Here is a 57,671-nt window from a genome sequence, read left to right on the forward strand (position 1 = left end):
CTGCCGATGCCGGTGCGGTCGAAGGAGGCGGCGATGCCGGCCGCGCCCTGCGCCACGCCGAGTGCGGTGGCCTCGGCGGCAAGCTCCTTCTCCATCTGCCGTGTCTCGTCGGAATATTGCGGCCCCTCGAAGGTCGAGGGGGTGGAGGTGCAGGCAGCCACCACGCCGCCTGCCAGCAGGACCGGGACGAAAGCGGCGGCCGGCCACCTTCGTCCATAACCTGCTGGCCGGGTGGCCACCCGCACCGGGACGCGTGCGCCCTGGACAGTTTTGTGTTTCAAAGTCCGTCCCCCAAAAGACAACACGCGCCATTTGTGGCGGCGCACCCTCGAGGCCAAGCCTCTGCACCGCCGGCCGATGCTCTACGCCGGGCGGGCGGGCATCGTCTTGGGCGACAGCGAACGATCCATGCTGGAAACGAACAAGGTTGGCCGTACAGGCGGGACAGATGCACATCGGCGCGGTTTCGCCGGCGCGTTTCAGGATGGTGGAGGATGCCCGCGCCGGCCTACCGGAGCGGGCTTCTCGTCTGTTCGCCGTTAGAACTTCACGTTCAAATCGGCCCTGACGCCATGGTCGCGGGCGTTGGAGGCGAGCTGGCCCTGGTAGGAGATGCCGAGCGTGGCGGTGGGCGCAACGGCGAAATCGAGCCCGGCTTCGAGTGCGGCGCTGTCGCGTGCGATCGGCGCACCGGCGACGGTGAAGGCATTGCTGCCAGTAAAGGCCTGGGTGACGGTCGGCGCGACATCGCCGAAGGCATGGCGCCAGCCGATCATGCCGCGCGCGGTGGCCTTGATCGTACCGAGATCGAAATCGGTCGAGGCGCGCAGGCCAAGCGTCGTGAAGGTGATGTCGTTGGAGCCGCCGTAAACGGTCAGCGCCGTGACGCCGCCTTTCTCGGTGAAACCGTTGGTGCGGGTGTTCACATAAGCCAGATTGGCGAAAGGCTCGAAGGCAACAGCGCCTGCCTTCATGCCGTAGCCGAATTCGCCGAACACCTGCGTGGTGCCGGCGCGATAGCTGGAGGAAAGGCCGTCGGCAACGTTCTGGAAAGCGAACCGGCGGTTGCTGTCGATCTTGCTCCAAGTGTAGGCGAGGCCGGAGCGGAACGCCAGGGCGCCCCACTCAGTGCCGCCATAGAGGCCGAGGTGATAATTGTCGCTGGCGGCGGAAGACTTGCTCTCATCCACCTTGAACGAAGAATGGCTGTAGCCGGCAAGGAAACCCAGCCGCCAGTCGTCGGTGACAAGGCCGTCGATGCCGGTGACGAAGCCGCCGGTCGAGCGCGACAGCTTTGCGGCATTGCCGTCGCTGTCGGTCGAGCCCCACGAGCCGAAAGCAGAACCCCAGGCGCCGTAACGCTCAGTGGTGCGGATCGAGGCGGTCGTGATGTCCCTCGCGTCGTCGCCATAGGCCATGACGGGCAGCGGCGCGGCGCCCACCGTCTCGAAGGCCGAACGCAGGCGGTCGTTCATCTGGCTGCCGACCAGCTGGCTGTTCTCGATCAGCCCGCTGACGGTCGAGCCATAAACCTCGCCGGGCAGTTGGGCGAACAGGTCGGCCGCGTCGGTGCCGTTCAGCGTGACGGCGAGATCGTAGAACGGCTTGCCGATGCCGAGGCCTTCGATCGCCGCGGCTGCCGCCGCGCCGTTACGCGTAGCGGCAATATCGGCGAAGGCGACCGTGTTACGGGTCACGTCGAGATAGACGGTGTTCGGGTCGTAGGAGAGAGCGAGGTCGAGGAAGGCGTAGCAGCCGCAATCGCTATCGAAACGGCCGGTGATGCCGCCGGCGGCCGTCAGCACGGTGTAGCGTGCGTCGCCGCGCCAGGCGCCGACCGGCACCAGCGCGTCGACCCAGCCGCTGACGGTCGCGCTGCCGGTCACGTCGACGCGGCTGGTGCCCTTCGGCGCGCCGACTATGACCATCAGGCCCGCGTCGGCGGACTGGGTGTAGTTGCCGTCGATGGTGAGCGTGCCGCCCTGGCTGCCGAAACCGCCATAGACGGCGCCGTCGTTTCGCACATCGCCATGGACGGTGCCGCCGCCGGAGAGCATGCCTCCGGCTTCGACGAAGGTGTTCGACCGGATGCTGCCGTCGACGGCGAGAACGCCCTGGGCGATGCGGGTGTCGCCGAGATAGGTGCTGTTGCCGGTCAAAATGAGCGCGCCGTCACCGGCTTTGACAAGCCCGCCATTGCCGGTGATGTCGTTTTCCCAGGTGCTCCGGCCCAAGGGCACATTGGCGACGAAATCGCCCCAGTCGAACTTGCCGGGCCCGCGCACCGCCATGCCGACATCGAGCAGGCCATAGCCGAAGACGGGGTCGACGCCGGGGGCGCCGATATCCCATGCGGTGCCGAGCAGAACCTGCCGCACCTGATCCATGGTCATATAGGGAAACGCCTGTGCCACCAGGGCTGCGGCACCCGCGACATGCGGGGCGGCAAGTGAAGTGCCGTAAACCCAGGAATAGCCTCCGCCGGGGATTGCGACGTTGATATCCCGGCTGTCGGGCCATTCCCATGCGCCGGTCTGTGGATTCCAGCGCCAGTCGCTGCCGCCCGGCGCCGCCAGGCACCAGTTCATGGCCACGCCGCACTGGTTCGCCCAGGTGGCCCGGTAGCCGGGGCCGATGGCGGTGACGGCGAGCCAGCCGGACTCCAGCTCAGGATAGAGATAAGGAAGGCCGGATTGACCTGCCGGCTGGTGCGAGGAGTCGTTGCCCGTTGCCCAGACCATCAGGGCGCCGGCCTTGATCGCCTCGCGATAGACATCGAGAGACGAAGCCCCGCCCAATACAGGGAACTCCCAGGAATCGCCCCACTGGCCGTCATTGATCGGGTAGGGCAAGCCGTAGCTGTTGTTGATGATCCGCACGCCTTGATTGACGAAGGCACGGATCCCGTAGAGCGAAGCCACGCTACTGATACCATAGCCGCCCGAGAAGGCATTGGCCATGACGATCGTCGCGCCGGGCGCCACGCCGTGCATGCCGACGCCGTCGCGATTGGCGGCGATGATCGACGACACCATGGTTCCATGTCCAATCGTGTCGACATTCCAGGGCCTGTCCGGGTTGTAGGTAAAGCCCGGAACATAGCGTCCGGCAAATTCCGGGTGATGGATGTCGAGGCCGCTATCGACGACGCCGACCTTGACGCCGCTGCCGTCAAAGCCACGGGCATAGGCGAATTCGGCGTTGATCCAGTAAAGCCCCCACTGCGCCATGAATTCCGGCGTGCGCCAGCTCGCCGGATCGCCGATGCTCTGCGCGAAGGCCATGGTCGGCAGGGCCGTCGAGACCAAGAGGGCGGCAAGGCGGGTGACGGTGCGGCGCATCTTCCAGAATTCCCCCGTGCCCGACGCGGCGGCGCTTCCGAGGCGCAGGACATTGAAAGAAAGCGGAAATTCACGGCGCGGGCGCGCGAAACCTATCGCTGCGCCGCTTCCGGAAAAATACGGCAAATGCCGTATTTCGACCCTGCCGTTCCAAATAAATTCGATCATCGCCGCCGGTCAGTCGGGGAGCGATGAGCATCCGGGATTTGTCGTGACCGGGCCTGTAGCTGCGCGCAAAAACGCCGCCGCTTGGGGTGCGGCGGCGCTGAAAAGCGGCGTGGGCGTCAGCCCTGCAGGCGGCCGGCCTTGATGTATTCCACCATCTGGCCCACCACCGTGCCCCAGCCGTCGTGGAAGCCCATCTCCTCGTGTTTCTGGCGGCTCGCCTCCTCGCCATGGATCGCGATGGCCCGGTATTGCGTGCCGCTTCCCTTCGGCGCGAAGTCGAGGACGGCGGTGAAGAAGGGATTGGGCGACGGCCGGTAGCCGCCGAGCAGCGTGTCGGTGGTGACCAGGCGCTCGAACGGCTTCACTTCGAGATAACAGCCGGTGTTGGGATATTCCTGGCCTTCCGGCGAGCGCATGGTGAAGTTCATGGCGCCGCCCGGGCGCACGTCGAGGTCGCAGGCGGTGATCGTCCACGGTTTCGGCACGAACCAGTGGCGCAGGTGCTCGGCGGTGGTCCAGGCGCGCCAGACGAGTTCGACCGGCACGTCGAGTTCGCGTTCGAGCACGAGGTCGAGCTTGGGATTGGTGGTGATTTTGGGCAAGGTCATTTGGCTTCCTCTTCCTTGAGTTTGAGCAGATAGCTGTCGAGCTGGTCGAGGCGGCGTTCCCAGATGTTGCGCTGACGTCCGAGCCAGTCCTCGGCAAGCTTGAGTTGTTCCGCGGCCAGTTCGTAGGTCCTGACGCGGCCGGCCTTGTGCGAGCGCACCAGGCCGCTTCCCTCCAGCACCTTCAGGTGTTCGACGAAGGAGGGCAGCGCCATGTCGTAGGGGGCGGCGAGCTCGCTGGCCGAGGCGGGGCGCAGCGACAGCCGTTCCAGCACATTGCGCCGTGTCGGGTCGGACAGGGCGCGAAAGACGCGGTCGACGACCGCGGCGTTCGTCGGCGGAGGGGAGTGCTGCAGGCCTGCCCGTGGTGTCACGATGGCTCCTTGTCGATAGAGCACAGCCATTCTGTGCACGGGCGCTGTCATAGATCGAAAAGATACTTAGGTCAAATCCTAAGTGTTTCGAGATGCCGCTTTAACTGAGGGGGCAGGCCTCAGTTCGGGAGACGATGGGGCGGAAGCTGCTTGCTCAGCCGGCGCCGAGATGATCGATGAGGATCTTGCCGCCAAGGCCGATCAGCGCGATGCCGCCGACGATCTCGGCATAGCGGCCAAAACGCGCGCCGAGATATTTGCCGGCCAGAACGCCGGTGATGGTCATGACCATGGTGGCAAAGCCGATCGCCGCCGCCACGACAAAAATGTTCACATCGAGAAAGGCCAGCGAAACGCCGACGGCCATGGCGTCGATGCTGGTGCCGACCGCCGTGGCCAGAAGGCCGAGCGTCGGACGTGCGGTCGGCACGTCGGAAGGCTCTGCCTGAGGCCACAACGCCTGCAGGATCATCCTGCCGCCGACGCCGGCCAGCAGCGCGAAGGCGACCCAGTGGTCGACGCTCTGGATCCACTGGCTGGCGGCGATTCCGAGTGCCCAGCCGATCAAAGGCGTCAGCATTTCGATGACGCCGAAGACGAGGCCGGTCTTGACGGCTTCCGACAGCGAAGGGTGCCTGGTGGTGGCGCCGCGGCCGATGGCCGCAATCAAGGCATCGAGCGACATGCTGACGGCCAGCACGCCAATGGCGATGGGCGACATTGGAAAATTCCGGAACAGGGACGTTGCCAGACGAATGGTGCCGTCATGTCCTGATGACGGTTTTCGCCACGGTCTTGCCAAACGGTCATGCCCGCCGGACGCACCACGCATTGACGCGAGTATGTTGATGCGCCCCCGTTTCCGGTGGCTACTCCCCGATGACTTTGAAATAAGGCGGCCTGCCCGACATGTCAATCGCGTGATCTTGAAAAAATCAATTATTACAGTGAGTTAGCCTATGCTAAGTTTGCGCGAAGACGGTAAGGAACCTCGCCTTGGCAACAGGCTGAACGGCATCGTGGCCGGGCGGGCGGCGATGGCGGCGGCGTCATCGCTGCGGCGGGCGCTCGGGCCCGGTTCCGTCACGGCTATGGCCACGATGGCGGTCGTGGCGGCTAAAAAGCCGGTCCGGCAAGCGGTTTGCCCGGCCCGTATGGCTTGCCGTGCTGCCTTGTCGGCAGTAGGAAGCCGCAACCCAAGGCAGTCTCCTGCGAGGAATGCGATGCAGTCGCCGACTGCCAACGTTGACAGTTTGCCGCCCGAACCGATCAAGATCCCGAAACCGCGTCCGCCGCGCTCCGCGCTGCGGCGCAAGCTGGATCATTGGTGGGCTACGACGAAATGGGCGGCGCTCAGGTGGATATACCGCCGCGAGATCGCCAAGCTGAGCGATGTCTTCGGTGCAGAACCGTTCGCCGCGATCCTCGACCGCTATCCGGGTATCCTGGACAAGCCCGTCCGGCCTTATCTGCTGTACGGCCTGAAGTGGCAGAACCGGGCGCCGGCGGTGATCGATCACTATCAGGCGGCGGCGCGCCTTTTGACCAACGAGGCCTTCGTCGAAAGCCACATCGATGGCGTGCGGCTTCTGACGCTGCCGACCGACGCTGGCGAAGTCTCGGTGGACCTCGCCGGCCAGGGCGGATTGTATCGCGAGGCGGAATGGCGCCTTGTCCTTTGCGTCGACGCGCGCCCGGTGATGGAGATGGGCCTTGCCATCGTCAATGAGCGCAACCTTAAGCTCGACGGCAGCGCGGACGTTCTGTGGATCGGCGTGCTCAAGACCGCTCTTGCCGGCACGCATGGCCTGGACGATGCGCGCGCCCTGACCAAGGCGATGGAGGGGCTGAGGCCGAAATCGCTGCTGCTTCTGGTGGCGCAGGCGTTGGCCAAGGCCCTCAATCTCGGCGGCCTGTTCGGCGTATCCAACAAGGGCCATGTCTTTGCCGGCGACTACAGCCTGCGTCGCCGCATCAAGGCCGACTATGACAGCTTCTGGCTCGAATGCAGCGGCGAGAATGTCAGGCCGACCTTGTTCGCCCTGCCGCTGGTCAAGGCGCAGCGCGACCCCAGCGAATACAAGCCGAACAAGCGGGCGCAGGTCCGCCGGCGTCAGCAGCTGGAACTCGATATCGAGAAGCTGGTTCGCGAAGCCATCGAGCCGCTGCTGCGCCGGTAAGAGGGCGGCGGTGGAAACGCCCAAGACCCCGTGAGCCAGCGGGCATGCGCGGCGGTCGCTTATTGACCGGCAGGACGTTTTGAAGAGGCGGGTCCGTGACGGGTGTTGTTGGTTGGCGATGAACGAACAGGCCGAGATTCCCGATCAGGAACGATGGGTGGCGTGGCAGCCCGCTGAGTTGGCGCAGCGCCTGCGCGATGTCGCACGGCCGTGGTGCATCGTCGGTGGCTGGGCTCTCGATCTGTGGCATGGAGCCGAGACCCGCGACCACGGCGATCTGGAATTCACGATCCTGCGCGAGGATCTCGGCGCCTTTCGGCGGGCATTGGGCGATCTGGAATTCTACACCGTGCATGACGGCGTTCTCGAACGTCTCGCGGTGGACCGGGAACCGGCGGCCGAGATCTTTCAAATCTGGGGCTTCGACCGCGCCGCCGGGCGCTGGCGGGTGGACATGATGATCGAGCCTGGAACGGATGACGGCTGGGTCTACAAGCGGGCAACGGAAATCCGGCGGCCGCGCTCCGAAATGGTGATGCGGACGGCTGGCGGTATTCCTTACCTCAACCCGTCCGCCGTGCTGTTGTTCAAGGCAAAATACCAACGCCCCAAGGACGAGGCGGATTTCGCGGCGGCACTGCCGAAACTAGCCGCGCCCGAGCGTACCTGGCTGAGGGATTGCCTCGAACTGCTGCACCCCGGCCATGGCTGGACAAAGGCACTGTGAAATCAGCCGGCGTCGCCCACCTTCTTGCCGAAGGTTGAGAAAAACTCGCCGGCCAGCTTCTTGGACGTCGACATGATCAGGCGGCTGCCGAGCTGGGCGATCTTGCCGCCGACATCGGCCTTGGCGGCGTATTTCAACACGGTGGCGTCGCCGCCGTCGGCGGTCAGCGTCACGTCGGCGCCACCCTTGGCGAAGCCGGCGATGCCGCCCTTGCCTTCGCCCTGGATGGTATAGGAATGCGGCGGGTTGAGGTTCTTCAGCGTCACCTCGCCGTTGAAGGTCGCCTTGATCGGCCCGATCTTCAGCACCACGGTGGCGGCCATGTCGGTGGGCGATTTCATCTCCAGGCTCTGGCAGCCGGGAATGCTTTCCTTGAGCACCGCCGGATCATTCAGCGCCGCCCAGACCTTGTCGACGGGGGCCGCGATGCGTTCTTCGCCTTCGATCACCAGAGCCATCAAAACCTCCCGGGAAAACGGTCCGGCCCGCGCCGTTGCGTGCAAAGTCCATAACAGGCCTAGCCAAAGCCGTAGCGGAGTGCATCAATGCTGTCCATCGCACCAAAGTCCGGGGTGTGGCCTTGCCCGGACGCGCGCGATGACATATCCAATTGTCGGACAAATGCGGAGACAGCCATGGCAGGCGCGCCTAGCGATAAGAAAAGATTCCGGTCGCAGGAGTGGTTCGACAATCCCGGCAATCCGGGCATGACCGCTCTCTATCTGGAGCGCTATCTGAACTATGGCCTGACCCGCGAAGAGCTGCAGTCCGGCAAGCCGCTGATCGGCATCGCCCAGACCGGGTCGGACCTTTCGCCCTGCAACCGCCACCATATCGAGCTGGCCAAGCGCGTGCGCGAGGGCATCGTGGCGGCCGGCGGCATTCCCTTCGAGTTCCCCTGCCACCCGATCCAGGAGACCGGCAAGCGCCCGACCGCTTCGCTCGACCGCAACCTTGCCTATCTGTCGCTGGTCGAGGTGCTCTACGGCTATCCGCTCGACGGCGTCGTGCTGACCATCGGTTGCGACAAGACCACGCCGGCCATGCTGATGGCGGCGGCCACCGTCAACATCCCGGCGATCGCGCTCTCCGTCGGGCCGATGCTGAATGGCTGGCACAAGGGCAAGCGCACCGGCTCCGGCACCATCGTGTGGGAATCGCGCCAGCGCCTCTCGGCGGGCGAGATCGACTATGACGAGTTCATGGAGATCGTGGCATCCTCGGCGCCGTCGGTCGGCTATTGCAACACCATGGGCACGGCGACGACCATGAACTCGCTGGCCGAGGCACTCGGCATGCAATTGCCGGGCTCCGCCGCGATTCCAGCGCCCTATCGCGAGCGCGGCCAGATTTCCTACGAGACCGGCAAACGCATCGTCGGCATGGTGCATGAGGATTTGAAGCCGTCCGACATCATGACGCGCGAAGCCTTCGAGAACGCCATCGTCATCAACTCGGCCATCGGCGGCTCGACCAACGCGCCGATCCATCTGAACGCGATTGCCCGCCATCTCGGCGTGCGCCTCGACAACAATGACTGGCAGACGATCGGCCACAAGATCCCGCTGCTGGTGAACCTGCAGCCGGCCGGCGAATATCTCGGCGAGGATTATCACCATGCCGGCGGCGTGCCGGCGGTGGTCGCCGAACTGATGAAGGCCAGCCTGCTGCCGCATCCCGGCGCCTTGACCGTCAACGGCAAGACCATGGGCGACAATTGCGGCAAGGCCGAAAACCTCGACACGAAGGTGATCTTGCCGGTGTCGGACCCGCTGAAGAAGGAAGCCGGCTTCATCAACCTGAGCGGCAATCTTTTCGACAGCGCCATCATGAAGACCAGCGTGATCTCCAAGGAGTTCCGCGACCGCTATCTGTCGAACCCGGCCGACCCCGAGGCTTTCGAGGGCAAGGCGGCGGTGTTCGACGGGCCGGAGGATTATCACGCCCGCATCGACGATCCGGCCGAGGCGATAGACGAGCACACCATCCTGTTCATGCGCGGCGCCGGCCCGGTCGGCTATCCGGGTGGCGCGGAGGTGGTGAACATGCAGCCGCCGGCCTATCTGATCAAACGCGGCATCCATTCGCTGCCTTGCGTCGGCGACGGCCGCCAGTCCGGCACGTCCGGCACGCCGTCCATCCTCAACGCCTCGCCCGAGGCAGCCGCCGGCGGCGGCCTGGCGCTGCTGCGGAAGGGTGACCGCGTGCGCATCGATCTCAGGAAAGGCACCGCCGATATGCTGGTGCCGGAGGACGAGCTGGCCCGCCGCCGCGCCGCGCTTTCCGGCAATGGCGGCTACCACTATCCGAAACACCAGACGCCCTGGCAGGAAATCCAGCGGGGCATGGTCGACCAGTTCTCGGAAGGCATGGTGCTGAAGCCCGCGGTCAAATACCAGGATGTCGCCCACACCGCCGGCCTGCCGCGCGACAATCACTGAAGCAGTCGCGATAAAGTTTTACGGGCGTGGCGCCGGCCGCGCCCGTTTTGTTTGAGATGCTGGCTATGATTGCGGCTTCCCGTCCGTCGCTCAGCGCCTGCGCTTGGTCGGCAGCTGGATGACGTGGGGGATGTCGATCACCTTGTGCAGATTGCTCGCCGCGACCATGTTCCGGCCTTGCCGCTTGGCCTGGTAAAGCGCGGCGTCGGCTGCCTCGAACAGCGAGCCGTCGTCATCGGTGAAGATCGGCCTGAGCGTCGCGCAGCCGATGCTGACGGTGACCACGCCATGGTCGCTGGCCTCGTGGCGCAGGCCAAGTTCGCGCACGGCCGCGCAGATCGTCTCGCCCAGCATCAGCGCGTCCTCCGGTTCGGTGTCGGGCAGAAGCACCGTGAATTCCTCGCCGCCATAGCGGGCGCAGAAATCCTCCGGCCGCTTCAACGCGTTGCGGATGGCTGTCGCCACCTTGCGCAGGCAATCGTCGCCCTTGGCATGGCCATAGACATCGTTGAAGTCCTTGAAGCGGTCGACGTCGATGACGTGCAGTGAAAGATAGGACCCCAGCCGCGAGGCCTGCCGCCATTTCAACCGGCTCTGCTCGTTGAACTCGCGCCGGTTGGGCAGGCCGGTCAGCGCATCGATGGCCGCCATCGTCTCCAATTGCTGTTCGCGTAGGATGCGCGCCGTCACCTCGCGCGTCGAACCGACGATGAAACGCGGCGCGTCCTTGTTGGACGTCGACAACCGCACCCGGTTTTCGAACCACAGCAGATTGCGGTTCACGTCGTAGGCGCGGAAAACATAGGCGACGTCGGCGTCGCCGGCGCGCACCCTCTGCATGCCGTCGGTGATGATGCCCATGTCGTCCGGGTGGACATGGGCGCGCCAGTCGAAGTCGCCAAGCGCGCCTTCGGCGAGGCCGAGCACCTGGGTGGCCACCGGCGAAATGAAGATGATGCGCCCATCGAGGTCGCTGACGAAGGCCATGTCGCCGGACTGGCGCGCCACCATTTCGTAGATGTCGCGGTCGGCCTGCCTGAGATGCAGGAGCCGCTCGCGTTCGTGCAGCAGCGCCGCCACCAGCACCACGATGCCGAAGGTCAGGATCAGGAAGACCCTGCACAACAAAAGCGCATTGTGCACGTCCTCCAAGGCCATGGTGTGGAACGGCCCATAGTCGGCGCCGGTGAACAGGATGGCGATGGGCACCAGCAGCCCGATGGAGGCGACGATGCCGACAAAACCGTAGCGGAACAGGATGCCGATGAGCGGCGGCAACAGGAGAAACAGCGGCAGCACGGTGGGCTGTTCGAAGATCAGCGCCGCGAACAGGCCGAACCCGGCCAGCGAGACGATCGCTTCCAGGGAGCGGCCGCTGCGATGAAGCTCGATGAGCTGGCGCGGCTGCAGGCGCAGGATCAGCGGGGTGAGCACCACATAGGTCAGGGCCGTGTTGGTGAACACGTAGAACCCGTAATGCACGGCGCTGTGTCCATGCGGCGGCGTGCGCACTGCGGCATGGACGAAAGCGGAGACCAGCGGAATGAGAATGATGACGACCACACCGAAGCGCGCCCAGGCCCTCAGCGTGTCGGAGCGGCCTTCGATCCAGTCGCGGTCGCGACCCAGAACCACCGCGGCGGCATAGGTGAGCAGGATCGACGACCCTGTGAAGATCAGTGTCGTCGGTGAGACGATCTCGGCGACCGGGCCGATCGCCAGTCCCCGGGTGAGCGCCAGCAGCGGAAAGGCGGTCACCGCGTAGCGCGGCCACCGCTGGCGTGGCGTCAAAAGCAGGACCCCCAGCAGCAGGCCGCCAGCGAGCGGGAAGGAAATCAGCCCCTCGACGCGCAGCAGCGAGTTGGACAGATAGTTGGCGAGCGTGAGCAGCGCCATCCACAACAGGAACGGAGCGGCGGTCCGCACTGCCTGCCTGGACGGAACCATCTGGTGTCGCCACATCGCCCGAGCACCCCGGACACTGTCTTCCGCCCAAATCTTATTTAGCTTTGCCTCCTTTAGGAAGCGTATTCCGGCGGTGACCATAACGCGACGGGTAACGGTTCGTCGCGTAGCCGATATTCGGCCGCGTTCCGATCGAAAAGGGGTTGGAACAGGATTTGAATGGATTCAATTGGTGTCGTCCTGTTGCGGCGAAGTCACAGGTCGAATCGCGGTTCCGTGCTATTCAACAAGCAGCAGTCCATGGGGCGATGCCGGATCGACCAAAGATCGGCATCGGGACGGTTGCCGGGTTCGCGTGGCGTTGGTTTCAGTCGCCTTGCCGATGTCCAGATCGGCCACGGAAACGAGAATTCGATCGGACCTTGAAAGCTTTTCCAGGTGTCGGTCGCTGGTCCTGCGGGGGACGGGCCCCGGCAAGGTCGGTCACTCCCACCGGCCTTGCCGGCGCGCCAAACACCGGTGCGCCCACCCTGATTTAGCCTCTACAGATATCTGGTGATCGCCGGCGCCTGCATCTGCTGGTCGCGCTTGCCGTCTTCATAGACGATCGGCGCGGCGGCCAGTTCTTCCTCTGTGGCATCGTCCAGGCAGGCGACGTTCACCGCCCAGAAATTGCCGCCCATGAAATCGAGATAGCCGCGCGAGAAGGTGTGCACGCCGCAGGCCGGGCACATGTAGTGGTTGATGTCGCCTTCCGGCCAGTTGGAAGGCCGCGCCTTGTAATCGAGCATGCGCTCCTTGCCGCCGGTGATCTCGACCGCCTCGTAGGCGGCGAAGGACTTTTTGTAGCCGACCTTGAGGCAAAAGCTGCAATTGCAGCGCCGGATGCCGTCGTCGAAATCGAGCTCGGCTAAGAAGCGGATGAGACCGCAATGGCAACTGCCGTGATAGGTTTTTTTCATGCTCCCTCCTCCTTGCCCTGCCGGTGCGGCCTATATGGCTGCCGACGCACGGGACAGCATGCACATTGCGCGCTGTCCCGACACTGCTTGCGGCGCAACGCATGTCGGTAGTCGCCACTTCTTGCCACCAACCTGGCCAGGCGTTCCGCGGTCGAAGTTGAATATTTTTACCCGGGTAATATTGACGGGAATTCGGAAAAGGCGCATAGGCGGCGGCCTCGCCGGTGTGAATCGGCGAAAGCCTTCGATAAGACAGCGATACGCCGCGACCATGGATGACATGCAATGACCGACAAGCCAGCCGCCCGCCCGTCGCGCGACCTCACCAGCGGGCCGATCGCCAGCACGCTGCTGGTCTTCGCGCTGCCGGTGCTCGGCTCCAACGTGCTGCAATCGCTGAACGGTTCCATCAACGCGGTCTGGGTCGGCCGTTATCTCGGCGAGACCGCGCTGGCGGCGACATCCAATGCCAATCTGGTGCTGTTCCTGCTGCTCGGCACCATGTTCGGCATCGGCATGGCGGCCACCATCCTGGTGGCGCAGTCGGTCGGTGCGCGCAACCTGGACGAAGCCAAGCGCATCGTCGGCACCAGCGCCACCTTCTATTTCATCGTCTCGCTTGTTTTCGCGCTGGGTGGCTGGCTGTGGGTGGACAAGATCCTGTCCCTGTTGGCGACGCCGCCCGACGCCATGCCGCTGGCGCGTGCCTATCTGCTCGTCATCTTCGCGGCGGTGCCGGCCGCCAATCTGCTCGGCTTCGTCATGACCATCCTGCGCGGCGCCGGCGATTCGCGCACGCCGTTCTTCTTCATGGCTTTCGCCGTGCTGCTCGACATCGTGTTGAACCCGCTGCTCATCGCCGGCATCGGCCCGTTTCCCAAAATGGGCATCGCCGGTTCGGCAATGGCGACGCTGATCGGCCAGACGGTGAGCGTCATCGCCATCCTTGTGCTGCTCTACCGGCGCAAGCACCCGCTGCGGCTGGCAGGCCCCGACCTTGCTTTGCTCAAGCCCGACCCGAGGCTGCTGCGCATCATCGTCGCCAAGGGCGTGCCGATGGGCCTGCAGATGATCGTCATCTCGATGGCAGCCCTGGTGGTGATGGGGCTGGTCAACGGCTACGGTTCGCGGGTCACCGCCGCCTACGGCATCACCGCGCAATTGTGGACCTACATCCAGATGCCGGCATTGGCGATCGGCGCCGCCGTCTCGTCCATGGCGGCGCAGAATGTCGGCGCCCGCCGCTGGGACCGCATCGGCCGCATCGCCGCCGCCGGCGTCGGCTTCAACCTGTTGCTGACCGGCTCGCTGGTGGTGTTGCTCCATCTGTTCGACCGCCCGATCCTCGGCCTGTTCCTGGCCAATGACAGCACCGCGGTCGACATCGCGGAGCACATCAACAACGCCGCCTCGTGGTCGTTCATCCTGTTCGGCGTCACCATCGTGCTGTTTGCCACGGTGCGCGCCACAGGCGCGGTGCTGCCGCCGCTGATCATCCTGATCGTCTCGGTGCTCCTCATCCGCACCGGCTTTGCCTATTCGCTGCGCGATTGGCTTGGCCAGGAGGCGCTGTGGTGGAGTTTTCCCGCCGGTTCGATCGCCTCGCTGGCGCTGGCCGCCGCCTACTACCGCTTCGGCGGATGGCGCACCATGCACATGATCGAGGAGGAACGGCCCGCCGCCGGCGAACCCCCGGACACCGGCCTCGGCGTGCCGCGTGGGCGCGCACGGCTGGGGGAACAGGCGGAGGGGTGAGAGCCCGGTTCGCCGCAGGCGAATTGAAAGGTCCGGTGGACCTTTCAAAGGGCTCGAACGCCCGAGGCCGTAGCCGAGGGCCGGGAAGCGGTTCGTCTCAAAGATCGGTTCCGACCCCCTCTCCGTCGCCACTGCGCGGCGCCACCTCTCCCCCATTTCATGGGGGCGAGGAACCCAAGCTGGAAAGGCGCTCGCATCGCTGCATTGGTTCCTCGCCCCTGCCGAAGGCGGGGGCAGAGGTGGCGAGCCCGAAGGGTGAACCGGAGAGCGAGAATTCCATGTCGAGACGCTTGCCCGTTTGAGACGAGCAGCTAGGATCGCCGCGCAAACGGGGCGACGGGCAAGGTGACGGAAAAGATCGATACGGAAACCGCCGCCGGATCGCGCCTTGCCGAGGTGTTCGGCGCGTTCCTGCGCCTCGGCCTCACCTCCTTCGGCGGCCCGATCGCCCATCTCGGTTATTTTCGCGACGCCTTCGTGGTGCGGCGCAAGTGGATCGACGAGGCGAGCTACGCCGATCTGGTGGCGCTCTGCCAGTTCCTGCCGGGGCCGGCCTCCAGCCAGGTCGGCTTTTCGCTCGGCGTGCTGCGCGGCGGGCTGGCCGGCGGCATCGTCGCCTGGGCGGGTTTTACGCTCCCGTCGGCGCTGCTGCTCACGGCTTTCGCGCTGGGCGCCGGCGTGCTCGACAATCCGGTGGGAGAGGGCGTGCTGCACGGCCTCAAGCTGGTCGCCGCCGCCGTGGTGGCGCAGGCGTTGTGGGGCATGGTGAGAGCGTTGACCCCGGACCGCCAGCGCATCGCCATCGCGCTTATGGCACTTGCTCTGGCAAGCCTCGTCGCCGGCTGGCTGGGCCAGGTCGCCGCCATCGCCGTCGGCGCGGTCGCCGGGCTGCTGTTCTGCGGCGGCGAGGCCGGTGCCACGCCACGGCATCCGGCTTTTCCGGTCGGGCGCCGCGCGGCCATTGCCGCCCTTGTCCTGTCCGTCGTCCTGCTTGTACTGCCGCCGCTACTCGGCGCCTGGACCGGCAGCCATCTGCTCGCCTTCTTCGACGCCTTCTACCGCTCCGGCGCGCTGGTGTTCGGCGGCGGCCATGTCGTGCTGCCATTGCTGCAGAACGCGGTGGCCGAACCCGGCTGGGTGCCGGTGCAGCAGTTCCTCGCCGGCTATGGCGCCGCCCAGGCCGTGCCCGGCCCGCTTTTCACCTTCGCGGCCTATTTAGGCGCCGTCTCCGGCGTCGTGCCCAACGGGCCGCTGGGTGCAATGCTGGCGCTGGTGGCGATCTTCCTGCCCGGCCTGCTGCTCGTCTATGGCGCCCTGCCGTTCTGGGACGGCTTGCGGGCCTTGCCGAGGGCGCAGGCGGCGATGCGCGGCGCCAATGCCGCGGTGGTCGGCATCCTCGCCGCCGCCTTCTACGACCCGGTCCTGATCAGCGCCATCGCCGGGCCGCTCGACATTGTTTTCGCCGTCGGCGGCTTCCTGCTGCTGGTCTTCGCCAAGGCGCCGCCGTGGCTGGTGGTGGTGCTGCTGGGGGCAGCGGGCGCGGTGGGGTGAGGCTGATTTGTTTTTCCCTTCTCCCCTTGTGGGAGAAGGTGCCTGAGCTCGGCGGCGAAGCCGCCGGAAGCGAGGGCGGATGAGGGGTGTTGGACGGAGCGCTGCGTCGCAAACTGCGTTGGTGTTGATGCGGGGATTGGTTCTGAAACGCCTCGTTTCTTCCAACACCCCTCATCCGTCTCGTCGCTGCGCGCCGATCCACCTTCTCCCGCAAGGGGAGAAGGGAAGTCAGTACTTCGCCGGCTAAGGAAGCGGCAGGCACCAGATGGCCAGGAAGGCTTTGTCGCCCGAGCGCATCGCATGCACGATATGGGCGGGATTGTAGATGAGGCCGCCGATGCCGGGTTCGTTCCAGGGACCGTCATTCTGCCGCCATGCGCCGGCCGACAGCGCGATATAGACCTCTTCCGGCGGATGCCGGTGATCGGGATAGATCGTGTCGGGCGCCATTACCGAGACGCCGATCTCGACATGCGTGCTTGGCACCGGGCCGTCGCGGCCGACGATCATCGCGTCGGCGTAGCGGTCGGCCAGCCCGTCGGCTGCGCGCCGTTCGGCCCGGTTGCTCCACGCCAGAACGGGTTCGATCGCCTGGAACGCCTTGCCGAGCCCGCGCATGGGCAGTTCGGCGTCCCGCAAGCCATCGTAGCAGGCCTCAAGATGGGCGCATGCCGGCGGGAGCGTTGGCCGCCGCACGTCCCGGGTTTCGCCAGGGCCGTGGGAAAGACCGTCCACCACGCGGCGCCATGCGCGCGAAAGCGGCGTCTCGCACGTCGCCTTCAGCCCGACCGCCTCCTTGAGATTGTCGAGGAAGGTGGTCAGGTTTTCCTGGGGGGATGCTGCCATGGTGCTGCTCCGGCGTTGCGACCGCACTGTTCCACGAGGAACAAGGCGGGGGCAATGGTGGGATATCTTCCTTCTCCCCCTGTGGGAGAAGGTGGATCGGCGCGCAGCGCCGAGACGGATGAGGGGGTGAGAACCCGGTTCGCCGGAGGCGAATTGAAAGGTCCAGTGGACCTTTCAAAGGGTTCGAACGCCCGAGGCTATGCCGAGGGCTGGGACAAAACTGCGACCTGACCCTCGCAAACTCGCTGCCCTTCGGGCGTTCAAACCCTTCAAAACGTCCACCGGGCGTTTTGATCTGCCCGAAGGCGAACCGCCTCCCGGCCCCTCGCAGGCTCGGGGCGTTCGAAGCTCGAAAAGCCAAGCAGTTGGCTTTTCGTCCGCTGCGCGGACCGCTTCTCACCCACCCATATTCGCACGGGTCAGGTGGATGAGGCCGTCGAAGCGCTGGCGCAGGCGGTCGTCGATGGCGCGCGGCACGTGGTGCGGGAAACGTTCGGCCAGGATGCGCTTCTTTTCGGCAATCGCACGCTGCAGGATGTCGGGCTTGCCCCTCTCGTTCCATTCCTTCGGCGAGAAACGGTCGCCGATGGCCGGATAGAAATACTCCGTCTGCATCAGCTTCAGCGTCTGGTCGTTGCCGAGATAGTGGCCCGGGCCATTGAGGCAGACCTCGGTGATCGTATCGATGGACAGCGCCTCGTCGGTCACCTCGATGCCGCGCACGCAGCGCAGGCACTGGCCGATCATGTCGTTGTCGATGATCAGGCTTTCCAGGCAGAAGCCGAGCAGCGAGGCGTGCATGCCGGCCGATTCATAAATCAGGTTCAGCCCCGACAGGCCGGCCATCACGTCGGTAATGCCCTTTTCGAAACCGGACTGGATGTCCGGCAGCTTGGAATCGGCCATGCCCGCCGCCGAACCACCCGGCAAATCGTAGAATTGCGCCATCTGCGCGCAGGCCGCCGTCAACAGTGCCTGCTCGGCCGAACCGCCCGACATGGCGCCGGTGCGCAGGTCGGAAACGAAGGGCCAGGTGCCGAAGATGGCGGGATGGCCGGGCTTCAGCGCGTTGACATAGACGAGACCCGCCAGCACTTCGGCCACCGCCTGCACCACGGCCCCGGCAATCGCCGCCGGCGCGGTGGCGCCGGCCTGGCCGGCCGAAAGCAGCAGGATCGGAATGCCGCCTTCCACGCAGGCCTCCAGCACGCCGCAGGCATCCTCGGCGAACTTCATCGGCGGCACGACGAAGCAGTTGGAGTTGGAAACGAAGGGCCGGGCACGGAAATTCTCCTCGCCGCCGGCGATCGCGTAAAGCATCTCCAGCGCCGGCTTCACATTCTCGCGCACCGTGAACGAGGTGCCGACATGTTTGGAGGTTCCCATCACGCAGGCATAAAGCGTGTTGAAATCCATCTCGAGCGGGTCGGGAATGTCGCGCGGCACCATCGGCCGCTGGAAGAAATGGATGTTGTCCAGCCCGTCGACGATGCGGGCGGCGTCATAGATGTCCTGCAGCAGGCTCTCGCGATATTCCCGCTTCTCGACATCGACCAGATGCACGGCGGCGCCCGCCGTGCCGTAATGCACGCGTTTGCCCTGGATCAGCATGTCATGCTTGGGATCCTGGCCGTGCAGGGTGAAATTGCGCGCCGCCTTCTTGATCGTGTCGAGCACTAGCGCGCGCGGAAAACGGATGCGGCCATCGTCGCTGTAGCTGGCGCCGACGCCGATCAAGGCCTCGATGCAGGAGGGAATGGCGTTGGCGAAACCGACGGTCTCGAGCAGCGTCAACACCGCTTCGTGGATGCGTTCTCGGTCGTTCTGGCTCAGCGGGCCGTAGCGTCCGCCTTCGAGCCCGGCGCGCACTGGCCTAATATCATCGGCCAGAGGTGCTGCGCGCATGGCGCGTCGCGCCTCGCGTCCGCCGGACCGGCGTGACCGGCTGTCGCCTTGCAAATCCTGCTTTTCCGCGGCCATCGACATGGAAAACCTCCACTGCTTCTTGCTGAAGCCGGACACGTGGCGGTTGGTCCACCATCGCGCGGCTCTTTCCCCTTGTTTTGCGAACTATGCCAAGCCCATTGGTGCAGCCTATGGGCCAGCCCATTCCGGCAGATGGACCAGAGAGGGCTCGGCCGACGGAAAAATCGCTTGCTGCGGCGTTGCCAAAAAAAGTGCCCAAAAAACAGCTTGAGCCGAACCTATGGTCATACCTTACAGCGGTCTTCAGGAGGGTTCATGGACGACCGGACAACAGACAATCACATCGCCGTGACCGAATGGCTGAGTGCCGCCGAATGCGCCGATCGCATCGGGCTGACGGTGCGGGCGTTGCGACTCTACGAACGCTACGGGCTGATCAGGCCGCGCCGCACCCAAAAGGACTGGCGGCTCTACGGCACCGCCGACATCGCCCGCCTGACCGAGGTGCTGGCGCTGAAGCGGCTCGGCCTCTCGCTTTCCACCATCGCCGGCCTGCTGGCCGGCCGTGAAACCGACCTCGAGCGCATGCTGGCCATGCAGCATTCCGTGCTGCGCGAAACGCGCGAACGGGCCGAGCACGGCCTGTCCATCGTCGAGGCGATGCGCGCAAAACTCGCCGGCGGCGGCCATGTCTCGATCGACGATCTCGTCAACCTGACCAAGGAGACCAAGATGACCGACACCTCATCGGACGCCATCGCCTGGCGTCGCTACGAACAGGCAAGACCGCGCACCGAGGTCGAGATCGACCGGGCCGTCTACGCCGATTATGCCGGCCATTATCGGCTGGAAGACGGGCCGGGCCTCGCCGTCATCCATCGTGGCGACCATCTCTTCATCCAGGTGACCGGCCAGCCGGAGGTGGAAGCCTTTCCCGAAAGCGATCGCTCCTTCTTCCTCAAGCTGGTGCCGGCGCAGATCACTTTTCAACGCTCGGCCGATGGCGCCGTCGACAGGCTGGTGCTGCACCAGGGCGGTCTGGATATGACCGCGCAGCGCATCGACGAGACCGCCAGCCGCGAGATGGATGCGGCCCTGGCCAAGCGTATCCGCGACAGGACGCCGGTACCGGGCAGCGAAGCGTTGTTGCGCGCGACCATCAGCGACCATATGCGCGGCGAGCCCGACTACGAGCGGATGAGCCCGGCATTGGCGGCGGCGGCGCGCGCGCAGAAGGACGTTATCGCCAACGACCTGGCGCGTCTGGGTGCGCTGGTCGATGTGACATTCCGGGGTGTCAGCCAGGAAGGTTGGGACGTCTACGACGTGCGGTTCGAGCATGGCGAAGTGGAATGGAGTTTCGACCTGACGCCCGAGGGCAAATTCGGCGGCATGTTCCTGCGCCCAAGGCCCTAGAACCCGCGGAAGGGCATTTCGTCCCCGGTCGCGTCACAGCGACAACCAGCACCGTCGAATGCATCGTTAGGGAGCCCGCCCGAAGGTGTTTGGCTGGACTATACGCGCGTGCGCGCATTCGCGCCGTTGGGTGATGGCTTGGCCTATCGTCACCGGATTTGGTGCGTCTCTGGCCCAATGGGTTCCAGCGCGGGATTTTGGCCGCCGGTCCAAGGAGGGGCATTTGGCAAACCTACTGGTATGGACCGGCGTGCTTGCCGCGCTCAGTCTGCTGACCGCAGGCGTTTGGTGGCTGCTGCCAATGTGCCTGCCCGTCTCTTTCGCCTTGCGGCTGCAGTGACGCGAGGCGGCGCTGCCCGACCACTGTCGACTGGACGATTGGATTGACCATCGACAACGCCCTTGCAGGGCACGATCGGCACAAAAGTTGCGCCGGCTAACATGTTTGCCGGCTCCGACCGTCCTGTCCCCGAAAAGAAAATCGCCCGGCGCGAGGCCGGGCGAAGATGAGCCGTTTGGGAGGATGCGGCTAAGCGGCTGCCGGGCGGCGGCCGGCCGCAGTGGCCAGCTCGCGGATGCCGGGTTCGATATGTTGCAGCGAAATGGACGAGATGCCCAAGCGCATGAAACGCGACGGCTTGTCGGTACGGTCGAAGAAGCGGTCGCCCGGCTCGATGATGACGCTGCGGCTGGCCGCTGCGCCGGCGAGGTCACGCGAATCCGTTCCGCGCGGGCCCTCCAGCCAGAGCGACGTGCCGCCGGCCGAATCGGTGGCGCGCCATTCCGGCAGGAAGGCCGAGATCGCGTGCACCAGCCGCTTGCGCCGCTCGTCGAAGGCCGACGACAGACGCCGCACGAGCGCCTCGTGATGGCCGAGCGAGAGGAACAGCGCCACCGCGCGCTGGTTGTTGGCCGGCGGATGGCGCAGCATGAAGCGGCGCAGCGCGCGCAGTTCCGCGATCAGTCCGGCCGAGGCCACGATGTAGCCAAGCCGCAGGCCCGGAGCCAGCGTCTTCGACATCGAACCGACATAGACGACGCGGCCGGAGCGATCGATGCTCTTCAGCGCCTGCTGCGGCGCCTCGTCCAGCAACTGGCTGTCATAGCCGTCCTCGATGATGATCTGGTTGTGGCGGTTGGCCCGCGCCAGAAGGTCCTGCCGGCGCTCCTGCGACAGCGGCACCATGGTCGGGCACTGGTGGCTCGGCGTGACAAAGACAAAACCGGAATCCGACGGGATCGCCGAGGTGACGATGCCGGACTGGTCGACAGGCACTGGCTGGATATCGGCGCCGGCCAGCCGGAAGATCGAGCGGGCGTCGGGATAGCCCGGGTCTTCCATCGCCACCTTCGAACCCTTGGTCATCAGCAGCGTGGCCAGCATGTAAAGTGCGTTCTGGGCGCCCAGCGTGACGATGATCTCGTCCGGATTGGCGAAGATGCCGCGCCGCGGCAACAGCCGCGCCTGGATCTGTTCGATCAGCAGCGGGTCGTCGCGGTCGACCATGTCGGAGGCCCAGTTGCGGATCTCCAGCACGGCCAGCGCCATGCGGTTGCACTCGCGCCACTCGGCGGTGGGGAACAGCGCCGGGTCGAACTGGCCGTATACGAACGGATATGACGACTTGATCCAGTTGTCGTGCTTGGCCGGCGGCGGCATGTCGCTGGCGGCGATCTGGCGGCGTGCTTTCCAGTCGATCTCGTTGGACTGTTCCGGCGTCTTCTGCGGCTTGGCCGGCGTCGCCAGCACTTCCGGATTGACGAAGTGGCCGCGCCGCTCGCGCGCCACCAGGAAGCCCTGGTCGACGAGCTGCTGGAAGGCCAGCACCACCGTGCCGCGCGCGACGCCGAGTTTTTCGGCCAGGATGCGGCACGAAGGAAGCGGCATGGAAGCGGCGATCTGACGGTCGAGGATGGCTGCCACGATCGCCTGGCGGATCTGTGCCTGCAGGGTTTGGCCGGACTCGGCGGAAATCCTGAACAGGCCCGACCATATCGCGGTGTCGTTTCTCTGTGGCATATCCTAGCGCTCCTCGGTGGACAGTCTTTTTTGTTTTGTGGACCAGTGAACTGTATGATTGGTACAAGGGGTTGCGCCAATCAATTTTTCTGATCGCTGGGATTTATGCCAGTGATCCTTCATTCCCCGCCGTGAACAACGGAGGGTAGAAATTTCTCGCTTTGGTTGATGTTGGTCACCGCTAGTGTCGTGACACGGGCATCGCGCGACAATTTCCCGTTCCGGCATGGATTCCCGACACTCTCCGCTCCCTACGGTCGCTCACGAGGTCGGGAATGACGAGCTTTCCTTGCCTCGTGCAAATCGAGAACGCTGGCCTATCCCCAGCGCTGGAGATCGGCCGAGACGTCCCTTGCCTTCCGTTATTCCCGACCTCGTGAGGGAGCGAAGCGACCGGAGAGTGTCGGGAATCCATGCCGGAACGGTGGTATTTGGCACAGGGGCGTGGAACCAGACCGACAGTGGCGACGAATTTCGATCGTCATATGTCGTGCAAGGATGAGCAAAGCCCCGTGGTGCTCCGACGAGGCGCTTGAACCGATTGAAACTCCGCGAGATAAGTTCGTCACCAGCCTCTCGCTTGCCGCATTCGCTCTGCTAGACTGCGGCCGAACCACCCCCGCTACCTCCGGAGATCGCCGTGGACCGCACCGCTTTCGACAAACAGCTCGCCGCCCTTCGCGCCCATCGCGCCGCCACATCGATGAACATGCGCGCGGTCTTCGCCGCCGATCCGGACCGCTTCAAGCGCTTCTCGGCGCTGGACGGCGACCTTCTGCTCGACTGGTCGAAATGCGCGGTCGACGCCCGGACCATGGAGTTGCTCGAGGGCCTAGCCAAGGCCGCCGATGTCGAAGGCAGGCGCGCTGCGATGTTTGCCGGCAAACATATCAACATTACCGAGGACCGCGCCGTATTGCACACGGCGCTGCGCAATCTCTCCGGCAAGGGGCTTACCGTCGACGGCCAGGACGTGCAGAAGGACGTCCGCTCGGTGCTCGACGCGATGAGCGTCTTCGCCGACGCGATCCGCTCGGGCAAGGCGGCCGGCCATACCGGCAAGAAGATCACCGACATCGTCAACATCGGCATCGGCGGCTCCGACCTTGGCCCTGTCATGGCGACGCTGGCGCTCGCTCCCTATCACGACGGGCCGCGCGCGCACTACGTCTCCAACATCGACGGCGCCCATATGCATGACACGCTGAAGGGCCTGTCGGCGGAGACGACCTTGTTCATCGTCGCCTCCAAGACCTTCACCACCGTCGAGACCATGACCAACGCCGAAACGGCGCGCAAATGGGTGGAGGCCAAGCTCGGCAAGGAAGCGGTCGGCAAGCATTTCGCCGCCGTCTCCACCGCGCTCGACCTCGTCGCCAAGTTCGGCATCGAGAAGGACCGTGTGTTCGGCTTCTGGGACTGGGTTGGCGGGCGTTATTCGGTGTGGGGCGCCATCGGCCTGCCGGTGATGATCGCCGTCGGGCCGGAAAACTTCCGCGCCATGCTTTCCGGCGCGCATGAGATGGACGAGCATTTCGTCGCCGCGCCGCTGACCAGGAACCTGCCGGTGCTGCTCGGCCTGGTCGGGTTCTGGCATCGCGTCGTCTGCGGCTACCCGGCCCGCGCGGTCATTCCCTACGACCAGCGCCTGTCGCGCCTGCCGGCCTATCTCCAGCAGCTCGATATGGAATCGAACGGCAAGAGCGTCATGCTGGACAGCGCCGGCGCGGTGACGCCGACCGGCCCGCTGGTGTGGGGCGAGCCCGGCACCAATGGCCAGCACGCCTTCTTCCAGTTGCTGCACCAGGGCACCGACATCATCCCGGTCGAGTTCATCGCCGCCGCTGTCGGCCACGAGCCGGACCTGAAGCACCATCACGATCTCCTGCTCGCCAATGTCGTGGCGCAGTCGGAAGCGTTGATGAAAGGCCGCACGCTGGAAGAGGCGCGCGCCCAGATGCTGGCCAAGGGCATGAAGCCCGAGCAGGTCGACAAGATCGCCCCGCACCGGGTCTTCTCGGGCAATCGGCCGTCGCTCACCATTCTCTACCGCAAGCTCGACCCGCGCACTTTCGGCCGGCTGATCGCGCTTTACGAACACCGCGTCTTCGTCGAGGGCACGCTCTATGACATCAATTCCTTCGACCAGTGGGGCGTCGAACTCGGCAAGGAACTGGCGACAAGCCTGCTTCCTGTCGTTGAGGGCAAGGAGAATGCCGCCAGGAGGGATGCCTCGACCGCCGGGCTGGTGGGACATATTCACCGGCTAAGCGGACGGGAGTAAGAAATTTTGGCGGGCATCAAGGGCATCCTTTTCGACAAGGACGGGACACTGATCGATTTTCACGCCACCTGGTCGGGGGTGGCGGACCGCATGGCGCTGGAGGCGGCGGCTGGCGACCGCGCCAAGGCCGACGAATTGCTGGCCAAGGCCGGTTATGATTTCGAGACCAAGGGTTTCAAGGCCGATTCCATCTTCGCAGCCGGCACCAATGCCGACATCATCGCGCTGTGGTTCCCGGAATTGTCGGCGGCCGAACAGCGCGAGGCGCTGGACCATTTCAACGAAATCAGCACCGAACAGGGCTCGGCAATGGCCGTGCCGCTGCCGGGCATCGCCGGAGCGCTGGCGGCGTTGCATGCGAAATCCTACCGGCTGGGGGTCGCCACCAACGATTCGACCGCCGGCTGCGAGCGCACACTTTCCGCGATCGGCATGGCGCAGCTGTTCGACGCCGCCTATGGCTATGACGCGGTCGCCAACCCGAAGCCGGCGCCGGACGCGGTGCTGGCCTTCTGCGACCTCACCGGTCTGAAGCCGTCCGAGGTTGCCATGGTCGGCGACAATCGTCACGACCTCGACATGGCCCGCGCCGGCGGCTGCGGCCTGGCGGTCGGTGTCCTGTCCGGCACCGGCACGCGCGAATCGCTGGCCCCGCTCGCCGACGTCGTGCTGGCCTCGGTCGCCGACCTGCCGGCGTTTCTGGCCGGGCGGGGGTGAGGAGGCGATAGCGATACAAGGCAAAGGACCTGGTACTCAGCTCTCTGAATTTAGACGACCCAAGCTACCTCGGGAGTTGGTCTATGTTGGAGCGATGATCGCGTCAGCGATATCGACTGTTAATCGTCGATTTACCAAAAAACCTTCTACTATCTACGACTTTCCTTCGCCAAATCTTCATAATATTGGGCGCGCCTGAAATCCTCGATTTTGGCCGTGATGCCAGAGCTGCACTCAGGACAACAAGTTGCCGGCAAATCATAACGCTCAATCAGTGTCATTCGACCTTCATCATAATCCCACTCAAGGAAGCTGTCCGTTTCTATCACATCACAAGCAAACACCATTTGCCCGCACGATTCACAGTCTGATACAAGTTCTCTCCGCTGGCAGAAGCAACATTGCTCCTCGGCAACGATAAACGTGTCTTCATTGCATTCTGGGCAAAGCCAGACTTCCCCTTCATTGCTCTTTGCGTAGATGCGCGCCTTTTGGAGCATTTCGGCGCGAGCCTTAACACGTTGTAGAATTTTCTGGAGGTCATCCTCGTCTATGAAATCTGGAGGGGTGAGATCCAAATGCTCGCGATAAAAGAAAATCACGAAAGCGAATATCTCCGAGAACTTCGCCTCAGTTGCCTCTATTCCATGATCGAATTCATAATGGACCAGTTCATTTCGTAAATTTATCGCAGATCGAATCTTTAAATGATCGACATCGCTGATCGAAATGTTTCCTATTGTTGGATCTTTTATTCGAGAAAGCGCTAAATTTATCCCAACGGTCTTGCCGGGTTTGTCTATGGATTCTAAAACGAATGCTGGATGGATAAGCCTCAAATATTCCTTGAAGGCTAACTCCATTGCCTGAACAACATTAACAATCGCAAATTTCCATTTATCAGCGCTGTGCTCTTCTCGGTGAGCATAGCGTACGGCCTCTCTAAAATAAGAGATGCTGTTCTCTAGAAGTGCAAGTTTGTGATCGTTGGCCATCTATCTGAGATAATGCGCTTAGTTAATAACTAACAGTCATTGCTAACATAATCTCATAATAAATCGTGGAGGACGCGAGATATCGGGCCCGCGATCCGGAAGGCCATCTGTGGACCTTCGCCGAGACGGTGAGGCACGTTCCCGTCAACGTCGCCGAACAGCTGAGCGGCTGCACCATCGAAGGCTGGCATCGGGGTAGAGAGTGACGCCCACAAACCCGACGCTATGAGCGTTGAGGGGTAGCGCTGTCGTCATTCCGGAAGCCGAAGCGCAGCGAAGGCTATCCGGAACCCATTGGTCGCAACATCGTAAGGCACGGCCCGGTCCTCGTTCTGAACCGTTCATGCAGCCGAACCGGCGCTGCGTGCTTCATTCCCATCGGCACGATCTTCGTTCCCGGCCGCGCTTCTCAATGGGTTCCGGGTCGGCACTCGGCTTCGCCTCGCTTGCCCGGAATGACGGGCGCAGAGTGGTTCGCCGCTTCTTCAGCCTGCCGTGCTGGTCGACCAGGGCGCCGGCAAGGGAGGCCACCCGGTTCGAAATCCCCTCCACATTCTTCTGGCTTGATGACGGCAGGCCGATCGCCAATGGCTCGCCCGCCACAGCTCCTTATCTTTTCTTGATCTTTTGCGCCTCGATCCCGTCTCGAATTCTTATCCGCGCACGCGGTAATCCAATGGGGTTCCCATGCAGACGGTCCGGCCATTGGCGGCTGTGGCCGGCTGGAAGTGCCGCGATCCCCGTTCCATGCAAAGACCCGTCTCCCAGTTCCGCTTCCTGACCAGGACCAACTCCATACCGACGGAGTATTTTGTCCTGGCCAATTTGAAGGCGGTCGGCCCCGTGGTCGGGCACCTCGCCGGCGAGCCGATCCGCGACGCGGTCCTCGACGAGGGCGGCCGCCGTTACCGTTTCGCCGGCGTCATGCCGCGCACCGCGACCGGACGCTTCGCCGTCGAAGCGCTTCGTCCCGGCGAATGGATCGTGCAACCGGGCCTGATCTACCGGCTCGAGGAACCGGCGCCGATGTGCGCCTGAGGCAAATGGCGCGGCGCCGTGTGTGCCATTCCCGATCGCGAAGAACGGGCCCGGCGCCGTTCCTTTGAAATCCCCTTCACATTCTTCTGGCTTGATGGCGACGGATCGGAGATTGTCGGCGTCTCGGTTGCGTCGGCCCGAAGCCGGCGGGCAGGGCGATCGGGCAGGCCAATTTCAGCGAGCAGGAAGCGAACATGCAGATCGGAATGATGGGACTGGGCAGGATGGGCGCCAACATGGTCAGGCGCCTGCAGCGCGACGGCCATGAATGCGTCGTCTACGATATCAACCCGGCCAGCGTCGAAGCCCTGGTCAAGGAAGGTGCCACTGGCGCCGGCTCGCTGGAGGAGTTCGTCGGCAAGCTGGCCAAGCCGCGCGCGGTCTGGCTGATGCTGCCGGCCGCCATCACCGGCAAGGTCGCCGACCAGGTGGCGGCGTTCATGGACAAGGGCGACATCATCATCGATGGCGGCAATTCCAACTATCGCGACGCGGTCGACCAGGCGGCGAAGTTCGCGACCAAGGGCCTGGCTTTCGTCGATGTCGGCACCAGCGGCGGCGTCTGGGGGCTGGAACGCGGCTACTGCCTGATGATCGGCGGTCCCGACGATGCGGTGAAACATCTCGACCCGATCCTCGCTTCGCTGGCGCCCGGCGCCGACCATGGCGCCAATCCCGACAAGGCGGCGGGCACCGCGCCTTTCGGCTACCTGCACTGCGGCCCGAGCGGCGCCGGCCACTTCGTCAAGATGGTGCATAACGGCATCGAATATGGCGTCATGGCCGCCTATGCCGAGGGCGTGAATATCCTGAAGGCCGCCAATTCCGGCAAGGCCGACCGCAGCGCCGACGCCGAGACCTCGCCGCTCAGCGAGCCGCAATATTACCAGTTCGACATCGACCTGCCCGCGGTCACCGAAGTGTGGCGCCACGGTTCGGTGATCGGCTCATGGCTGCTCGATCTCACCGCCAGCGCGCTCAAGGCCGACCCTGCGCTGGCGCAGTTCGGCGGCCGCGTCTCCGATTCCGGCGAAGGCCGCTGGACGCTCAAGGCCGCCATCGACACCGGCGTGCCGGCGCCGGTGTTGTCGTCGGCTCTGTTCGACCGCTTCTCCTCGCAGGGCGAGTCCGCCTTCGCCGACAAGCTCCTGTCTGCGATGCGTTATGCCTTCGGCGGCCATCTCGAAAAGCCGAAAAACGGCGCGTGAGGGGATAACGACCATGGCTGTTGCGGCTGAACCCCGATCCGACGTGCTTGTGCTGTTCGGCGCCACCGGCGACCTGGCGCACAAGAAGATCTTTCCCGCGCTCTATTCCATGGTGGCGCGCGGCCACCTGACCGAGCCGATCATCGGCATCGCCTTCGACAGTTGGACGGTCGAGCAACTGGCGGCGCGCGCCCGCGACGGCATCCAGGCCGCGATCGGCACGGTGGACGAGGCGGTGTTCGCCAAGCTCGCCGGCCTGCTGCGTTATGTCAGCGGCGATTATCGCAGCCAGGAAACCTTCGACAAATTGAAGGACGCGCTGACCGGCTTCCGCCACCCGCTCTATTATCTGGCCGTGCCGCCGTCGATGTTCGAGCCGGTGGTGCAGGGGCTGGAGCAGTCGGGCGGCGCCGCCGGCGCCAGGCTGATGGTGGAAAAGCCGTTCGGCCGCGACCTGCAGTCGGCGCGCTGGTTGAACCGGGTGCTGCACATCGTCTTCGACGAGAACTCGATCTTCCGCATCGACCATTATCTCGGCAAGGAGGCGATCCAGAACCTGCTCTATTTCCGCTTCGCCAACTCCTTCCTCGAACCGATCTGGAACCGCAACTATGTCGAGAGCGTGCAGATCACCATGGCCGAGGATTTCGGCGTGCAGGGGCGCGGCAAGTTCTACGACGAGGTCGGCTGTATCCGCGACGTCATCGAGAACCATCTGCTCAACATCCTGCTCTTGCTGGCCATGGAGCCGCCATCGGGCCGCTCGGCCGAAGACCTGATCGACGAGAAGGTGCAGGTCCTGAAGGCCGTTCGCACGCTGGCCAAGGACGATGTGGTGCGCGGACAGTTTGCCGGCTATCTGCAGGAGCCGGGCGTGGCGCCGGGCTCCACGGTGGAGACTTTCGCCGCGGTGCGCTTCCTCGTCGACACCTGGCGCTGGCAGGACGTTCCGTTCTTCATTCGCGCCGGCAAGAACCTGCCGGTGCGCGCCACCGAAGTGGTGGTCAAGCTGAAGCGGCCGCCGCTCGACGTGTTCGACGCCATCGCGCCGGACGAGGCCAACTATCTGCGCTTCCGCATCAACCCGGAAATCTCCATCAGCATCGGCGCCCGCCGCAAGCTGGCCGGCGACGAGATGGTGGGCGAGCAGGTGGAGCTTTCGGCCGTGGACGATTCGGCCGGCGACATGGAGCCGTATGAGCGCCTGATCGGCGACGCCATGAACGGCGACATACGCCTGTTCACCCGCCAGGACGCCTCCGAGGCTGCCTGGCGCATCGTCGGGCCCGTGCTGGACGACAAGAGCCAGCCGGCGATCTACGAGCCGGGCACCTGGGGTCCGGCCGAGGCGATGGCGAAGTTCGGGCCGCCGAACGGCTGGGTCGATCCGGCGAAGTGAGCGCCTACTGCATCGGCCAGAAAATCGGAATCGATTTTCGGTAGGCACGATGCAGCAGATTCAAAATGTTAGAGCGTCCTTTGCGCGTCCAATCGGACGCGCGGCGCTCTAGCGACTGCATAGAAAAAGACCGGGACGCTTCGAGCGTCCCGGCCGAAGCTGAGGCGCCAGCGCCTCTCGGGAGGGAAGAACACAACCGGTGGAACGGGAGGAATCACCGGAAGCTTTTTTCAGCTTGCGCCCGGAAACGCCCATTGGCGAAGCATGGAATTCTGTTTTTTCCGCCATTCGCGCAAAATCCGGGGTTATCCACCGGGCAATCACAGGCTGCGTGGAAAGGCGTTCTGTAGCGAGGGTTGATGCTGTGGGGTGGAGTCTCCTTCTCCCCTTGCGGGAGAAGGTGGCCGAGCCGAAGGCGAGGTCGGATGAGGGGTGCTGGAAGAAACGAGGCGCTTCAGAATGAGCGTTCGGTAAACTCACCGCACAACTTGCACGGTAGCACTCCGTCCAACACCCCTCATCCGCCCTCGCCTTCGGCTAGGGCACCTTCTCCCGCAAGGGGAGAAGGGAAGGCGCTGTGCTCAGCGCTAAACGCAAACACGGTCGCCGGCGTCCCGGCACCCGCTTCACCGAAATCCGATACCTGATATTCGGCGATCGCCGCCAGCCTCTGACGGGGCAGATGGGCACGGCCCGGATCGCCGACCAGAACGGTGATGCCCATGGCGAGGCAACGATCAAGGAAGGCGGTGACGCGCCGCGCAAGGCTTCGGTCATAAAACAGGTCGCCGACCGTTATCAGGTCGACGGATGGCGGTTCTCCGGCGGTCAGGTCGGCCTGCAGGGTTTCAAACGTCACATCGTTCAACGCTGCATTGAGGCGTGCTGCAATGATCGCATGCGCGTCGATGTCCACGCCCGTCACACTGCTGGCGCCGGCCCTGGCGGCGGCGATGGCGACAAGGCCGGAGCCGGTGCCAAGGTCCAGCACAGCCCGCCCGCGAACTGTTTCAGGATGGTCGAGCAGATAACGCGCCAGCACGGTGCCGCCGGCCCAATGATAGGCCCAGTAAGGCGAGCGCCCTGCACCGGTCGACCCGCCGGCCATTTCCGCGAGACGCCGCAACCCGCTCGACGGCTGTGCGCCATGCAGCCGGATTTCGGCAATGCCGGGAACCGGCGCCAGCGGCAGATTGGCCAGGATGAAGGCTGTTGCATCGGCTTCGGGCGTTTCGGCCGGCTTGGCTGGCAAGGGCAGGGTCATGGCTCTCAGCCTAGCGCGGCCGCGTCACTTCATGAAGATCAGCGCCATGCCGGCCACCACCAGTGCCGCACCCGCCCACGCGCCTGCTGCCGGCCGTTCGCCGGTGCGCAGCCACAGCAGCGGCAGGATGATGACGGGCGAGGTCGCCGACAGCGTCGAGACGATGCCGACCTTGCCGCCGGACAGCGCGAACAACAGCAAGGTCATGCCGATGGCCAGCGCCAGAATGCCGGTCAGCGCCGTCAGGGCCGCCACTTTCCACGTCAGCGGGCCTTTCGGCTTCAGCGCCGGGATGGGCAATTGAATGAGAATGCTGAGGAACGCGGCCGCGATGCCGACCCTGAGCATGGAGGCGAGGAACGGATCGATGCCCGTCGCCATGACAGGCCGGGCGATGATGGAGCCGATGGCCTGGCCGGTTGCGGCGCCGAGGCCGAGCGCGACGCCGATCCAGAGCGGGCCCTTGACCGTTTCCCATTGATGCAATTGCGAGCGGCGCTTGCCGAACAGGATGGCGAGCAGCACGCCGCCAACGATCAAGGCGATGCCGAACACCGCCTTCGTGCTCAGCGTTTCGCCAAGCAGCAGCCAGCCGAGCATCGCCGCGATGGGCGCGTTGAGCGCGAACAATATGCCCGAGCGCCGCGGGCCGACCCGGTTCAGCGTGGCGAACAGCAGCGTGTCGCCGATGAAGATGCCGATCAGGCCCGACGCCAAAAGCGGCCACACATTGGCTGCGTCGAGTTCGCGCCAGGCGCCGGTGGCAAGCACGTAAAGCGCCAGCATGGCGGTGACGAAGATCTGCCGGACGCGGTTGAAGGCGGGCGCGCCGAGATGACCGGCCGGCCCCGCCGAGATGATGCCGGTGAGCGCCCAGCAGACGGCGGCGCCGAGCGCCGCGAGTTCGTGGATGGGCATTTCGCCTCGCCGGGTTCTGCGACGGCCGCCGTACCGTCATGGTGGTTGCGGCGTTCGGCCGTTTGCCTATCGATACTCCGCTTCGCGGCGCCGCGGCGCGCCGATTGTGTGGAATTCCGGTTCGTCCACAGGCGCGTGGGCGCAACGAAGCGACATTCGAAGCCGCAACGGCCGGCATTGTCGCGGATTTGAAACAAGATGGAGACATCATCTTAACAGGCGGGCAAGCCGCGGTCCTTAGGAGGAGGGTCGAGGGGCCGCTCTTATGAAACTCGACTTTCTGACACTCTACATCGTCATCCTGCTCAACTCGCTGACGGTTGCGATCATCTGGGGCGCGATTGCCTATCGCTATCGCAATTTCGCGGCAGCGCGCGTCTGGCTGGGCGCCTGCGTTCTTTCCACAATCGGCGGCTCCGTGCTCGCCCTCCAGGGCAATGAGGGCAGCTATGTGCCGGCCGTGGTCGGCAACGGCTTCGTCATCTACGGCTTCTGCCTGTTCTGGGTCGGCGTGCGTGTGTTCTACGGCCTCTCGGGTGGTTGGAAGGCAAGTGCCGCCATCACCGCCGGCAGCCTGTTCCTGCTCGTGCTTTTGTTTGGAAGCCTGCAGGGCCGCAACCTCGTCTATGCAGGCGGCCAGTCGGTTCCGCTGGTCATCGCCGCCTATTATCTGATCAGCCAGCAGCGCCGCGATCTCGGTGCCATGATCGCCGCCACCGCCATGATCGTCGGCGTGCTCGGCCATGTCATCGAGAGTGGCCTGAACATCGGCCTGATGCTGGGCAACGTCGACCAGGATTTCTATTCCACGATCGAATCCTACGCGCTGTTGTGCGTCATCTTCTCGGGCGTGGTCTGGAATTTCGGCTTCACCGTCATGTCGATCGGCCGCCTGCGCGAGGAACTGGCCGAGATGGCGATGACCGACGACCTCACCGGCGTGCCCAACCGCCGGCAATTCCTCGCCACCTTGCAGGGCGAGGATCAGCGCTCGCGCCGCACTGGCCGCCATTTCTCGCTGATGCTGATCGACATCGATCATTTCAAGCGTTTCAACGACACCCACGGCCATGCTTTCGGCGACCGCATCCTGCGCCAGTTCGGCGCCATCGCCACCGCCACCGTGCGCTCGAGCGACACGGTTTTCCGGCTTGGCGGCGACGAGTTCGCCATCCTGTTGCCGGAGACGACCGCCCGCCAGGCGGAAAAGGTGGCCGCGGCACTCGTCGCCACCGTGCGCGAAGGCAGCGGCAAGGCCGAGGACGACGAGCGTTTCACCATCAGCGTCGGTGTCGCCGAATGGTCGCCCGACATCTATGTCGCCGCCGTCGACCTCACCGCCAAGGCGGACGAGGCGCTCTACCGCGCCAAGGCCGCTGGGCGCGACGACTACGCAATTTCGGGGCTGAAGAACCGCAAGGCGGCGATGCAAAGCCACCTCAAGCTGGTGGCGTCGAACGCTTCGTGAAGGCTACCTGTCTCGGCGGTTGCGGTTCGCCTAGCCGGCAGCCTGCTTCAACGCAGGCAGGAAATGACTGAGCCAAAGCGCCGGCGCCAGTCGCAGAGCGTGCCCCCAGCGCCCTCCGGAAGGTATGGCGTAGAGTCTGCTGGTCGTCTGGCTCGCCAGGTGCCGCCGCTCTTCATCAGCACACTGCTATCTCTCAGCATGCGCTTCACTACCATTCCATTTCTGCGTTGAAGCTTCGGGCGGCTTCCGCTAAGAAGCCGTTGCTGGCGGCATTCGCCGGCCGGTTTTCCAGGCCATCCTTCGGCTTCGAAAGCACCCGTAGCTCAGCTGGATAGAGCGCTGCCCTCCGAAGGCAGAGGTCACAGGTTCGAATCCTGTCGGGTGCGCCAATGATTTCAATAAGTTAGATGGCACATGCCCTTTCTAGAAAGAGTTGGGTCGCACTAAACTGCATATTTCCAGAGCCGATCTTCATTCTCCACCAGTCGCGCTCTAACCTCCCCCGCTTTCAGACGGCAGCGGCCGCGCGCCTAGTTGGCCGGGCTTTTTCCTTTCCTCGGTAGCGCAGCCGTTTCGTAGCGGCGGCGCCTCGCGCAGCGGTGGCACGCCGTGGCCGGCGTTGAACAGGAAGAGCAGCAGTGAGGATCGGCGGATGAGCTGGAGGCCGATGACGGCCGAGACCATCGCCAGCGCGGGCAGCGTGAAGAAGGTGATCGGGAAGAGGTCCGAGCCGTAATTGCCGAAGAAGCGCCTGAAGACGATACCGGCGAAGTTGAAGAGGATGGCGTGGCTGCAGAACAGGAGGAAGGCACAGGGTTCGAGCCGGCTGAAGGCTGGCGCCAGCCCCGCGTGCCGGATCAGGCCGGTGAGCGCCCAGAAGCCGCCGGCCATGGTGATGCGCAGCGAGGTGTCGAGGGTCAGCCTGAGCACGGCGTCCATTTCGGCAAGCAGGATGCGTTCGACCCGGATGGTGATGAAGACAGCGACCATCACCACGAGCCCGGCGGTCAGCGCCAGCGCCAGCCGGTCGAGGAACTGAGCGCTCGTCCCGGCGATGCGCAGCCACATGCCGAGGCCGAAAAACAGCATCAGCTGCGGGCGCTGCAGCAGATAAAGATCCTCGCCGAACAGCGTGTAGACGACCAAAAGCGCGATGGTGGGCAGCGCGAAGCGCCGCAGCCCGAACAGCAGAAGCGGCGACAACAGGCTGCAGATGAAGAGGTCGCGCAGGAACCACAGCGGCACGTCCAGCGGCCATCCGGTGACGGCGAAAAAGGCGTTTGACCAGCCGAGCAACGTGTTGTCGGGCATGTCCTGCCATTTGCCCGATATCAGCCCATAGGCGGTCAGCAGCACCAGCATCGCCATGTTCCAGGCGACGAGCGGGACGATGAGCGTCTTGAATTTGGACTTCGCCAGCGACAGCGTGCCGGCCTTCATCAGGCTGGCGACGATGAAATAGCCCGAGACGATGCTGAGCAGCGAAACCGAGCTCAGCCCGACAAGGCGCGACAGGGTGAAATAGACGAGGTCGAAGAAGCCGGGGTCGCGATCATGCACATTCTCGGCGATGCCGGGCTGCACGTGAACGAACATCATGAAGAAGATGCACAGCACGCGCGCAATTCTGACACGGTCGGACACTAACGGCGGAATGGGTGGAACGGCCGGGGCGTGGGAAACAGCGGTTTTCAGGATTCGTCTCCTCGAATCTGGCCGCCCCGGCATGCGGAGCGGCTCGTGACGCGGTCTCTCAGGAGGCGGAGCACGGAGACGCGAAGTGGTGTCTAGGGCGACGGACGAGGTCCGGCGACAAACCTAGGGGATTCGATGCACCCGGCGGGTTCACAAAATGCTACCCGGCATAACAGGACGACGGCTGATGGCGCCGGGCATCCGGTCGCCGCATGCGTTCGGGTTCGTTTGAAACACGGTGCGCGATGAAGGCCGTCGCGCGGTTTCTCGGCCTGAAGGCCGGTTTTGCGCGGCCAAGGCTGCCGCGCCTGCGCCTCGACATGGCCGACACCGCCGTCTACGCGGTCGGCGATATCCATGGCTGCCTCGACGAATTGCTGGCGCTGGAAGATGTGATCGCGGCGGACGCCGCGACGCTGCCGGGCCGCAAGGTCGTCGTCATGCTGGGCGACTATGTCGATCGCGGGCCGGCATCGGCACAGGTCATCGATCACCTGGTCGCGCCGCCGCCGGCGGGGTTGGAGCGGATCTGCCTGGCCGGCAACCACGAACTCGCCATGCTGGATTATCTCGAAGGGCGGCGCGGGCGCTTCCCCTGGCTGCGTATCGGCGGCGAAAGCACGCTTCTGTCCTATGGCATCGACCATCGGCGGCTGGTCGAGATCTGCCGCGACGACCGCCAGGTCGACGACACCATCCGCAAGTCGATCCCGGCGACGCACCTGGCGTTCCTGCGCACGCTGCCGGTGCTGGTGGAAACGGCGCGTTATCTGTTCGTGCATGCCGGCCTGCGGCCGGGCGTGCCGCTGGACAAACAGACCGACGAGGATCTCGTCTCCATCCGCAAGGCCTTTTACGAGCGGGCCGACCTGATGACGCGCTATGTCGTGCACGGCCATACGCCGGTCGAGGAAGCCCGGCGCGACGGCATGCATGTCAATCTCGACACCGGCGCCTTCTTCAGCGGCCGGCTGACGGCGCTGCGCATCTGGCAGGACAAGGGCCGCTATTTCAGCAATCTGCCGCAGGACGCCTGAGAGCGGCGAGGCTCCCGGTCTTCCCGGCTCAGGCCGTCTCCATGCGTTTCGGGTCCGGTTCGGCAACCGTCTGCTCGACATAATAGGAGGCGTAGCGGTCGAGATAGTGCTCGGCGCCGCCGAACAGGCCGTAGTGGGCGAGCTTCTTCATATCGGTCCGGTTCAGCACCACGCCGAGTGTCTTGGCCGCGATCTGGCGGTCGGCCTGCAGGGCGGAACGCACCAAAACGCGCGGCGTCGCCCCCCATTCGGCAACCAGCACGAAACCGTCGGCCAGCGGCGCGAAGGCCTTGGCGTCGACGACAGGTCCAAGCGGCGGCAGGTCGACCACCACATAATCGAAGGATTTGCGCGCTTCCTCGATGAGGCTGGCCATGGCCGGGCCGGAAATCAGCTCGCTGGTGTGCGACATGCGCCGGCGCACCACCGCCGGGAGAATGACCAGCTTGGTCTTGCGGTCGACCAGGCAGGCGCTTTGCCAGCGCTGTTCGCCGACCAGCGCCTCGACCAGGCCCTTGTCGGGCGTCAGCGACAGGCCGCGGCTCAGCCCCGGATTGCGCAGATCGGCATCGATCAGCAAGGTACGCGAACCATTGGCGGCGAGCAGGCCGGCGAAATTGGCGGCAACCGTGGTCTTGCCCTCGCGCGGCAGCACGGAGACGAAGCCGATCACCTTGCCGGCGGTGCGGTGCAGCACCACGTCGGACGCCAGTTTGACGCTGCGCAGCGTCTCGGCGAAAGACGAGGCCGGCTGGTTGATGGCGACCCGCAGGATGCGCGGGGTGACGGTCTCGGCGCTGGCCGGCCGGGCCGTGTCATCCTCCGCCGGCTGGGCTCTCGGGCGCGCGTCGGCATATTGCCCGCCGATCGCCGGCAAATAGCCGAGGAAATTGAGATCGAGCACATCGCGCACGTCCTCGCCGGTGCGGAAAAAGCGTTCGCGGAATTCCTGCACGGCACCGGCCAGCGCGCCGGCGAACAGGCCGAGCACCACCGACAGGCCGAGCACCATCGCCTTGCGCGGGCTGGAGGCCGAGACAGGATTGCCGGCCTGCGAGATGACGCGCGCCTCGGCGATCGGGAAGGAACGCTGCTGCGAGGCTTCCTGGTAACGCGACAGGAAGGATTGGTAGAGGGTGTTCAGCGCCTGCGATTTCTGTTCGAGGTCGCGCAATTCGACCTGCGCTTCGCTCGTCTGCGAATTCTGTCCGGCGAGGTCGCCGACATTGCTGCGCAGCGAATCCTCGCGCGACTTGGCGACCTGATATTCGTTGCGGTAGCTCTCGGTCAGGCGCTGCAGCTCGGCGAAGATCTGGTTGGTCAGGTCGGCCTGTTCGCGGCGCAGCGCCACCGCCTGCGGATGGTCCTGGCCGAAGCGGCTGGAGATGTCCTGCTCGCGCTTGCTGATGTTGAGATAGCGCGACTTCATGTCGTTGATGACGCTGCTGTTGTTGCCGCCGGCGCCTTTCTCCTGCGGGATCGTGGCGTTCTTGACGGCGTTGTCGGACCCGCTGTCGACGATCGACTTGAACTGGTTGTAGCGGGCGAAGGCGTTGGCGGTGTCGGCCTGCGCCAGGATGAGCTGCTTGTTCAGGTCGGAGAGCTGCTGGTCCGACATCAGCTGGCCGCTGGCGGCGGTCAGCCCATGGGCGGTGCGGAACTGTTCCACCTCCAGCGCCGCCTTCTGGGAATTCTGGCGCAGCTCGTCGAGGCGGCCCTGCAGCCAGACCGTGGCGCGCTGGGTGGCATCGAAATTGGCGTCGAGATGGTCCGACAGATAGGCGTTGGCATAGGCGCGCGCGATCGAGCCGGCGAGCTTGGGGTCGCTGGCGGTAAACGACAGGTCGATAACGAGGCTGCGCCCGACGCGTTCGGCGTTGAGCCCGTCCTGCAACAGGCCGATGGCACGGCCGATCTTGGCGTTCTCGACGGAACCGGGCTCGTCCTCCGAGCCCGAGGAGAAGAAGCCGGCAAGGCTCTTTGCAGTCGACTTCAGCCAGCCGAGCGGCGAGCGCGGTGGGTTGAGGAAGGCTTCATTGGCTTGCAGCTTCTCCGCGACCACGACAGCACGGGCGAGGCGACTGGATTTCAGGATTTCCACCTCCGACAGCACCATGGAATCGGCCTGGGTACCGGCCTGCGTCGGCTGCTTGTCCTGCGCGAAACGGGTCAGGCTGTCGTCCAGCAAAATGCGTGTCGAGGCCGTGTATTGCGGCGGCGTCACCACCAGATAGGCGACGCCGAGTATCAGGCCGGCCAGCGCGAACAGTCCGGCCAGCCGTGCCTGACGGCGCGCCGCCGCCAGCAAGGCGTCGAGGTCGATGAAATCGGACCTAGCTTCCGGGGGCATGGGAACCCTGTTGTTCAACGGAAAACTTCCCTGGTTCATGTCTGTTCCGGTGTTCTGTCTCGATGAAGAAAAAGCCGGCCACGGCGCGTGGCCGTGGCGCGATGATTATGTGTCGGGCGGTTTCGGGTCAGGCCGCCCGGCGGCTGCGTGCCTGCAAGGCGATCATCTCCTCGATCGGCTCGAAGACCAGGTCGCGCATGTCCTCGCGGGCCAGCGCGAAGGCGACGTTGGCCTGGATGAAGCCGTCCTTCGAGCCGCAATCGAACATGCGGCCCTCGAATGGGGATGCGTAGAATTTCTGGCTGGCCGACAGCCGCACCATGGCGTCGGTAAGCTGGATCTCGTTGCCCTTGCCGCGTTCCTGCGTGGCCAGAATGTCGAACACTTCCGGCTGCAGCACGTAGCGGCCGTTGATGTAATGGTTGGAAGGGGCGACCTCGGGTGCCGGCTTCTCGACCATCTCCGTGATGACGAAGCCGTCGCCGACGTTGGCGCCCTTGCCGACGATGCCGTAGCTGCCGGTCTCCAGCGGGTCGCATTGCTCGACGGCGACGACATTGCCGCCGGTCTCGTTGTAGAGGTCGATGACGCCGGCAAGACAGCCGCGTTCGCCGAAGGAGACCATGTCGGGCAACAACAGGGCAAAAGGCTCGTCGCCGACGATGTCGCGCGCGCACCAGACGGCGTGGCCGAGGCCGTGCGGCGCCTGTTGGCGGGTGAACGAGACGGTTCCCGGCTGCGGCTGCATACGGGTCAGCGAGGCGAGCTGCTCGTTCTTGCCCGAACGGGCCAGCGTCTCCACCAGCTCCGGCTGGATGTCGAAATAGTCCTCGATCACATGCTTGTTGCGACCGGTGACGAAGACGATGTGCTCGATGCCAGCCTCCAGTGCCTCGTCGACGGCATATTGCACGACGGGGCGATCCACCACCGTCAACATTTCCTTCGGCATCGCCTTCGTGGCTGGCAGAAACCGTGTGCCGAGACCGGCAACCGGTATCACCGCTTTTCTCACCTTTTTCATCGCGTTATCCCTGTTTGAGATCGAGCCCCCGCCGATTTCAAAAAACTCCTTGTCAGCCCGGTCCGATTGCTGCCTTGCCGAGCGGCAAGGATGACACCAGCCGGCGCAGCCGGGCTTCGATCGGCATGCGCAGATGGCGCAGCGCCGCCGGATCGCGCAGCGCCGTACGGACGGCACGCATCGGCGCGCGATCCTTGAGATGGCCGACCAGTTGCAGAAAGGAAGCCGCCCGCCGCAGGCTGCGGGTGCGTCGCGCCTGTGCGTCGAGCGCCTCGGCATCGAGCGCATGGTTCTCAAGGAAAGCCGCGTCCGCCTTCAGCATCGCCTCGACATGGGCGGGCTCGAGCACGCGCGAGATCGACCCTTCGCGAATGTGATAGGCATAGCCGACGCTGGGTTCCACCGCGCAGCGGCCGCCACGGGCCAGCGCCGAGGCAAACAGGATGTAGTCTTCGCCGATGCGCAGCGCCTCGTCGTAGCGGATGCGGTGTCTTTCCAGGAAGGCACGTTCGAAGACGGGTTTCAAATAGCCGTACGAGAACGTTCCTTCGAACATGATGTTGGCGGCGATGAAATCGGCCAGCGTGATTTCGGGGCGGGCTTCGAGGATCTGCGGCGCGAACATCGGCTCGCGGGCCGCGCTGCCGTCGCGCACCACTTCGAGATTGTCGACGACGATCCGGGCGCCCCGCGCCTCGGCGCGGCCGATCATGCGGCGCAGGCGCTCGGGATGCACGCTGTCGTCGGAATCGAGCACGGCGACCCAGCGGCCGGTGGCGGCATCGAGGCCGGCATTGCGGGCACCGCCCGGGCCGCGATTGCAGTCAAGCGCGATCACCCGCACCTGTTCGGGCGGATAGGCGCGCGCCAGTTCCACTGTGCCGTCGCTGGAGCGGTCGTCCACGACGACGACTTCGGTCGAGACGCCGCGCTGTGCCAGTGCGCTGTCGATGGCGCGCGCGATCGAAGCTTCCGCATTGTAGGCGGCGATGACGAAGGAGACGTCAGGCTGCATGGGGCCGCCCTCCCGCCTGGCTGTCGCCATAAAGGCGGATTTCGCGGACGCCGAGCAGGCCGCTGATGGCACCGACATGCATCAGGCCACGTAGGGCCTCGCGGTTGCGGCGATGCGGCACGGCAAGCAAAGCGGCGGCGCTGGCGAAACAGTAGGCGGCTTTGGCGGCCGCCATGCCGACCTGCTTCAGCGCCCGGCCCCGATGTTGCGCCGCCAGCAGCCGGCCGTGGGTCTGGCCCGAGCGGAAACGCCGCTTGGCCAGCCATTGCAGCCGCGCCCGTTCTGGCATCACCGGCTCCAGCACAACCGCCTCGGCCGCGTAGGCGATGCGGCCGCCGGCCTCGTGCAGCTGCGAGAAATATTCGGTGTCCTCGCCGCCGGTCTTGCCCAGCGCCAGATTGAAGCGCCGGCCGGCAACATGGGCGGATGCGCGGCGCAGCAGCACATTGCCGCTGTAGCCGGTGCGGATCTGCCCATCGACCCAGACGGGGCGGGTGGAGTGGAAATCGCCGCGCCGCATCCAGCCGGGGGCGGCATCGGCATAGACGGCCTCGACCGGCCCCAGCACCGCATCGGCGCCGGTGGCCTCGGCGGTCGCGACCAGCGCTGTCAGCCAGGGCGGCGTCACGGTCGAATCGTCGTCGACGAAGGCGAGGAAATCGCCGCGCGCGGCATCGAGGCAGGTATTGCGCGCCAGCGAGATGTTGGCGGCGGGGCAGTGGATGTACTGGACTTCGAACGGCAGCGACGGCGCCAGCAACTGCACCAGCTGCCGCGCGCTGTCGGTGATGTCGTTGTCGGCGACGACGATGCGGGCAGCAACGCCGGCCGGCATGTCGAGCATCGCCAGCGAGCGCAGCGTCTCTTCGAGGTAGGGCCGGCGATAGGTGCACACGCACAGATCGACCAGGGTTTTCGCGGAGGCGGCAGTGGGGACGGACAGGCTCATGACGCGGCCGCCCTCCGTTTCCACGATCCGAAGAGCTGCAGCCAGAATCCCATCGACCAGCCGAGGTGCATGATCATCGCTGAGACGGCGGCGAGCGGTCCGTATGGATTGCGCTGGCCGACCGCCATCCAGATGCCGTAGCCGAGACATGCAGCGATCCACAGGCCGGCCGGAACCAGCGCCGACAGGCTGAGGAAGGCGAGCGACGTGCCCACCACCACCGGGAAGACCAGCAGCGGGATGGCTTGTCTCAGCCGCGGCCAGGTGCCGTGCTTGAGGATGTTGCGGGCCCGGCCGCGCCCGTAGCCAAGATATTGGCGAAACAGCGCGGTCGCCGTCGCGCGCGGATAATAGGTCATGAAGGTCTTGTCGGTCATCCAGATGCGATGGCCGGCAGCGCGAAGCCGGAAGTCGAGTTCGGCGTCCTCATTGTGGCTGAAGCTCTCGTCATAGCCGCCGACGGCGCGGAAGGCGTCGATGCGCATGAAGGCGTGATGGCCATGGTCGGTCCAATGGCCCGGCGCGCCTTCGCGATGCGGCGAACCGCCATTGCCGAGCTTGGAATTCTGCGCCGCCGCTGTCGCCTTCTGGAACAGGCCGAAACCTTTCGTCGCCATCGAGACGACGACGGAATCGGCGCCAGTGACCGAGGCCTCCTCGATCAGCCGTTCGCAATAGTCGGCCGGATAGCCGCCATGGGCGTCGATGCGAATGAAGCCGTCGACGTTGTCGCCGAAAACGGCCACGGCCAGGTTGACGGCCGCGCTTTGCAGGCGGCGCGGATTGTCGAGCAAAACGACGCACGGATTTCGGGCGGCGATATCGCGCACGATATCGCGCGTGCCGTCGGTGCTGCCGCCGTCGGCGACGACGATGCGAAGGCCAAGCCGCTCGGCCGGATCCGCGAGTTCGCCGAGCAGTGCGCCGATATGCTTGGCCTCGTTGAGGCAGGGGATCACCACCATGCAGCGTTCGACCGGCCGCGATGTCGTCTGCGGAAGCTCCACCGCGTCAACAGTTGGTATCTCGATTGCCAGTGCCGTCATGCCGCCACCTCCAGCGGCACGTCCTGGCGCGCGATGCCGGCAAGGCGGCCAAGCCGCTCGACCAGCGCGCGGCAGTCGGCCGCGTCGCAAATCCAGGTGCCGAGATCCTGAACGGTGATCTTGCGGCGGCGCACGATATAGCCGTCGGTGTCGATGCCGCCCACAAGCGCGACAAGATTGTCGACCGACGCTTCCGAGAGCAGCAGGCCGATATGGCGGTCGGCGAGGAAGCGGGCGGTCTCCGTTCCTTTCATCGCAATCGGCACGGCGCCGAAGCGGCAGCCTTCGTAGAGCCGGTTGGGCAGGAGCCAGCTCGAATTCAGGCCTTCCTCGAAGAAATCGATCGCCCAGGAAAAATGCACCTCGCCATAGATGGCGGCGAGCTCGTCCGGATTGCGATAGGCGCCGTGGAAGGAGAGGTAAGGTTCGGCGCGGACGAAACCGTCGAAATCCTCGAATTCGACATGCGCCGGGCGACCGCGCAACACGACCTCGAACCGTCCCTGCATCTGGCGGGTGAAGGCGGCGAGCAGCTCCAGCGATTTGCGGCAGCGCAGCGCCCCGAACCAGCCGATTTTCCAGGGCTCGTTGGCCGTTGGGGGCCGCGGCAGTTTCGCCTGGCCGGGTGGTTTGCCGCTGAGGTCGAGGATCTTGTTCTGTAAGAGCACGGCCGGAGCCCTGATCTGGCCATACGCCTCGAAATAGTCGCGAACGAAGGCCGGCGAGCTGGTCAGGAGCAGCGCGGTCTCGCGTCCGAACAGGCGCTCGGCGCCGCGCATGGCGCGGCCGACGGCGCCGTCGCTCAAAAGCAGGCGGTGGATGTCCAGGCACTCATAGACGACAGGGGCGGAGCCGCCGAACAGCGCCTTGGCCCGGTTGGCCAGCGCCAGCATCTCGAGATTGCGGCCGATGATGATGTCCGGCTTTTCGATGGTCGCAAGCTTGGCGCCGAGCGAAAGGGCTGCCCTGGCGATCGCCGCCAGGCGCTGCGCGAAGGCACGGTCACTGGTCGGGCCAAGGTCGATCGGCGACAGGCCGTCGAAATCCGGCACGGTCTCGGTGCGCCGGAAACCGGCCAGCGTCACCGAGGCGCCGCCGGCCCGCAGCATCGTCACGCGGCGGCGCACCGCCGGGTCGCAAAGATCATGGACCAGGTAGAGGATGTTCAGCATGCTCATGCCGTCAGCGCGATTGTCGGTGCGCTTTGGGGCGCGTGTAAGCGGCAATGCTCATTGCGTGCCCTTGTTCAGCTTGCAGACGATGGAATCGGGGAACTGGCAGGCATCGCCCGGCGCGGTGAAGGCGACGCGGTCGACCTCGGCGGCGATCGGCTTGCCCGGATCGACGAACGGACCCATCCAGGATTTCAGCGTGTCCGAACCCCAGATACTCAGATAGATCTTGGCCGGGTGGCTGGGCAGCTTGGCGGGATCGGTCGCTTCGTCGACAAGTTTGCCGTCTACATACCAGCGAATGCGGTCCTTCTCCCAGACGAAGGCATAGTTGTGGAAGCCCTTGTCGGCGCCGCCGGGCACCTCGACCAGCTTGGCCGAGCCGACGCTCTTGGCGTTGACATACTGGTTGACCTGCACCTTGGAGGGGTCCTTGCCGAGCACCTCGAAATCGATCTCGTCATGCGGCTGTTTGTGGACTGGGCCGATATAGCTGAAGAACCCGGTGTTGAGGCCAGAGCCCGCCACCGCCTTCATGCGCACTTCGAAGGCGCCGTAGCCGAAGCGCTGGTTTGTCTGCACTTCGCCGCAGACATATTTGCGGCCCTTGCTCTCGCCGGCCGCGAAGCCGAGCTTCAGCGTGCCGCCGGAGACGCTGACCTGCTTGGCCGACCAGGTGCAGTTCTGATGGTCGCCATTCGACCAGCCGTCGGAAACGTACCAGAGTTTCTTGTCGAGCGTGTCGAAGGTCTCGACGAAGGATTTGCCCGGCTTCTGCTGTTCGGGCTTCTGCTGTTCCTGGGCCTGCGCCGAAACGATGCCCGCAGCCATTGCCGTCAGCGCGGTTCCCGCAGTCAAAAACCACACCAGACCGGCTCGCGCCGGTGTCCTCAAAATCACAGCCATACCGCTTGCTACTTTCGTTTTGGACCGCCCCTTCCGGTGGCGGACCCGCGTCAATTTCGGGCGAATGTTGCAATGCACATATGATGGATTAGCGGATCAGAATGTGACGCGTGGGCACATTCCCGGTGGGCGTCCGGTAACTTTTTATGATCGCCGGTTAAGCCAGCCGTCGGCTTGGGACGACGTCGTTTGGCGCGACCTGTTCATTTTCATGGGGAAACGCCGTGGCCCGGTCGCGCAGTCCGGTAACGAAATCGATCTGCTGCTCGAGTGTGGCGATGCGCGCCGTGTAGCGCATCATCGCCGTGGTCAGATCATCGATCACCGGCGACATGCCAGCGGCCTGATCGTCCTCCAGCGCCTGCTGCGAGAAGGCCGCCCGCGCCGCCACGCTTTCGTGGCGATCGCGCAAGCCGTTGCGTTCGCGCGCGATCTCGCGACCCAGGTCGTCGAGCAGGGCAAGCAGGCGCGCCAGCCGCGCGGCGTCGGTCTCGCCGTCGCGGTGAACGCTTCTTACGCGGAACGGGTTACGGGCACGGAATCTGAACAAAGCCATGGCGGATCCCTTCTCCTGCCTTATAGCGATATCTATTCGGCCGCCGCTCGGTCGGCGCCGGCATGCCAGTTCCAGGCACTTGCCACGATTGATTCGAGATCGTGCCTGGGGCTCCATCCTAGCACATCCCTGGCTTGCGCATTATCGGCAACCAGAACGGGCGCATCGCCGGCGCGGCGGCCTTCGTAGCGAACCGGGAACGGCTTTCCTGACTGATGCGCCACCGCTGCGAGCAGTTCACGAACGGTGGTTCCGGTGCCGGTGCCGAGATTGAGGGCGACGCTGTCGCCACCCTTCAGCAAATGCTCGACGGCGCGGCCATGGGCATCGGCAAGGTCGCAGACATGAATGAAATCGCGCACGCAGGTGCCGTCGCGCGTGTCGTAGTCGGTGCCGAACACGCTGAAGCCGGCGCGACGGCCGAGTGCGGCCTCGATGGCAAGCGGCACGGCATGGGTTTCGGGCGAGTGGCGCTCGCCGATGCGCCCTTCGGGATCGGCCCCGGCGGCGTTGAAATAGCGCAGCACCACGGAACGGAAGCCCTGATGACGGTCGAGATCGGCCAGCATCTGCTCGACGATCAGCTTGGAGCGGCCATAGGGGTTGATCGGGTTTTGCGGATGCGTCTCGCGCATCGGCACGTCGACCGGCAGGCCATAGGTGGCGCAGGTCGAGGAGAAGACCAGCTTGTCGATGCCGGCCTGCTGCGCGGCGAGCAGCAGCGAGAGTGTGCCGGCCACGTTGTTGTCGAAAAACGCCGCCGGCGCCTTCACCGATTCGCCGACCTCGATCAGCGCCGCGAAATGCACGATGGCTTGCGGCCGGTAGGTCTCGATGACCGCGGCCAGGCGTTGCCGGTCGCGGATATCGCCGTGCTCCAGCGGTCCCCATTTGACGAATTCGGCGTGGCCGTTGCTCAGATTGTCGTAGACAACCGGGGTGAACCCGCGTTCGGCCAGATTGAGGCAGGTGTGGGAACCGATATATCCGGCGCCGCCGACGACAAGAACATTGGTCACTGGGATCAATCCTTTCGGTGATGACGAAGGGTGGGTATCGGTTTGAGCTAGCTTCCGGCGCCCGCGGGTTGCGCCTTGCGCTGGCGGATCAGCTCGACCAGCTTCCTCAGCAGGTCGCGTTCGGTGAGCAGCAGGAGCACGCCATAGATGGCCGCACCGGCCGCAGCTCCGACCAGGACTTGCCAGATGGCATTCGCCGAGGCACCGCCTGGCAGGCCGGTCTTGATGTGGTCGATGAGGAAGCGCACGGCCACCGCCATGATGATCGCGGCGATCATCGGCCGTGTCGTGACATAGAGCCCCGACAGGAAGGCGGTGCCGTTGGTGCGGAACACAGCCCAGGAATAGAACACCAGCGTGATGGCGTTGGCGACGCAGAGCCAGACCATGGCCGCGACCAGACCGCCGGTCATGACGCCATAGCTGACCAGGCCGTAGACGAGGCCGGCGCGCAGCACCGCCACCCACCACAGCACGCCGGAACGGCCGGCTCCCTTGAGGAAGGGAATGTAGGTGCTGCAGGGCGACATGATGCCCTTGGAGACGGCGAGAAGGCCGAGGACCGGCCAGGCATAGGCCCATTGCTGGCCGAAGATCAGCAGCATGCCGGGCTCCGCGATCGCCCATATGCCGAACATCATCGGCGCCAGCACCACGGTCGAGACCTGCGTGCTCAGCATCAGCGCGTCGGAGCGGCGGCGCGTGTCGTTGCTCATATGGCTGAAGACGGGAAACAGCACGCCCATCAGGCCGGCCAAAAGCACCTGGTTGGGAATGCTGGAGAAGCGGTTCGCGGCCGAATAGGCGCCGGCGTCGGCGAGGCCGAGATGGCGCGAGACCACCACCAGCGGCGACTGGAAGGTGATGAAGTTGAAGATTTCCGAGCCCATGATGCCGAGGCTGTATTTGGTCAGCGCACCCACCTTCGCCATCGACAAGACAAAACGCGGCCGGTAGCCGCTAGCGTAGAAGAGCCCGCCAAGCCGCACGATGGCCGAGACGAACAATTGGCCGATCAGAGACCAGACGCCGAAGCCGGCCAGCGCCATGCCGACGGCGGTCAGCGCGCCGATTGATTCGGAAACCACGCTCCATGCGGCATCCTTCTGGAAGGCCAGCCGGCGCGCCAAGAGCGAATAGGCGACATCGCCGGCGAGCTGCAGCGGAATGAGGAAGGCCATGATCTTGAGCAGGTAACCGGCATCCGCCGCACCAAGGAAGCCGGCAAAGGAATCGGCCCATAGATAGATGCAGGCCGCCATGGCGATAGCGACGGCCAGATTGACCCAGAACACCGAATGCACCGTTTCGTCGTCTTCCTCCGCCTCCAGGATGAGCGAAGCCGACAGTCCGGCCGAGCCGATCATGGTCAGGAACATGACCACGGTCTGCGCCACCGCCACCACACCGAACTCCTGCGGCGACAGGATGCGCGCCAGGATCGGGACGGTGACAAATTTCAGCCCGAATGTGCTGGTTTTGGAAAGCACGCTCCAGCCGACATTGTTTGTCACGCTTTTCAGGTTAACTGCAGTTGGCATGGGCAGGCACCGTTTGTTGGGACGAGCGGGCCATGTCGTCAGCGAGCCCTTGGACGGGGGGCACCGACCGGAATTCATCGGGACCCTGCGAAGTGGTCCCCCTAAACTCCCGAAGGCGCAAAAAAATGACGAAGTGCACGGTTATCATTCCCTACTACCAGCGAGAGCCCGGAATTCTCGCTCGCGCGCTCACATCCGTGTTCGCGCAAACGCATTCCGATTTCGACGTGATCGTCGTCGACGACGCGTCTCCGTCGCCGGCGGAAGACGATCTGCAAATGTTCTCGCTCGCCGAACGGGCGCGGATTGCCGTTATAAAACAACCGAATGCCGGGCCGGGCGGCGCGCGCAACATGGGGCTCGACCATATCGGGGCCGACAGCGCCTATGCGGCCTTCCTCGATTCCGACGATGAGTGGGCACCCAACCATCTGAAGAATGCTGTGGGCGCGCTCTCACTTTTTGATGCAGATTGTTACTGGGCCTCGATCAAGGGCGGCGCGGAATTCTACTATCATTTCGGCGTGGCCGATCTCGCCGACGTCACCGAAGTGGTGCGGCTGGGGGATAATCCGCCGATCGTCGAGATCCCGGAACTCGCCGCTACCATGTTGAAAAACTGGAGCTTTCTGCATCTGTCCTGCATGGTGATCGGACCGGCGCTGTTTCGCCAAATGCGGTTCGACGCGTCGCTGCGGCTGGCGGCGGAGGATGTGCTGTTCTTCTACGATTGCGTGCGCAACGCCCGCCGCGTCGTCCTCTCCGAGGGCATCGGCGCGGTGCGCGGCGAGGGCATCAACATCTTCCACGGCATGGGCAGCGATTCGCCGCTGTTCCTGAAGCAGCAGTTCAACACCTGGGTGGCGCTGGACCGGCTGCAGAGCCGGTTCCCGCATCGTCCCGACGAAAAGGCCTCCATCGAGGCCTACAAGCAGACGGCGCGAAATCAGGCGCTGTGGGGGCAGGCGAGGCTGGTGCGGGCGCGCAAGGCGCCGCAGCTCCGGCAATTGGCGCAATGGGCCTGGCGCGATCCGAAGCTGCTGCGCAGCGCCGTCGGTCTCGCCGTTTCCAAGATGTCGAAATAAGGACGCGCCACATGCAGCCTTTCTATTGGGAATCCGCGCACGGCAATTTCGGCGACGACCTCAACCTGTGGCTCTGGGATTTCCTGCTGCCGGGGTTCCGCGAGGTTCACCCGGAGGTACTCCTGGTCGGTGTCGGCACCGTGCTCAACCAGGCGCTGTTGCCGGCGGGGATCAAGAAACTCGTTGTCGGCAGCGGCTTCGGCTATGGCAAGCAGCCCGATCTCTCCGACGCCAAGGAGTGGGACGTGCGTGCGGTGCGCGGGCCGCTGACGGCCGACAAGCTTGGGCTCGACGCCGCGCTCGGCATCATCGACCCCGCGGTGATGGTGGCCGAGATGCCGGAATTCCGGAACCTGCCGAGAACCGGCGGCGCGATCTTCGTGCCGCATTGGGAATCGACCATCGGCGGCATCTGGCCGATGGTCTGCCAGGCCGCCGGGCTGGGCTATGTAGATCCCTGCGGCGAGGCCAAGGCGGTCATCAAGGCGATTGCCCAGGCCGAGCTGGTGGTGGCCGAATCCATGCATGCCGCGATCCTGGCCGATGCCTTCCGGGTGCCCTGGGTGGCCGTCACCACTTCGCGCTCCATCAACTCCTTCAAATGGCGCGACTGGGCGAATTCGCTTGGGGTCGAGTACAAGCCGCGGCATGTGCCGATCTCCTCGCGCGCCGAGGCGGTGACCAAGGGCGCGCGCTTCTGGGGCGTCAATTTCGAGGCGCCCGCGACGAAGGCGGACGAGACAGGCCGCCACGACGCGCATGAAACGCTGGTGCTGACGCGCGACGACCCCGCCCCGTCATCGCTACGCGCCATGGCCAAGCAGGTGCTGGCCGCCCCCTCGACACTGGCATTATGGCAAGCGCGCCGGGCAAAACCGCAGCTCAGCGATGCGGCAATGCTGGCGGAGAAAAAGGACCGTTTTCGCGAGGTTCTGGCCGGGGTGCGGCGCGACTATCTCTGAACGTCGGCGCGTGCGGGAAGCAGATAGCGCGGTGCCGCCGGTTCGTTGCCGGCGGCTTTCCCGCGCGCGCCGAACGCCTCGAGCTTGTCGCCGAGCACGCCCCTGACGATTGCCGGTAGCGCGCCCGGATGGCCGAGCGCATGGGCGCCGGCCGCCGCCAGTCCGCGCGCGGCCTTGATGTCGAGGAAATGCCGCAGCTCGTAGCGGGCGCGAATGTGCCGCTCGTGGTTCTGCAGCGCCGTCCGGGTATCCTGCAACAATGCGCCCGAGAGCATGGCGCGGTCGGCCTCGTAGAGACGTTTCAGATCCTCGGTGCGGTGCTTGCCGCTGAGCGAATCGGGGCGCACGACCGCGCCGTAGCCGCAGCCATGGACGACCTTGTAGCGGGCACCCTTGAGCAGAGCGCGCGCATAGAGTTCGTAGTCTTCGCCGAGGCGCAGCTTCTCGTCGTAGCGCAGGCCGTGCGCGTCGAGAAAGGCGCGCCGCATCACCGGTTTCAGGAAGCCGATCTCGCCGCGCGAGGCGCCGCGCCGGGAGATGTTGCCGTCGATGAAACCCTTGATGTTGAGGAAGCGTGGCGCCGGCTCGAAATGCGGCACCTGCGGTGCAGTTCCTGGCACGTTGCGGCTGTCGATGAAGACGATGTTGTCGGCGATGAAATCCCAGTCGTCGGCGCCGGCAAGCAGGCTGTCGAATCGGCCAGGGAGAAAGAAATCGTCCGCATCCAGAATGGCGATCAGCGGCGCGCTGGACTGCGCGATCGCCCGGTTGCGGGCGAAGGCCGGCCCGTGATTGCGATCGAGCTTCAGGATCTGGAGGCGGCCGCTGGCGTCATCGGCCTCGATGCTCGCCTGCGGTGTAGAATCGTCGGAACCGTCATCGACCACGACGACTTCGGAAACCGCCGTTTCGCGCAGCGCCGAGGCGATCGCGCGGCCGATGGTTCTCTCGGCATTCTTGGCCGCGATGATAACGCAGACGGTGGTCGTGGAAGCCATCGCCACACTCCAGCTGGGCCGCTCGCTTTCGGCCTGTTTATCCCCATGCCCTGTTCGGCGACGCGGCACCGCCACGGCTCAGCGTCGCGGCGCCAGTTGCCACAGGCGCAAGGCGATTTGATGACAGCTGACGATGTGTGGAAAAGTCAGGGCAGGGGCGAACGCCGCACGCCCGGCAGCGGCGCGACTTCGCTTTCCGGCTGATTCTCCTTGGCGGCGGCGGGCACGATCTCGTTGCGCGCAACGGCTTCGGCGCTTTTGGCGGCCGGCTTTGTGTGCCCGATCATAAACAGGATGGCGATGAAATAGCCGACCTGGATGATGACGGCGCAGATCAGCGTGTTGATGAAGGTTGTCCAGGCCGACTGGGTAATCGCGTAGGTGGCGATGGCGAATACGACCAGCACCCCGATAAGACCGCGAAGGAAAAGCAGAAAGGACATTCTATCCCTTCTTGCCGGTCATACTTGATCTGGTTCTAAAATACCCACGCAAGACCTGTCTCCCGCCGCGACGAGCGTTGGTCTTACACCACCACCAACGAGATCAAGACTCGACTTCTTCGAGGCCTGAAGCCCTGATCCGACATTTACCCGCGCACCGACAAATATAAGAATTTCGGCAACACTGCGCAATACGAGACGCGGCTCCCGGCACGTCCGGGAATTACCTTACGTCCGCTCGAAATATTGTAGCGGAGGGCCGGGGAGAACGGTTCCGATTGGGCTAGCCCAAATGAGCACTGTGCCTTTGTTTAAGGTTTACTGGTAATGATCGCGACATTTTCATGGAGAAACGCAATACAACTCGATTATGGGATGATACGTACCGTGATTAATATAGTTCATTATTGAAAACACAAAGGAAATCAAACGCAAAAGTTGCCCTCCATGAAGGGCATGAACATTGCTGGACCCGCAATGTTTCGATTCGTTACAAAATATGACTGTCGGTCGGTTTTCGTGACCGATTTTCATCACAGAGGTGACATATCCAACGCTCTATTGTTCGTATGTTGCGGTGCAGCAACGTTGACCTGACCATTTTTCGCGGAGCAACAAAATGAGATATGCCGCCCGATTGGCCAACAGGTTGTCGTCACGGTCGGACGGCGAAGCGCCGCCGGCGATCGGCGGTGTCATCAAGCGCGGTTTCGACATTGTCGGCGTATTGGCGGGAATTGCCCTGCTGAGCCCGCTGCTGCTCATGCTGGCGGCTTTGGTGAAGGCCACCGACGGCGGCAGCATCCTTTACGGCCACCCGCGAATCGGCCGCAACGGCGCCGTCTTCCGATGTTGGAAATTTCGGACGATGGTCGAGAATGGCGAGGAGGTTCTCGCCGCCCATTTCGCCAGCAATCCGCAAGATCGCGACGAATGGAATGCCACCCGCAAATTGCAGAACGATCCGCGCGTCACCCGCGTCGGCGTCGTGCTGCGCAAGCTCAGCCTCGACGAGCTGCCGCAGATCGTCAACATTTTGCGCGGCGAGATGAGCCTGGTCGGCCCGCGTCCGGTGGTGCGGGATGAACTCGAACTCTATGGCAACGCCGCCGCCTTTTATCTGCAGTCGCGCCCGGGTCTGACCGGCCTGTGGCAAGTCAGCGGCCGCAATGACGTTTCCTACGGTGCTCGCGTCGCCTTCGACCAGCACTATGTCGAGAACTGGTCCTTCATCTTCGACCTGAAGATCCTCGTGCGCACGGTTCCGGCGGTGTTCTCCTCGCGCGGCAGCTACTGACGCCGGCAATTGGCGGCCCGACACTTCAAGCAAACCGCCACAGCAAAGGACGGCTCCTGGTGAAAGATATCCGCTTTATGTCGCGTCGCGCGCGCCTTCTGCGCGCCATCGCATGTCTGGCTCTCCTGACGATGGCGGGCATCACCGCTGCTGCCGCTTCGGATTCCTACCGGCTGGACGCGATGGACAAGCTGCGCATCCGTGTCGCCGAGTGGCAGAGCGCGGAAGGCGCTGTCCGCGACTGGGCGACGATTAGCGGCGACTATGGCGTAAGTCCGTCGGGCGACGTCTCGTTGCCGTTCATTGGCGAGCTCGCGGTGAAGGGCAAGACGACCGTCGAGGTGGCTGCCGCGATCGCCGCCGGCCTGCAGCAGAAGCTCGGCCTGCCCGACAAGCCCGAAGCTTCGGTAGAGATCTCGGAGTTCCGCCCACTGTTCCTTGCCGGCGACGTGCAGACGCCCGGCAAATATGCCTATGCGCCCGGCCTGACCGTCCTGAAGGCCTTGAGCCTCGGCGGCGGCCTGCGCCGCTCCGACAATGGCGGCCAGGGCGGGCCGCGCGACTTCATCATGGCGCAAGGCAATTACGACGTGCTGGTTGCGCAGCGAAACGGGTTGCTGGCGCGGCGCGCCAGGCTGGCTGCCGAAACCGAAGGCAAGGACCAGATCGACTTCCCCGAGGAATTGAACAAGACCGAACAGGGCCGCAAGCTGGTCAGCGACGAGAGCGCATTGATGGCGGCGCGCCAGAAGCGCCTGCGCCTGCAGCTGGGCGCGCTCGACGACCTCAAGAAGCTGCTCCAGTCCGAGATCGAAACGCTCGACCAGAAGATGGTCACGCAGAACCGGCAGCTCGAACTTTCGCGCACGGAACTGAAGAGCCTCGGCGAGCTCGCCGAAAAGGGTCTTGTCGTCAACCAGCGCATCCTGACGCTGGAACAGACGAATGCCGAGCAGGAAGGCAAGGCGCTCGACATGGAGACCGCCAGCCTGCGCGCCAAGCAGGACATCGCCAAGGCAACGCAGGACGCCATCAGCCTGCAGAACGACCGAGATACCGAGATCGCGCAGGATCGTCAGCAGACCGAGGCCGATCTCAGGGAAATGGACCTGAAGATGGGCATGTATTCCGGCCTGATGACCGAGGCTGTCGCGCGGGCACCCGATGCCGCCCGCAATCCGGCCAACGGCACCGCGCCGACCATTCGCTACGCCATCGTCCGCACCGACGCGGACGGCAAGACCGGCCAGGTCAGCGCCGACGAAAACACGCCGGTGCTGCCGGGCGACGTGGTCAAGATCGAGATCGCTGGCCCGAGCGTGACGTCCAACTGAGGGCCGTCATGTCGCCAATGACAGGCGCGGGCCGGCGCCGTGATGCGCTGTCGACGGCGGCGCTTCCGCACACCGCCGGTCGCGCCATGGAAACCACGCCATGAAGATAGCCAAGGCCGCCCTCATCAGCCCCGACCGCAATTTCTGGTACGGCGCGCTGGCGGTTGCGCTGTCGATCTTCGTCTTTGCCTATTCGAGCCGCTTCGGCCAGGCCTCGATCATGGCCTTTTACGCCTGCTGGCTGCCGCTCATCCTTGTCGACTATCGGCGCGTGCTCGGCGACTACCGCCGCTTCTTGTGGATCATCGCTTTCGCGGTTCTTGCCTGCCTGTCGGTGTTCTGGTCGGCGGCGCCCGGCGTCACCGCGCGTGCCGCCCTGCAATTATTGTCGCATATCGTCTGCGCGCTGATCGCGGCCCGCACGGTTTCGGTGCGCACGCTGAACCTCGGCGCACTGGTCGGCATCCTGGCCGTGGTGCTGTTTTCGGTGGCCTTCGGCCAGTACAATTACGACCCGCTCGACGGCACTTACAGTTTTGTCGGGGCCTTCGGCTCGAAGAACCAGCTCGGCCTGTTTTCCTCGCTTGGCATCTATTTCGCCTTTACCGCCATCCTCGTCCTGCACGAGCGCGGCCCGTGGCGGCTTCTGGCGCTGGCTTGCGGCGTGCTCTGCGTCTACACGCTGCACGCCGCGCAATCGGCCACCTCGGTTCTGGCGATCGCGGCGACCCTTGCGCTGATGGTCTGCCTGAAGCTCGCCATGCTGTTTTCGCCGAAGACCCGCAAGGCGGCGCTGGTCGTCGGCGTCACGCTGGCGCTGGTCGCGGTTTTCGCCGCACTCAATCTCGGCGCCGCCGATCTTGTGCTGGGCGCTTTCGGCAAGGATTCGACGCTGACCGGCCGCACCTATCTGTGGTCGCAGGGCTGGGCGGCCGCTGCTGAAACTCCCTATTTCGGCGTCGGCTACCAGGCCTATTGGGTTCAGGGCTTCTCCGAGGCCGAGCGGCTGTGGGACGAGTTCTACATCGGCACCAGAAGCGGCTTCCATTTCCACAACACCTATATCGAGGTGCTGGTGGAGATGGGGGCGTTCGGCCTGGCCGCGCTGGCGCTGCTGATGCTGCGCGTGCCGTTCGGCCTGCTCTTGCGGCTCGTCGATGCCCGGCGCGATCCCGCCACTTTCACGCTTTTCGGCATCGCGGTGATGTTCCTCATCCGCTCCTTCGTCGAGGTCGATGTCATCAATCCTTATGTGGTCGGCTCCTTCCTCATTTATTACGCCGCCGGCCAACTCGCTTTGCCGCAGCGCGCTGGGCAGTCCGAGCCGGCGCCGCGCCTCGTGTTGCGGAACGCGACATGACCAGGCTCTACGGCGTACAATATCTGCGGGCGATTGCCGCCCTCGGCGTGGTCGTCTTCCACGCCGCCGAGCGCAACGGCAGCCATTTCACCATCGGCGCGGCCGGCGTCGACGTTTTCTTCGTCGTCAGCGGCTTCATCATGTGGGTGCTGGCCGAGACGCGGCAGCCGTCGCCGCTGACATTCCTGCGCGAACGCGCCGAACGCGTGGTGCCGCTCTATTGGGCGGCGACCGCGGTGATGGTCGCCGGCGGCCTGGTTGGGCTTTTCCCCAACATGCACCTCACCGCCTTCCATGTCGCGGCCTCGTTCGCCTTTGTCCCGCATGTCTCGCCGAGCGATGGCGGCACCTGGCCGGTGCTGGTGCAGGGCTGGACGCTGAACTACGAAATGTTCTTCTACCTGGTGTTCGCGGCGGTCCTGTTCCTGCCGCCGGCGCGACGTCTGCCGGCACTGGTGGCGATATTCGGCGCGCTCGTGTGCCTGGGTCTTTTGCTGCAGCCGGAAGGCGCAGCGCTGCGCACCTATACCAGCCCGCTGCTCGCCGAATTCCTGATCGGCATCGGCATTGGCAAATTATGGCTGGCGGGCGCCATGCCTCGGCCAGCGTTTGGTGCACTGCTTGTCGTCGCCGCGATCGCTGGCTTCGTGCTGGTCGCGGCCGGTCTTGCCGGTTTCAATCCGCTCGTGCTGGGCCCGCTGTCGGCGATGCTGCTTGTCGGCGTGCTGGCGCTGGAGCAGGGCAAGTGGCTCTTCCGCTTCATCCCGCTCGCTTATCTCGGCGACGCCTCTTATTCGATCTATCTGTGGCACACGCTGGCGATCTCGGTGGTCATGAAGGCGAGCGGGCTTCTGTCTCTGCCTGCCGCGACCGCCATTGCCCTGTCGATCGCCGCCGGCGTCGCCATCGGCATTGCCTGCCATGAATTCCTGGAAAAGCCGATCGCCGGCTATCTCAAAGCCCGCCGGCTTCGGCAGAAGGTCGGCTACGCCGTGTGAGTTGGCGGCCGGCTCCATCACACCGCCGTGGAATGGCGGGCGGGGCCGGCTGAGAGATAGGTATCGAAATGGGCGGCGATCGAGCGTACGAACGGTTTGGCCACTTCCGCGATATGAAAACGATCGCCGTCGAGGACAAAACCGCTCGATGGGTCGGCGGCGAGAAGCAGGGCATCTTCGAGAGCGCTTTTGGCGTCCGGCCCGAACCGGGCGCGCAGTTCAGTCCGCGAAAACGCGCAATCGCACATCAGCCGCTCGATGATCCAGGCGCGAACCCGGTCTTGTGGGGTGAAGGCGATGCCGCGCACCACGGCCAGCTCGTCTTTCCCCGCCATTTTTTGATATTCGCCGGTTGCCGGCATGTTCTGCACATAGCCTTGCGGCAGTCGGCCGATCGACGATGCGCCCAGCCCGATCAGGGCATCGGCCTCGTCGACCGTGTAACCCTGGAAGTTCCGCTTCAGCGAACCGTCGGCCAGCGCCAGCGCCATGCCATCTTCGGGCCGGGCGAAATGATCGAGCCCGATCGCCGCATAGCCGGCACCCGCGATCATTTCCGCCGACAATTGCAGTTGTGCCAACCGTTCGGTGGCGTCGGGGAGCGCCGTCTCGTCGATCAGCCGCTGATGTTTCTTGAACCAGGGCACATGTGCGTAGCCGAACAGCGCGATGCGGTCCGGCTGCAACGAAAGCGCCTTCTTCACGGTCTCAGTGAGCGAATGCCGGGTCTGATGCGGCAGGCCATAGAGCATGTCGAGATTGATCGAGCCGATGCCGCGGGCCCTGAGGTTCTCGACCACCCAGCGGGTTTTCTCGAAACTCTGCTCGCGATTGATCGCCTCTTGTACCTTCGGGTTGAAATCCTGCACGCCGAGGCTGGCGCGCGTCATCGCCATGCGTGCCAGCGCGTCGAAGCGCGCTTCGTCCATGTCGTTGGGGTCGATCTCGACGCTGACCTCGGCGTCGGCCCGGAAATGGAATGCGCCGCGCAGCGCCGCATTGAGCGTGATCATGTCGCGCGGGCTGAGCAAGGTGGGCGAGCCGCCGCCAAAGTGCAGGGCACTGATCGTGATGCCGCTGTCGAGCAGGGCGGCAACCGTTTCGATTTCCCTGAGCAGCGCGCCGACGTAGCGGCTGACGGGCGCATAGGACAGGGTCTGCTTGGTATGACAGGCGCAGAACCAGCAAAGCCGGTCGCAATAGGGAACATGCACGTAAAGCGACACGGCGCTTTTGACCGGAAGCGCCTGCAACCAGGCCTTGTAGGTGGCCGCCGACACGCTTGGGTGAAAATGCGGGGCGGTGGGATAGCTCGTATAGCGCGGCACGGGTGCGCGGTATCGACGCAGAAGCGCTTCTTGCACGGTGCCTCCGAA

The 57,671-nt window shown here is 64.7% G+C and carries 48 protein-coding genes, 1 tRNA gene and 1 riboswitch (1 of these 50 running past the window's edge); of the genes, 21 read left to right on the plus strand and 28 right to left on the minus strand.

Annotated features, from left to right (window positions below; translation table 11 throughout):
* A protein-coding gene (locus tag AB4136_RS12105) for a hypothetical protein (RefSeq protein WP_137900293.1) crosses the window boundary here: on the minus strand, positions 1-281 show its 5' portion. Its footprint begins 187 nt before the window's first position; only the first 281 of its 468 coding nucleotides appear in the window; it begins with the start codon at positions 279-281; the stop codon falls past the left edge of the window.
* A gap of 258 nt (positions 282-539) precedes the next feature.
* Positions 540-3,341 carry an autotransporter serine protease gene (locus tag AB4136_RS12110; RefSeq protein ID WP_171020909.1) on the minus strand — a complete coding sequence of 934 codons (2,802 nt, stop codon included), beginning with the start codon at positions 3,339-3,341 and terminating at the stop codon, positions 540-542.
* Between AB4136_RS12110 and AB4136_RS12115 the strand changes: the two genes are divergently transcribed.
* Complete coding sequence (locus AB4136_RS12115; RefSeq protein ID WP_161773085.1) at positions 3,331-3,651, plus strand: hypothetical protein; 321 nt, start codon at positions 3,331-3,333, stop codon at positions 3,649-3,651. The two genes, AB4136_RS12110 and AB4136_RS12115, sit on opposite strands and share 11 nt — an antisense overlap.
* Here AB4136_RS12115 and AB4136_RS12120 read toward each other — a convergent pair.
* From AB4136_RS12120 to AB4136_RS12130, 3 genes are all read right to left on the minus strand, one after another.
* The gene (locus AB4136_RS12120) at positions 3,626-4,117 is read right to left on the minus strand and encodes an SRPBCC family protein (protein ID WP_024924145.1); all 492 of its coding nucleotides are present in this window, start codon (positions 4,115-4,117) and stop codon (positions 3,626-3,628) included. The two genes, AB4136_RS12115 and AB4136_RS12120, sit on opposite strands and share 26 nt — an antisense overlap.
* Positions 4,114-4,488, minus strand: coding sequence for an ArsR/SmtB family transcription factor (locus tag AB4136_RS12125; RefSeq protein WP_244431243.1), 375 nt, complete (start codon positions 4,486-4,488; stop codon positions 4,114-4,116). The genes AB4136_RS12120 and AB4136_RS12125 overlap by 4 nt, the downstream gene beginning before the upstream one ends.
* A 154-nt stretch (positions 4,489-4,642) precedes the next feature.
* The gene (locus tag AB4136_RS12130) at positions 4,643-5,209 is read right to left on the minus strand and encodes a manganese efflux pump MntP (protein WP_024924143.1); all 567 of its coding nucleotides are present in this window, start codon (positions 5,207-5,209) and stop codon (positions 4,643-4,645) included.
* Between the two features lie 79 nt (positions 5,210-5,288).
* Positions 5,289-5,378, minus strand: a riboswitch (yybP-ykoY riboswitch).
* Positions 5,379-5,711: 333 nt separating this feature from the next.
* Here AB4136_RS12130 and AB4136_RS12135 point away from each other — a divergent pair.
* Entirely contained in the window at positions 5,712-6,668 is a 957-nt protein-coding gene (locus tag AB4136_RS12135; protein ID WP_024924142.1) for a DUF535 family protein, read from the plus strand.
* Positions 6,669-6,786: 118 nt separating this feature from the next.
* A complete protein-coding gene (locus AB4136_RS12140) occupies positions 6,787-7,395 on the plus strand; it encodes a nucleotidyltransferase domain-containing protein (protein WP_024924141.1) in 609 nt (202 codons plus the stop codon).
* Positions 7,396-7,397: 2 nt separating this feature from the next.
* On the opposite strand, the gene AB4136_RS12145 is transcribed toward AB4136_RS12140, so the two are convergent.
* Positions 7,398-7,853 carry an SRPBCC family protein gene (locus tag AB4136_RS12145; protein WP_024924140.1) on the minus strand — a complete coding sequence of 152 codons (456 nt, stop codon included), beginning with the start codon at positions 7,851-7,853 and terminating at the stop codon, positions 7,398-7,400.
* Positions 7,854-8,030: 177 nt separating this feature from the next.
* On the opposite strand from AB4136_RS12145, the gene AB4136_RS12150 reads away from it, so the two are divergent.
* Positions 8,031-9,836 carry an IlvD/Edd family dehydratase gene (locus AB4136_RS12150; RefSeq protein WP_024924139.1) on the plus strand — a complete coding sequence of 602 codons (1,806 nt, stop codon included), beginning with the start codon at positions 8,031-8,033 and terminating at the stop codon, positions 9,834-9,836.
* Positions 9,837-9,926: 90 nt separating this feature from the next.
* On the opposite strand, the gene AB4136_RS12155 is transcribed toward AB4136_RS12150, so the two are convergent.
* Positions 9,927-11,783, minus strand: a complete 1,857-nt coding sequence (locus AB4136_RS12155; RefSeq protein ID WP_024927531.1) for a sensor domain-containing diguanylate cyclase — start codon at positions 11,781-11,783, stop codon at positions 9,927-9,929.
* A 500-nt stretch (positions 11,784-12,283) separates the two neighbouring features.
* The gene (locus AB4136_RS12160) at positions 12,284-12,703 is read right to left on the minus strand and encodes a GFA family protein (protein ID WP_024924137.1); all 420 of its coding nucleotides are present in this window, start codon (positions 12,701-12,703) and stop codon (positions 12,284-12,286) included.
* Positions 12,704-12,988: 285 nt separating this feature from the next.
* Here AB4136_RS12160 and AB4136_RS12165 point away from each other — a divergent pair, with 285 nt between their 5' ends.
* Together AB4136_RS12165 and chrA are read left to right on the plus strand one after the other, a co-directional pair.
* Positions 12,989-14,458 (plus strand): MATE family efflux transporter, encoded by a 1,470-nt coding sequence (locus AB4136_RS12165; protein WP_024924136.1) that lies wholly within the window; start codon positions 12,989-12,991, stop codon positions 14,456-14,458.
* 345 nt (positions 14,459-14,803) lie between these two features.
* On the plus strand, positions 14,804-16,009 hold the full coding sequence (chrA, locus tag AB4136_RS12170; RefSeq protein WP_441931240.1) for a chromate efflux transporter: 1,206 nt from the start codon (positions 14,804-14,806) through the stop codon (positions 16,007-16,009).
* Between the two features lie 243 nt (positions 16,010-16,252).
* Here the strand turns inward: chrA and AB4136_RS12175 are convergent, their stop codons facing one another.
* Together AB4136_RS12175 and AB4136_RS12180 are read right to left on the minus strand one after the other, a co-directional pair.
* Positions 16,253-16,855: a dimethylsulfonioproprionate lyase family protein gene (locus AB4136_RS12175; protein WP_024924134.1), complete on the minus strand. Its 603-nt coding sequence runs from the start codon at positions 16,853-16,855 to the stop codon at positions 16,253-16,255.
* Between the two features lie 396 nt (positions 16,856-17,251).
* The gene (locus AB4136_RS12180; protein WP_024924133.1) at positions 17,252-18,841 is read right to left on the minus strand and encodes a trimethylamine methyltransferase family protein; all 1,590 of its coding nucleotides are present in this window, start codon (positions 18,839-18,841) and stop codon (positions 17,252-17,254) included.
* 255 nt (positions 18,842-19,096) lie between these two features.
* Between AB4136_RS12180 and AB4136_RS12185 the strand changes: the two genes are divergently transcribed.
* The gene (locus tag AB4136_RS12185) at positions 19,097-20,197 is read left to right on the plus strand and encodes a DUF3471 domain-containing protein (protein ID WP_024924132.1); all 1,101 of its coding nucleotides are present in this window, start codon (positions 19,097-19,099) and stop codon (positions 20,195-20,197) included.
* 529 nt (positions 20,198-20,726) lie between these two features.
* On the opposite strand, the gene pdxR is transcribed toward AB4136_RS12185, so the two are convergent.
* The gene (pdxR, locus tag AB4136_RS12190) at positions 20,727-22,217 is read right to left on the minus strand and encodes a MocR-like pyridoxine biosynthesis transcription factor PdxR (RefSeq protein WP_024924131.1); all 1,491 of its coding nucleotides are present in this window, start codon (positions 22,215-22,217) and stop codon (positions 20,727-20,729) included.
* A gap of 640 nt (positions 22,218-22,857) precedes the next feature.
* Here pdxR and pgi point away from each other — a divergent pair.
* Positions 22,858-24,501 carry a glucose-6-phosphate isomerase gene (gene pgi / locus AB4136_RS12195; RefSeq protein WP_024922347.1) on the plus strand — a complete coding sequence of 548 codons (1,644 nt, stop codon included), beginning with the start codon at positions 22,858-22,860 and terminating at the stop codon, positions 24,499-24,501.
* Between the two features lie 6 nt (positions 24,502-24,507).
* Entirely contained in the window at positions 24,508-25,218 is a 711-nt protein-coding gene (locus AB4136_RS12200; RefSeq protein ID WP_024922348.1) for an HAD family hydrolase, read from the plus strand.
* Between the two features lie 149 nt (positions 25,219-25,367).
* On the opposite strand, the gene AB4136_RS12205 is transcribed toward AB4136_RS12200, so the two are convergent.
* Positions 25,368-26,213, minus strand: a complete 846-nt coding sequence (locus tag AB4136_RS12205; protein WP_036257056.1) for a hypothetical protein — start codon at positions 26,211-26,213, stop codon at positions 25,368-25,370.
* Positions 26,214-26,960: 747 nt separating this feature from the next.
* On the opposite strand from AB4136_RS12205, the gene AB4136_RS12210 reads away from it, so the two are divergent.
* The 3 genes from AB4136_RS12210 (at position 26,961) to zwf (ending at position 29,858) form a co-directional block, all read left to right on the plus strand.
* Positions 26,961-27,251: a hypothetical protein gene (locus AB4136_RS12210; protein WP_024922350.1), complete on the plus strand. Its 291-nt coding sequence runs from the start codon at positions 26,961-26,963 to the stop codon at positions 27,249-27,251.
* Between the two features lie 194 nt (positions 27,252-27,445).
* Positions 27,446-28,459, plus strand: coding sequence for a phosphogluconate dehydrogenase (NAD(+)-dependent, decarboxylating) (gene gnd / locus AB4136_RS12215; RefSeq protein ID WP_024922351.1), 1,014 nt, complete (start codon positions 27,446-27,448; stop codon positions 28,457-28,459).
* A gap of 13 nt (positions 28,460-28,472) precedes the next feature.
* Positions 28,473-29,858, plus strand: a complete 1,386-nt coding sequence (zwf, locus tag AB4136_RS12220) for a glucose-6-phosphate dehydrogenase (protein WP_024922352.1) — start codon at positions 28,473-28,475, stop codon at positions 29,856-29,858.
* Positions 29,859-30,375: 517 nt separating this feature from the next.
* Here zwf and AB4136_RS12225 read toward each other — a convergent pair.
* Positions 30,376-31,122 carry a class I SAM-dependent methyltransferase gene (locus AB4136_RS12225; RefSeq protein WP_024922353.1) on the minus strand — a complete coding sequence of 249 codons (747 nt, stop codon included), beginning with the start codon at positions 31,120-31,122 and terminating at the stop codon, positions 30,376-30,378.
* 24 nt (positions 31,123-31,146) lie between these two features.
* Complete coding sequence (locus AB4136_RS12230; protein ID WP_024922354.1) at positions 31,147-32,040, minus strand: DMT family transporter; 894 nt, start codon at positions 32,038-32,040, stop codon at positions 31,147-31,149.
* A 265-nt stretch (positions 32,041-32,305) separates the two neighbouring features.
* Between AB4136_RS12230 and AB4136_RS12235 the strand changes: the two genes are divergently transcribed.
* Positions 32,306-33,508, plus strand: coding sequence for a GGDEF domain-containing protein (locus tag AB4136_RS12235; RefSeq protein WP_024922355.1), 1,203 nt, complete (start codon positions 32,306-32,308; stop codon positions 33,506-33,508).
* Between the two features lie 312 nt (positions 33,509-33,820).
* Positions 33,821-33,897: transfer RNA gene (locus tag AB4136_RS12240), tRNA-Arg, on the plus strand.
* 103 nt (positions 33,898-34,000) lie between these two features.
* On the opposite strand, the gene AB4136_RS12245 is transcribed toward AB4136_RS12240, so the two are convergent.
* Entirely contained in the window at positions 34,001-35,152 is a 1,152-nt protein-coding gene (locus AB4136_RS12245) for an acyltransferase family protein (RefSeq protein ID WP_024922569.1), read from the minus strand.
* 296 nt (positions 35,153-35,448) lie between these two features.
* Between AB4136_RS12245 and AB4136_RS12250 the strand changes: the two genes are divergently transcribed.
* The gene (locus AB4136_RS12250) at positions 35,449-36,240 is read left to right on the plus strand and encodes a metallophosphoesterase family protein (protein WP_024922570.1); all 792 of its coding nucleotides are present in this window, start codon (positions 35,449-35,451) and stop codon (positions 36,238-36,240) included.
* Between the two features lie 28 nt (positions 36,241-36,268).
* Here AB4136_RS12250 and AB4136_RS12255 read toward each other — a convergent pair whose 3' ends face one another.
* From AB4136_RS12255 to AB4136_RS12300, 10 genes are all read right to left on the minus strand, one after another.
* Positions 36,269-38,629, minus strand: a complete 2,361-nt coding sequence (locus tag AB4136_RS12255) for a polysaccharide biosynthesis tyrosine autokinase (protein WP_024922571.1) — start codon at positions 38,627-38,629, stop codon at positions 36,269-36,271.
* Between the two features lie 88 nt (positions 38,630-38,717).
* Complete coding sequence (locus AB4136_RS12260) at positions 38,718-39,614, minus strand: UTP--glucose-1-phosphate uridylyltransferase (RefSeq protein ID WP_024922572.1); 897 nt, start codon at positions 39,612-39,614, stop codon at positions 38,718-38,720.
* 52 nt (positions 39,615-39,666) lie between these two features.
* The gene (locus AB4136_RS12265) at positions 39,667-40,629 is read right to left on the minus strand and encodes a glycosyltransferase family 2 protein (RefSeq protein WP_024922573.1); all 963 of its coding nucleotides are present in this window, start codon (positions 40,627-40,629) and stop codon (positions 39,667-39,669) included.
* Positions 40,619-41,578 carry a glycosyltransferase gene (locus tag AB4136_RS12270; RefSeq protein WP_036253693.1) on the minus strand — a complete coding sequence of 320 codons (960 nt, stop codon included), beginning with the start codon at positions 41,576-41,578 and terminating at the stop codon, positions 40,619-40,621. Before AB4136_RS12270 ends, AB4136_RS12265 begins: the two co-directional genes overlap by 11 nt.
* Positions 41,575-42,543, minus strand: a complete 969-nt coding sequence (locus AB4136_RS12275) for a glycosyltransferase family 2 protein (RefSeq protein ID WP_036253770.1) — start codon at positions 42,541-42,543, stop codon at positions 41,575-41,577. Before AB4136_RS12275 ends, AB4136_RS12270 begins: the two co-directional genes overlap by 4 nt.
* A 77-nt stretch (positions 42,544-42,620) precedes the next feature.
* Entirely contained in the window at positions 42,621-43,796 is a 1,176-nt protein-coding gene (locus tag AB4136_RS12280; RefSeq protein WP_024922576.1) for a glycosyltransferase, read from the minus strand.
* Positions 43,797-43,853: 57 nt separating this feature from the next.
* Positions 43,854-44,702 carry a glycoside hydrolase family 16 protein gene (locus AB4136_RS12285; protein ID WP_081766818.1) on the minus strand — a complete coding sequence of 283 codons (849 nt, stop codon included), beginning with the start codon at positions 44,700-44,702 and terminating at the stop codon, positions 43,854-43,856.
* A gap of 157 nt (positions 44,703-44,859) precedes the next feature.
* Positions 44,860-45,258 carry a hypothetical protein gene (locus AB4136_RS12290; RefSeq protein WP_024922578.1) on the minus strand — a complete coding sequence of 133 codons (399 nt, stop codon included), beginning with the start codon at positions 45,256-45,258 and terminating at the stop codon, positions 44,860-44,862.
* Between the two features lie 32 nt (positions 45,259-45,290).
* On the minus strand, positions 45,291-46,277 hold the full coding sequence (gene galE / locus AB4136_RS12295; RefSeq protein WP_081766819.1) for a UDP-glucose 4-epimerase GalE: 987 nt from the start codon (positions 46,275-46,277) through the stop codon (positions 45,291-45,293).
* Positions 46,278-46,324: 47 nt separating this feature from the next.
* Positions 46,325-47,818 (minus strand): lipopolysaccharide biosynthesis protein, encoded by a 1,494-nt coding sequence (locus tag AB4136_RS12300; protein WP_024922580.1) that lies wholly within the window; start codon positions 47,816-47,818, stop codon positions 46,325-46,327.
* Positions 47,819-47,943: 125 nt separating this feature from the next.
* Between AB4136_RS12300 and AB4136_RS12305 the strand changes: the two genes are divergently transcribed.
* Both AB4136_RS12305 and AB4136_RS12310 read left to right on the plus strand, forming a co-directional pair.
* Positions 47,944-48,903 carry a glycosyltransferase family 2 protein gene (locus tag AB4136_RS12305; protein ID WP_024922581.1) on the plus strand — a complete coding sequence of 320 codons (960 nt, stop codon included), beginning with the start codon at positions 47,944-47,946 and terminating at the stop codon, positions 48,901-48,903.
* 11 nt (positions 48,904-48,914) lie between these two features.
* Positions 48,915-49,865, plus strand: a complete 951-nt coding sequence (locus AB4136_RS12310) for a polysaccharide pyruvyl transferase family protein (protein ID WP_024922582.1) — start codon at positions 48,915-48,917, stop codon at positions 49,863-49,865.
* Here AB4136_RS12310 and AB4136_RS12315 read toward each other — a convergent pair.
* The gene (locus tag AB4136_RS12315; protein ID WP_024922583.1) at positions 49,856-50,863 is read right to left on the minus strand and encodes a glycosyltransferase family 2 protein; all 1,008 of its coding nucleotides are present in this window, start codon (positions 50,861-50,863) and stop codon (positions 49,856-49,858) included. The two genes, AB4136_RS12310 and AB4136_RS12315, sit on opposite strands and share 10 nt — an antisense overlap.
* A 146-nt stretch (positions 50,864-51,009) precedes the next feature.
* The gene (locus AB4136_RS12320; protein WP_024922584.1) at positions 51,010-51,306 is read right to left on the minus strand and encodes an exopolysaccharide production repressor protein; all 297 of its coding nucleotides are present in this window, start codon (positions 51,304-51,306) and stop codon (positions 51,010-51,012) included.
* 619 nt (positions 51,307-51,925) lie between these two features.
* Between AB4136_RS12320 and AB4136_RS12325 the strand changes: the two genes are divergently transcribed.
* The 4 genes from AB4136_RS12325 to AB4136_RS12340 all read left to right on the plus strand — a co-directional run bounded on the left by AB4136_RS12325 (position 51,926) and on the right by AB4136_RS12340 (position 56,295).
* Positions 51,926-52,603: a sugar transferase gene (locus AB4136_RS12325; RefSeq protein ID WP_024922585.1), complete on the plus strand. Its 678-nt coding sequence runs from the start codon at positions 51,926-51,928 to the stop codon at positions 52,601-52,603.
* Positions 52,604-52,680: 77 nt separating this feature from the next.
* On the plus strand, positions 52,681-53,937 hold the full coding sequence (locus AB4136_RS12330) for a polysaccharide biosynthesis/export family protein (RefSeq protein ID WP_024922586.1): 1,257 nt from the start codon (positions 52,681-52,683) through the stop codon (positions 53,935-53,937).
* A 100-nt stretch (positions 53,938-54,037) separates the two neighbouring features.
* Positions 54,038-55,297 carry an O-antigen ligase family protein gene (locus AB4136_RS12335; protein ID WP_024922587.1) on the plus strand — a complete coding sequence of 420 codons (1,260 nt, stop codon included), beginning with the start codon at positions 54,038-54,040 and terminating at the stop codon, positions 55,295-55,297.
* Positions 55,294-56,295 carry an acyltransferase family protein gene (locus tag AB4136_RS12340; protein WP_024922588.1) on the plus strand — a complete coding sequence of 334 codons (1,002 nt, stop codon included), beginning with the start codon at positions 55,294-55,296 and terminating at the stop codon, positions 56,293-56,295. The genes AB4136_RS12335 and AB4136_RS12340 overlap by 4 nt, the downstream gene beginning before the upstream one ends.
* Positions 56,296-56,312: 17 nt before the next feature.
* Here AB4136_RS12340 and hemN read toward each other — a convergent pair whose 3' ends face one another.
* Positions 56,313-57,659, minus strand: coding sequence for an oxygen-independent coproporphyrinogen III oxidase (gene hemN, locus AB4136_RS12345; protein ID WP_024922589.1), 1,347 nt, complete (start codon positions 57,657-57,659; stop codon positions 56,313-56,315).
* Positions 57,660-57,671 lie beyond the last annotated feature (12 nt).

Source organism: Mesorhizobium sp. 2RAF21, from assembly GCF_052115345.1.
Taxonomy (GTDB): domain Bacteria; phylum Pseudomonadota; class Alphaproteobacteria; order Rhizobiales; family Rhizobiaceae; genus Mesorhizobium; species Mesorhizobium terrae.

Coding starts and splice junctions, on each gene's coding strand:
- AB4136_RS12110 (WP_171020909.1), bottom strand. CDS start 3,341: ATGCGCCGCACCGTCACCCGCCTTGCCGCCCTCTTGGTCTCGACGGCC.
- AB4136_RS12120 (WP_024924145.1), bottom strand. CDS start 4,117: ATGACCTTGCCCAAAATCACCACCAATCCCAAGCTCGACCTCGTGCTC.
- AB4136_RS12130 (WP_024924143.1), bottom strand. CDS start 5,209: ATGTCGCCCATCGCCATTGGCGTGCTGGCCGTCAGCATGTCGCTCGAT.
- AB4136_RS12135 (WP_024924142.1), top strand. CDS start 5,712: ATGCAGTCGCCGACTGCCAACGTTGACAGTTTGCCGCCCGAACCGATC.
- AB4136_RS12140 (WP_024924141.1), top strand. CDS start 6,787: ATGAACGAACAGGCCGAGATTCCCGATCAGGAACGATGGGTGGCGTGG.
- AB4136_RS12145 (WP_024924140.1), bottom strand. CDS start 7,853: ATGGCTCTGGTGATCGAAGGCGAAGAACGCATCGCGGCCCCCGTCGAC.
- AB4136_RS12150 (WP_024924139.1), top strand. CDS start 8,031: ATGGCAGGCGCGCCTAGCGATAAGAAAAGATTCCGGTCGCAGGAGTGG.
- AB4136_RS12155 (WP_024927531.1), bottom strand. CDS start 11,783: ATGGTTCCGTCCAGGCAGGCAGTGCGGACCGCCGCTCCGTTCCTGTTG.
- AB4136_RS12160 (WP_024924137.1), bottom strand. CDS start 12,703: ATGAAAAAAACCTATCACGGCAGTTGCCATTGCGGTCTCATCCGCTTC.
- AB4136_RS12165 (WP_024924136.1), top strand. CDS start 12,989: ATGACCGACAAGCCAGCCGCCCGCCCGTCGCGCGACCTCACCAGCGGG.
- AB4136_RS12175 (WP_024924134.1), bottom strand. CDS start 16,855: ATGGCAGCATCCCCCCAGGAAAACCTGACCACCTTCCTCGACAATCTC.
- AB4136_RS12180 (WP_024924133.1), bottom strand. CDS start 18,841: ATGTCGATGGCCGCGGAAAAGCAGGATTTGCAAGGCGACAGCCGGTCA.
- AB4136_RS12185 (WP_024924132.1), top strand. CDS start 19,097: ATGGACGACCGGACAACAGACAATCACATCGCCGTGACCGAATGGCTG.
- pdxR (WP_024924131.1), bottom strand. CDS start 22,217: ATGCCACAGAGAAACGACACCGCGATATGGTCGGGCCTGTTCAGGATT.
- AB4136_RS12205 (WP_036257056.1), bottom strand. CDS start 26,213: ATGGCCAACGATCACAAACTTGCACTTCTAGAGAACAGCATCTCTTAT.
- AB4136_RS12210 (WP_024922350.1), top strand. CDS start 26,961: ATGCAAAGACCCGTCTCCCAGTTCCGCTTCCTGACCAGGACCAACTCC.
- gnd (WP_024922351.1), top strand. CDS start 27,446: ATGCAGATCGGAATGATGGGACTGGGCAGGATGGGCGCCAACATGGTC.
- zwf (WP_024922352.1), top strand. CDS start 28,473: ATGGCTGTTGCGGCTGAACCCCGATCCGACGTGCTTGTGCTGTTCGGC.
- AB4136_RS12225 (WP_024922353.1), bottom strand. CDS start 31,122: ATGACCCTGCCCTTGCCAGCCAAGCCGGCCGAAACGCCCGAAGCCGAT.
- AB4136_RS12230 (WP_024922354.1), bottom strand. CDS start 32,040: ATGCCCATCCACGAACTCGCGGCGCTCGGCGCCGCCGTCTGCTGGGCG.
- AB4136_RS12235 (WP_024922355.1), top strand. CDS start 32,306: ATGAAACTCGACTTTCTGACACTCTACATCGTCATCCTGCTCAACTCG.
- AB4136_RS12250 (WP_024922570.1), top strand. CDS start 35,449: ATGAAGGCCGTCGCGCGGTTTCTCGGCCTGAAGGCCGGTTTTGCGCGG.
- AB4136_RS12255 (WP_024922571.1), bottom strand. CDS start 38,629: ATGAACCAGGGAAGTTTTCCGTTGAACAACAGGGTTCCCATGCCCCCG.
- AB4136_RS12260 (WP_024922572.1), bottom strand. CDS start 39,614: ATGAAAAAGGTGAGAAAAGCGGTGATACCGGTTGCCGGTCTCGGCACA.
- AB4136_RS12265 (WP_024922573.1), bottom strand. CDS start 40,629: ATGCAGCCTGACGTCTCCTTCGTCATCGCCGCCTACAATGCGGAAGCT.
- AB4136_RS12270 (WP_036253693.1), bottom strand. CDS start 41,578: ATGAGCCTGTCCGTCCCCACTGCCGCCTCCGCGAAAACCCTGGTCGAT.
- AB4136_RS12275 (WP_036253770.1), bottom strand. CDS start 42,543: ATGGTGGTGATCCCCTGCCTCAACGAGGCCAAGCATATCGGCGCACTG.
- AB4136_RS12280 (WP_024922576.1), bottom strand. CDS start 43,796: ATGCTGAACATCCTCTACCTGGTCCATGATCTTTGCGACCCGGCGGTG.
- AB4136_RS12285 (WP_081766818.1), bottom strand. CDS start 44,702: ATGGCTGTGATTTTGAGGACACCGGCGCGAGCCGGTCTGGTGTGGTTT.
- AB4136_RS12290 (WP_024922578.1), bottom strand. CDS start 45,258: ATGGCTTTGTTCAGATTCCGTGCCCGTAACCCGTTCCGCGTAAGAAGC.
- AB4136_RS12300 (WP_024922580.1), bottom strand. CDS start 47,818: ATGCCAACTGCAGTTAACCTGAAAAGCGTGACAAACAATGTCGGCTGG.
- AB4136_RS12305 (WP_024922581.1), top strand. CDS start 47,944: ATGACGAAGTGCACGGTTATCATTCCCTACTACCAGCGAGAGCCCGGA.
- AB4136_RS12310 (WP_024922582.1), top strand. CDS start 48,915: ATGCAGCCTTTCTATTGGGAATCCGCGCACGGCAATTTCGGCGACGAC.
- AB4136_RS12315 (WP_024922583.1), bottom strand. CDS start 50,863: ATGGCTTCCACGACCACCGTCTGCGTTATCATCGCGGCCAAGAATGCC.
- AB4136_RS12320 (WP_024922584.1), bottom strand. CDS start 51,306: ATGTCCTTTCTGCTTTTCCTTCGCGGTCTTATCGGGGTGCTGGTCGTA.
- AB4136_RS12325 (WP_024922585.1), top strand. CDS start 51,926: ATGAGATATGCCGCCCGATTGGCCAACAGGTTGTCGTCACGGTCGGAC.
- AB4136_RS12330 (WP_024922586.1), top strand. CDS start 52,681: ATGTCGCGTCGCGCGCGCCTTCTGCGCGCCATCGCATGTCTGGCTCTC.
- AB4136_RS12335 (WP_024922587.1), top strand. CDS start 54,038: ATGAAGATAGCCAAGGCCGCCCTCATCAGCCCCGACCGCAATTTCTGG.
- AB4136_RS12340 (WP_024922588.1), top strand. CDS start 55,294: ATGACCAGGCTCTACGGCGTACAATATCTGCGGGCGATTGCCGCCCTC.